Origin of the sequence: Bartonella sp. Raccoon60, assembly GCF_002022585.1 — a bacterium.
GTDB classification, from domain to species: Bacteria; Pseudomonadota; Alphaproteobacteria; order Rhizobiales; family Rhizobiaceae; genus Bartonella; species Bartonella rochalimae.
Genome location: NZ_CP019786.1, coordinates 1,095,759 through 1,153,429 on the forward strand (window position 1 = coordinate 1,095,759; position 57,671 = coordinate 1,153,429).

The 57,671-nt window shown below is 35.5% G+C and carries 50 protein-coding genes, 1 tRNA gene and 1 pseudogene (2 of these 52 cut by a window edge); 28 read left to right on the forward strand and 24 right to left on the reverse strand.

Annotated features, from left to right (window positions below; all coding sequences use genetic code 11):
• From carB to Bra60_RS04815, 3 genes are all read left to right on the forward strand, one after another.
• Positions 1–2,969, forward strand: the 3' portion of a protein-coding gene (carB, locus tag Bra60_RS04805) for a carbamoyl-phosphate synthase large subunit (RefSeq protein WP_078688792.1). 517 nt of this gene lie to the left of the window's left edge; 2,969 of the gene's 3,486 nt are visible here — the last part of the coding sequence; the start codon falls outside the window, past its left edge; its stop codon occupies positions 2,967–2,969.
• 258 nt (positions 2,970–3,227) lie between these two features.
• On the forward strand, positions 3,228–3,437 hold the full coding sequence (locus Bra60_RS04810) for a cold-shock protein (RefSeq protein ID WP_035006968.1): 210 nt from the start codon (positions 3,228–3,230) through the stop codon (positions 3,435–3,437).
• Positions 3,438–4,022: 585 nt separating this feature from the next.
• Complete coding sequence (locus tag Bra60_RS04815; RefSeq protein WP_078698120.1) at positions 4,023–5,225, forward strand: pyridoxal phosphate-dependent aminotransferase; 1,203 nt, start codon at positions 4,023–4,025, stop codon at positions 5,223–5,225.
• 541 nt (positions 5,226–5,766) lie between these two features.
• On the opposite strand, the gene Bra60_RS04820 is transcribed toward Bra60_RS04815, so the two are convergent.
• Together Bra60_RS04820 and trxB are read right to left on the reverse strand one after the other, a co-directional pair.
• Positions 5,767–6,672 carry a LysR family transcriptional regulator gene (locus Bra60_RS04820; protein WP_078698121.1) on the reverse strand — a complete coding sequence of 302 codons (906 nt, stop codon included), beginning with the start codon at positions 6,670–6,672 and terminating at the stop codon, positions 5,767–5,769.
• 58 nt (positions 6,673–6,730) lie between these two features.
• Positions 6,731–7,678 (reverse strand): thioredoxin-disulfide reductase, encoded by a 948-nt coding sequence (trxB, locus tag Bra60_RS04825; RefSeq protein ID WP_035006963.1) that lies wholly within the window; start codon positions 7,676–7,678, stop codon positions 6,731–6,733.
• Positions 7,679–7,972: 294 nt separating this feature from the next.
• On the opposite strand from trxB, the gene Bra60_RS04830 reads away from it, so the two are divergent.
• Positions 7,973–9,367, forward strand: coding sequence for a TrkH family potassium uptake protein (locus Bra60_RS04830; RefSeq protein WP_078688794.1), 1,395 nt, complete (start codon positions 7,973–7,975; stop codon positions 9,365–9,367).
• Between the two features lie 201 nt (positions 9,368–9,568).
• Here the strand turns inward: Bra60_RS04830 and Bra60_RS04835 are convergent, their stop codons facing one another.
• Positions 9,569–10,627 (reverse strand): glycosyltransferase family 4 protein, encoded by a 1,059-nt coding sequence (locus tag Bra60_RS04835; RefSeq protein WP_078688795.1) that lies wholly within the window; start codon positions 10,625–10,627, stop codon positions 9,569–9,571.
• 6 nt (positions 10,628–10,633) lie between these two features.
• On the reverse strand, positions 10,634–11,107 hold the full coding sequence (gene greA / locus Bra60_RS04840; protein WP_035006958.1) for a transcription elongation factor GreA: 474 nt from the start codon (positions 11,105–11,107) through the stop codon (positions 10,634–10,636).
• A 636-nt stretch (positions 11,108–11,743) separates the two neighbouring features.
• On the opposite strand from greA, the gene uvrB reads away from it, so the two are divergent.
• The 3 genes from uvrB to Bra60_RS04855 all read left to right on the forward strand — a co-directional run bounded on the left by uvrB (position 11,744) and on the right by Bra60_RS04855 (position 15,615).
• Positions 11,744–14,164, forward strand: a complete 2,421-nt coding sequence (gene uvrB, locus Bra60_RS04845) for an excinuclease ABC subunit UvrB (RefSeq protein WP_078698122.1) — start codon at positions 11,744–11,746, stop codon at positions 14,162–14,164.
• Positions 14,165–14,657: 493 nt separating this feature from the next.
• On the forward strand, positions 14,658–14,873 hold the full coding sequence (locus Bra60_RS04850; RefSeq protein ID WP_035006956.1) for a cold-shock protein: 216 nt from the start codon (positions 14,658–14,660) through the stop codon (positions 14,871–14,873).
• A 205-nt stretch (positions 14,874–15,078) separates the two neighbouring features.
• A complete protein-coding gene (locus Bra60_RS04855) occupies positions 15,079–15,615 on the forward strand; it encodes a BA14K family protein (RefSeq protein ID WP_078698123.1) in 537 nt (178 codons plus the stop codon).
• A gap of 58 nt (positions 15,616–15,673) precedes the next feature.
• Here the strand turns inward: Bra60_RS04855 and Bra60_RS04860 are convergent, their stop codons facing one another.
• Complete coding sequence (locus Bra60_RS04860) at positions 15,674–16,318, reverse strand: MBL fold metallo-hydrolase (RefSeq protein ID WP_078698124.1); 645 nt, start codon at positions 16,316–16,318, stop codon at positions 15,674–15,676.
• Positions 16,319–16,474: 156 nt separating this feature from the next.
• Between Bra60_RS04860 and Bra60_RS04865 the strand changes: the two genes are divergently transcribed.
• Both Bra60_RS04865 and Bra60_RS04870 read left to right on the forward strand, forming a co-directional pair.
• A complete protein-coding gene (locus tag Bra60_RS04865) occupies positions 16,475–17,176 on the forward strand; it encodes a response regulator (RefSeq protein ID WP_035006951.1) in 702 nt (233 codons plus the stop codon).
• A gap of 7 nt (positions 17,177–17,183) precedes the next feature.
• On the forward strand, positions 17,184–18,524 hold the full coding sequence (locus tag Bra60_RS04870) for a sensor histidine kinase (RefSeq protein WP_078698125.1): 1,341 nt from the start codon (positions 17,184–17,186) through the stop codon (positions 18,522–18,524).
• A gap of 51 nt (positions 18,525–18,575) precedes the next feature.
• Here Bra60_RS04870 and Bra60_RS04875 read toward each other — a convergent pair whose 3' ends face one another.
• Both Bra60_RS04875 and Bra60_RS04880 read right to left on the reverse strand, forming a co-directional pair.
• Positions 18,576–19,076 (reverse strand): YbjN domain-containing protein, encoded by a 501-nt coding sequence (locus Bra60_RS04875; RefSeq protein ID WP_078689057.1) that lies wholly within the window; start codon positions 19,074–19,076, stop codon positions 18,576–18,578.
• Positions 19,077–19,453: 377 nt separating this feature from the next.
• Positions 19,454–19,726, reverse strand: a complete 273-nt coding sequence (locus Bra60_RS04880; RefSeq protein ID WP_078688800.1) for an accessory factor UbiK family protein — start codon at positions 19,724–19,726, stop codon at positions 19,454–19,456.
• Positions 19,727–19,945: 219 nt separating this feature from the next.
• Between Bra60_RS04880 and lgt the strand changes: the two genes are divergently transcribed.
• The 3 genes from lgt to pgeF all read left to right on the forward strand — a co-directional run bounded on the left by lgt (position 19,946) and on the right by pgeF (position 22,717).
• Positions 19,946–20,803 (forward strand): prolipoprotein diacylglyceryl transferase, encoded by an 858-nt coding sequence (gene lgt / locus Bra60_RS04885; RefSeq protein WP_078688801.1) that lies wholly within the window; start codon positions 19,946–19,948, stop codon positions 20,801–20,803.
• Complete coding sequence (locus tag Bra60_RS04890; protein ID WP_078688802.1) at positions 20,803–21,879, forward strand: class I SAM-dependent methyltransferase; 1,077 nt, start codon at positions 20,803–20,805, stop codon at positions 21,877–21,879. The genes lgt and Bra60_RS04890 overlap by 1 nt, the downstream gene beginning before the upstream one ends.
• 64 nt (positions 21,880–21,943) lie before the next feature.
• The gene (gene pgeF, locus Bra60_RS04895; RefSeq protein WP_078688803.1) at positions 21,944–22,717 is read left to right on the forward strand and encodes a peptidoglycan editing factor PgeF; all 774 of its coding nucleotides are present in this window, start codon (positions 21,944–21,946) and stop codon (positions 22,715–22,717) included.
• A 301-nt stretch (positions 22,718–23,018) separates the two neighbouring features.
• Here the strand turns inward: pgeF and Bra60_RS04900 are convergent, their stop codons facing one another.
• Entirely contained in the window at positions 23,019–23,480 is a 462-nt protein-coding gene (locus Bra60_RS04900; protein WP_078689058.1) for a hypothetical protein, read from the reverse strand.
• A gap of 759 nt (positions 23,481–24,239) precedes the next feature.
• Between Bra60_RS04900 and Bra60_RS04905 the strand changes: the two genes are divergently transcribed.
• Positions 24,240–25,172, forward strand: coding sequence for a ribose-phosphate pyrophosphokinase (locus Bra60_RS04905; protein ID WP_078688804.1), 933 nt, complete (start codon positions 24,240–24,242; stop codon positions 25,170–25,172).
• 384 nt (positions 25,173–25,556) lie between these two features.
• On the opposite strand, the gene Bra60_RS07585 is transcribed toward Bra60_RS04905, so the two are convergent.
• From Bra60_RS07585 to Bra60_RS07590, 3 genes are all read right to left on the reverse strand, one after another.
• Complete coding sequence (locus tag Bra60_RS07585; protein ID WP_236823909.1) at positions 25,557–25,802, reverse strand: hypothetical protein; 246 nt, start codon at positions 25,800–25,802, stop codon at positions 25,557–25,559.
• 39 nt (positions 25,803–25,841) lie between these two features.
• Positions 25,842–25,967 carry a hypothetical protein gene (locus Bra60_RS07685; protein ID WP_257787863.1) on the reverse strand — a complete coding sequence of 42 codons (126 nt, stop codon included), beginning with the start codon at positions 25,965–25,967 and terminating at the stop codon, positions 25,842–25,844.
• A 127-nt stretch (positions 25,968–26,094) separates the two neighbouring features.
• Complete coding sequence (locus Bra60_RS07590) at positions 26,095–26,259, reverse strand: hypothetical protein (protein WP_236823910.1); 165 nt, start codon at positions 26,257–26,259, stop codon at positions 26,095–26,097.
• A 684-nt stretch (positions 26,260–26,943) separates the two neighbouring features.
• Here Bra60_RS07590 and Bra60_RS04915 point away from each other — a divergent pair.
• Positions 26,944–27,570, forward strand: coding sequence for a 50S ribosomal protein L25/general stress protein Ctc (locus tag Bra60_RS04915; protein ID WP_078688805.1), 627 nt, complete (start codon positions 26,944–26,946; stop codon positions 27,568–27,570).
• 68 nt (positions 27,571–27,638) lie between these two features.
• Entirely contained in the window at positions 27,639–28,232 is a 594-nt protein-coding gene (gene pth, locus Bra60_RS04920; RefSeq protein ID WP_078688806.1) for an aminoacyl-tRNA hydrolase, read from the forward strand.
• Positions 28,233–28,336: 104 nt separating this feature from the next.
• On the opposite strand, the gene Bra60_RS04925 is transcribed toward pth, so the two are convergent.
• Positions 28,337–29,020, reverse strand: coding sequence for a L,D-transpeptidase (locus tag Bra60_RS04925; RefSeq protein WP_078689059.1), 684 nt, complete (start codon positions 29,018–29,020; stop codon positions 28,337–28,339).
• Positions 29,021–29,276: 256 nt separating this feature from the next.
• On the opposite strand from Bra60_RS04925, the gene ychF reads away from it, so the two are divergent.
• Entirely contained in the window at positions 29,277–30,380 is a 1,104-nt protein-coding gene (ychF, locus tag Bra60_RS04930; protein ID WP_078688807.1) for a redox-regulated ATPase YchF, read from the forward strand.
• Positions 30,381–30,515: 135 nt separating this feature from the next.
• Here the strand turns inward: ychF and Bra60_RS04935 are convergent, their stop codons facing one another.
• Positions 30,516–30,962 (reverse strand): PRC-barrel domain-containing protein, encoded by a 447-nt coding sequence (locus tag Bra60_RS04935; RefSeq protein ID WP_078688808.1) that lies wholly within the window; start codon positions 30,960–30,962, stop codon positions 30,516–30,518.
• 1,081 nt (positions 30,963–32,043) lie between these two features.
• Between Bra60_RS04935 and Bra60_RS04940 the strand changes: the two genes are divergently transcribed.
• Positions 32,044–32,520 (forward strand): tRNA (cytidine(34)-2'-O)-methyltransferase, encoded by a 477-nt coding sequence (locus tag Bra60_RS04940; protein ID WP_035006929.1) that lies wholly within the window; start codon positions 32,044–32,046, stop codon positions 32,518–32,520.
• Positions 32,521–32,797: 277 nt separating this feature from the next.
• Here Bra60_RS04940 and Bra60_RS04945 read toward each other — a convergent pair whose 3' ends face one another.
• Complete coding sequence (locus tag Bra60_RS04945; protein ID WP_078688809.1) at positions 32,798–34,051, reverse strand: CCA tRNA nucleotidyltransferase; 1,254 nt, start codon at positions 34,049–34,051, stop codon at positions 32,798–32,800.
• 247 nt (positions 34,052–34,298) lie between these two features.
• Here Bra60_RS04945 and Bra60_RS04950 point away from each other — a divergent pair, with 247 nt between their 5' ends.
• From Bra60_RS04950 to Bra60_RS04970, 5 genes and pseudogenes are all read left to right on the forward strand, one after another.
• On the forward strand, positions 34,299–35,330 hold the full coding sequence (locus Bra60_RS04950; protein ID WP_078688810.1) for an AAA family ATPase: 1,032 nt from the start codon (positions 34,299–34,301) through the stop codon (positions 35,328–35,330).
• On the forward strand, positions 35,330–36,241 hold the full coding sequence (locus Bra60_RS04955) for a DUF58 domain-containing protein (RefSeq protein WP_078688811.1): 912 nt from the start codon (positions 35,330–35,332) through the stop codon (positions 36,239–36,241). Before Bra60_RS04950 ends, Bra60_RS04955 begins: the two co-directional genes overlap by 1 nt.
• Positions 36,238–39,042: a DUF4159 domain-containing protein gene (locus Bra60_RS04960; RefSeq protein WP_078688812.1), complete on the forward strand. Its 2,805-nt coding sequence runs from the start codon at positions 36,238–36,240 to the stop codon at positions 39,040–39,042. The genes Bra60_RS04955 and Bra60_RS04960 overlap by 4 nt, the downstream gene beginning before the upstream one ends.
• Entirely contained in the window at positions 39,039–41,135 is a 2,097-nt protein-coding gene (locus Bra60_RS04965; protein WP_078698126.1) for a hypothetical protein, read from the forward strand. The genes Bra60_RS04960 and Bra60_RS04965 overlap by 4 nt, the downstream gene beginning before the upstream one ends.
• Before the next feature lie 189 nt (positions 41,136–41,324).
• Positions 41,325–42,220, forward strand: a pseudogene (locus tag Bra60_RS04970) (metallophosphoesterase family protein).
• Positions 42,221–42,743: 523 nt separating this feature from the next.
• Here the strand turns inward: Bra60_RS04970 and Bra60_RS04975 are convergent.
• Positions 42,744–43,652: a cation diffusion facilitator family transporter gene (locus tag Bra60_RS04975; RefSeq protein WP_078688815.1), complete on the reverse strand. Its 909-nt coding sequence runs from the start codon at positions 43,650–43,652 to the stop codon at positions 42,744–42,746.
• 750 nt (positions 43,653–44,402) lie between these two features.
• On the opposite strand from Bra60_RS04975, the gene Bra60_RS04980 reads away from it, so the two are divergent.
• Positions 44,403–45,218, forward strand: a complete 816-nt coding sequence (locus Bra60_RS04980; protein WP_035006908.1) for a TrmH family RNA methyltransferase — start codon at positions 44,403–44,405, stop codon at positions 45,216–45,218.
• A 53-nt stretch (positions 45,219–45,271) separates the two neighbouring features.
• Here Bra60_RS04980 and mnmA read toward each other — a convergent pair whose 3' ends face one another.
• The gene (gene mnmA, locus Bra60_RS04985) at positions 45,272–46,501 is read right to left on the reverse strand and encodes a tRNA 2-thiouridine(34) synthase MnmA (protein WP_078688816.1); all 1,230 of its coding nucleotides are present in this window, start codon (positions 46,499–46,501) and stop codon (positions 45,272–45,274) included.
• A 310-nt stretch (positions 46,502–46,811) separates the two neighbouring features.
• On the opposite strand from mnmA, the gene sciP reads away from it, so the two are divergent.
• A complete protein-coding gene (gene sciP / locus Bra60_RS04990) occupies positions 46,812–47,087 on the forward strand; it encodes a CtrA inhibitor SciP (RefSeq protein ID WP_035006904.1) in 276 nt (91 codons plus the stop codon).
• Positions 47,088–47,203: 116 nt separating this feature from the next.
• Here sciP and Bra60_RS04995 read toward each other — a convergent pair whose 3' ends face one another.
• Entirely contained in the window at positions 47,204–47,590 is a 387-nt protein-coding gene (locus tag Bra60_RS04995; protein WP_035006902.1) for a hypothetical protein, read from the reverse strand.
• 553 nt (positions 47,591–48,143) lie between these two features.
• Here Bra60_RS04995 and ctrA point away from each other — a divergent pair.
• The gene (ctrA, locus tag Bra60_RS05000; protein ID WP_035006900.1) at positions 48,144–48,845 is read left to right on the forward strand and encodes a response regulator transcription factor CtrA; all 702 of its coding nucleotides are present in this window, start codon (positions 48,144–48,146) and stop codon (positions 48,843–48,845) included.
• 143 nt (positions 48,846–48,988) lie between these two features.
• On the opposite strand, the gene chpT is transcribed toward ctrA, so the two are convergent.
• Positions 48,989–49,627, reverse strand: coding sequence for a histidine phosphotransferase ChpT (gene chpT / locus Bra60_RS05005; RefSeq protein ID WP_078673927.1), 639 nt, complete (start codon positions 49,625–49,627; stop codon positions 48,989–48,991).
• A gap of 210 nt (positions 49,628–49,837) precedes the next feature.
• On the opposite strand from chpT, the gene Bra60_RS05010 reads away from it, so the two are divergent.
• The gene (locus tag Bra60_RS05010) at positions 49,838–50,434 is read left to right on the forward strand and encodes a DUF1134 domain-containing protein (protein WP_078688817.1); all 597 of its coding nucleotides are present in this window, start codon (positions 49,838–49,840) and stop codon (positions 50,432–50,434) included.
• A gap of 23 nt (positions 50,435–50,457) precedes the next feature.
• Entirely contained in the window at positions 50,458–51,120 is a 663-nt protein-coding gene (locus tag Bra60_RS05015; protein ID WP_078698127.1) for a hypothetical protein, read from the forward strand.
• 479 nt (positions 51,121–51,599) lie between these two features.
• On the opposite strand, the gene Bra60_RS05020 is transcribed toward Bra60_RS05015, so the two are convergent.
• Together Bra60_RS05020 and Bra60_RS05025 are read right to left on the reverse strand one after the other, a co-directional pair.
• Positions 51,600–52,718 (reverse strand): DegT/DnrJ/EryC1/StrS family aminotransferase, encoded by a 1,119-nt coding sequence (locus Bra60_RS05020; protein WP_078688818.1) that lies wholly within the window; start codon positions 52,716–52,718, stop codon positions 51,600–51,602.
• Between the two features lie 45 nt (positions 52,719–52,763).
• Positions 52,764–53,720, reverse strand: coding sequence for a Gfo/Idh/MocA family protein (locus Bra60_RS05025; protein ID WP_078698128.1), 957 nt, complete (start codon positions 53,718–53,720; stop codon positions 52,764–52,766).
• A gap of 171 nt (positions 53,721–53,891) precedes the next feature.
• Here Bra60_RS05025 and Bra60_RS05030 point away from each other — a divergent pair.
• Positions 53,892–53,968: transfer RNA gene (locus tag Bra60_RS05030), tRNA-Met, on the forward strand.
• 438 nt (positions 53,969–54,406) lie between these two features.
• Here Bra60_RS05030 and Bra60_RS05035 read toward each other — a convergent pair.
• The 4 genes in view from Bra60_RS05035 to Bra60_RS05050 are tightly spaced (at most 3 nt apart) and all read right to left on the reverse strand, a layout consistent with a single transcriptional unit that may run on beyond the window.
• Complete coding sequence (locus Bra60_RS05035) at positions 54,407–55,192, reverse strand: ABC transporter ATP-binding protein (RefSeq protein ID WP_078688820.1); 786 nt, start codon at positions 55,190–55,192, stop codon at positions 54,407–54,409.
• Between the two features lies 1 nt (position 55,193).
• Positions 55,194–56,063 carry an ABC transporter ATP-binding protein gene (locus tag Bra60_RS05040; RefSeq protein ID WP_078688821.1) on the reverse strand — a complete coding sequence of 290 codons (870 nt, stop codon included), beginning with the start codon at positions 56,061–56,063 and terminating at the stop codon, positions 55,194–55,196.
• Positions 56,056–56,973 carry an ABC transporter permease gene (locus Bra60_RS05045; RefSeq protein WP_078688822.1) on the reverse strand — a complete coding sequence of 306 codons (918 nt, stop codon included), beginning with the start codon at positions 56,971–56,973 and terminating at the stop codon, positions 56,056–56,058. Before Bra60_RS05045 ends, Bra60_RS05040 begins: the two co-directional genes overlap by 8 nt.
• Before the next feature lie 3 nt (positions 56,974–56,976).
• A protein-coding gene (locus Bra60_RS05050) for an ABC transporter permease (RefSeq protein WP_371326066.1) crosses the window boundary here: on the reverse strand, positions 56,977–57,671 show its 3' portion. The gene runs 319 nt beyond the window's last position; only the last 695 of its 1,014 coding nucleotides appear in the window; its start codon lies beyond the right edge, outside the window; its stop codon occupies positions 56,977–56,979.

Below are 57,671 nucleotides of genomic sequence, written 5' to 3' on the forward strand. Positions count from 1 at the left end.
TTTCTGGCGATGCACTTGATCAAGCATTAGAAAAGCTTGAGCAAGATTGGAATAATGCAGAAGCCAATCGCAAGCAACATTATATAGCTCATGCCACCGCAAAAGCGGTTCAAGCTCTTGATATTATTGGACTTCCAGCCATTATCCGTCCCTCATTTACACTTGGTGGTACAGGGGGCGGTATTGCGTACAACCGCTCTGAATTTTACGAAATTATCGAACGTGGACTTGAAGCTTCACCAACAACAGAAGTGTTGATTGAAGAAAGTATTCTGGGATGGAAAGAATACGAAATGGAAGTTGTTCGTGATCACAAGGATAACTGTATCATTATCTGTTCCATTGAAAACATTGATCCTATGGGTGTTCATACCGGTGACTCTATCACTGTTGCTCCTGCTCTCACTTTAACCGATAAAGAATACCAAATTATGCGGAATGCCTCAATTGCTGTGCTCCGTGAAATTGGGGTTGAAACCGGTGGATCTAACGTACAATTTGCCGTCAATCCTGAAAATGGCCGCTTAATTGTTATTGAAATGAATCCACGCGTTTCTCGTTCTTCAGCGCTTGCTTCAAAAGCCACCGGTTTTTCAATTGCAAAGGTAGCAGCTAAATTAGCAGTTGGTTATACACTTGACGAATTAAAAAATGATATTACGGGCGGTGCAACACCAGCATCATTTGAACCTTCTATTGACTATATCGTCACCAAAATCCCTCGTTTTGCCTTTGAAAAATTTCCTGGTTCATCGCCTGTCTTAACTACCGCAATGAAATCTGTTGGAGAAGTTATGGCAATCGGTCGTACTTTCCAAGAATCTTTACAAAAAGCACTCCGTGGACTTGAAACAGGTCTTACGGGTCTTGATGAAATCATAATCCCTGAACACGCTGAAGGTGATGAAAAAAATTCTATTCGCTCGGCTATTGCTATCCCAAGTCCTGATCGTTTACGTTATGTAGCACAAGCGATGCGTATGGGTTTATCCCTGAATGAAATCCATCAAATAAGCAAAATTGACCTATGGTTTTTGGAACAAATAGCGTCCATCATCGAAACAGAACAACGTATTCGTGTCCATGGACTTCCCCATGATGCAGATAATTTACGCATGTTAAAAGCCATGGGTTTTTCAGATGCGCGCTTAGCAAATCTTTCTGGAAAAACACCAGATGATATTTTTACCTTACGCCAATCCCTAAATATTAGACATGTTTTCAAACGCATTGATACCTGTGCAGCCGAGTTTTCTTCACCTACAGCTTATATGTACTCAACATATGAAAGACCTTTTGCAGGTACGGAGTGCTCAGAAGCAAATATTTCTGAACGCAAAAAAGTTGCTATTTTAGGTGGCGGTCCAAACCGAATTGGCCAAGGTATTGAATTTGACTATTGTTGTTGCCATGCAGCCTTTGCTTTGCGTGATGCAGGCTTTGAGGCTATCATGATTAACTGTAATCCTGAAACTGTTTCAACAGATTATGATACCTCTGATCGTCTTTATTTTGAACCTTTAACAACTGAAGATGTTTTAGCAATTTTAAAAACAGAGCAAGAAAAAGGTGAATTAGTCGGAGTTATCGTTCAATTTGGTGGACAAACACCGTTGAAACTGGCAAGCGCACTTGAAAAAAATAATATTCCTATTTTAGGCACCTCACCTGATGCTATTGATCTTGCAGAGGATAGAGATCGTTTTCAAAAATTGTTGTGCAAACTTAATTTAACACAACCCAAAAATGATATTGCTTATTCAATTGAACAAGCACAACGCATAGCTCATGAGCTAGATTTTCCATTGGTCGTACGCCCCTCTTATGTTTTGGGTGGACGTGCTATGCAAATTATTCGAGACAAGCGTGACTTGCAGCATTATTTGTTAGAAATAGTCCCTGAATTAGTGCCAGAAGATATAAAAGCTCGTTATCCCCACAACAAGACAGATCAGGTCAATACATTACTTTCTAAAAATCCGCTTCTATTTGATACCTATCTAACAGAAGCTATAGAAGTTGATGTTGATTGTTTGTGCGATGGAGAAGAAACGCTTGTTGTCGGTATTATGGAGCATATTGAAGAAGCAGGTATCCATTCTGGTGATTCAGCGTGCTCTCTACCAGTTCGCACACTTTCATATAAATTAGTTAATGAATTAGAAAAACAAACAAAAGCTTTAGCAAAAGCACTACATGTTTGTGGCTTGATGAATGTACAATATGCTATCAAAAATGAAACAATTTATGTCCTAGAAGTGAATCCTCGTGCTTCACGTACTGTTCCATTTGTTGCAAAAACTATTGGTCGACCAATTGCTAAAATCGCGACACGTATCATGATCGGAGAAAATCTCCAAAGTGCACTCAACGCTTATGGTGGAATACCGTCTACACAGAAAAGACCACATATTGCGGTTAAGGAAGCAGTCTTTCCTTTTTCCCGTTTTTCAGGTGTAGATACACTGCTTGGCCCTGAAATGCGTTCAACAGGTGAAGTAATGGGACTTGATTATGATTTTGCACTTGCCTTTGCTAAAGCGCAGCTTGGAGCTGGTGTTGATCTTCCTAAAGAAGGCACCTTATTTGTTTCTGTGAGAGATGAAGATAAAGAACGTATCTTAAAGTCTGTCAAGTGTTTAAGCGAGCTTGGTTTTTCTATTTTAGCAACAATTGGAACACAAAAATTTCTTGTCGAAAATGGCATTAAAGCAGAAAAAATTAATAAAGTTCTAGAAGGCCACCCTCATATTGAAGACGCTATTCGTAATCTAAAAGTTCAATTAATTTTCAATACAACTAATACTGCGAGTGCCATTTCAGATTCCAAATCATTGCGCCACGCAGCACTTATGCAAAGAGTTCCTTACTACACAACAGTAGCTGGCGCTGAATCCGCAGCACAGGCTATTCGAGCACTCAAAACTAGCAATCTTGAAGTGTGTTCTTTGCAAAATTATTTTACTTAAAAATTTCCCTGCGTACCCAAAAATGTAATATCTTTACTCCCTTTATCAATCTTTGATGAATATAACAAAAAATCAATAGGGCTTGCTTTATATCGAAAAATCTTTTATAGTTTTTCACATCGTATTTTCGGTTACGCGATCTTTCTTTTCTGTGCAATCGCACTTCTGATGAAATCTCTCCTGCCTAATTTCGATTTAAACTCGTATTGAGAAATTTAAATCTCAATACATAATATTATATATACTAAGGAGTTTCCTATGTCTAAAGGAACAGTTAAATGGTTCAATACAAATAAAGGTTTTGGTTTCATTCAACCCAATGATGGAAGTGCAGATGTGTTTGTACATATTTCTGCTGTTGAGCGTTCTGGTTTACACAACTTAAATGAAGGACAAAAAATCTCTTATGATGTTCTTCAAGACCGCCGTTCAGGAAAATTTGCTGCTGGAAATCTTTCTGCTCTTTAAAATTTGAGCATTCTATAAACTATCTCGCCTTCATAGGCGAGTTTTCCATTCTTTGATTTTTATAATGATTAAGTTGTTTCTCTATTTTATTTAAATTAATCACAACTCATTATAATAAACTTACAGAAAAATGTGACACATAAACCAGTAATTATGAAAAATTTTATTATTGGATAATAACAAAAAACCACACAAATAAGAAATTTAATAAAGTCACAATGCTCTACAAGACAAAAAATTTTAATCTATTTTTTTCAATAAACGAGTCATCTTTACAATTAATTTCATCTGCTTAATCTCATCTACAAACTATAAACTTTCAGCCAAGTTGGCTGTATAATTTGATATGCCTTGTAGAAATAAAATCGGATAAATGCTTCACTATCAACATCAAAGAAAATTTATTCTTGAATTGATTTTTCAAAATTTCCTCAGTATAAAAAATTAAATTCACTAAATCTAAGTTTACAATAAAATTTTCTGACAGTTTTCTTGCAGTTTTGTGTTTTTTACGACATAATCTTTATGTATTTTGTAATTTTTATAATCAAGAATTTCCTGCCTATATTATAAGGAATTGAAACGATGGTTTTCATTGCTGATAAGCTTTCTTCCATCAAGCCCTCCGCAACAATTGCCGTAGCTCAAAAAGCGCGTGCTCTAAAAGCTTTAGGTCGTAATATCATCTCCTTAAGCGCTGGAGAACCAGATTTTGATACACCAGATAATATCAAAAATGCTGCTATTGAAGCCATTCGACGTGGAGAAACAAAATATACGCCCATATCTGGTATTCCAGAATTGCGTCAAGCTATTTCTGCAAAATTTAAAAGAGAAAATAATCTTACTTATACACCAGAACAAATCATTGTTGGCACAGGTGGCAAACAAATTCTCTTTAATGCATTAATGGCAACTTTAAATAAAAATGATGAAGTTATCATTCCCTCTCCTTATTGGGTCAGTTATCCTGAAATGGTTGCTCTTAACAGTGGTAAATCTGTTTTCGTAGCAACGAAAGCTGAATTTTTTTATAAGCTTCAACCACAAGATCTAGAAGCTGCCATCACTCCAAAAACTAAATGGTTTATTTTTAATTCTCCCTCGAATCCATCAGGTGCTGCGTACACACACGATGAATTAAAAAAATTAACTGATATTTTAATGAAATACCCTCATATTTATATTCTCACTGATGATATCTATGAGCATTTAACATATGGAGATTTTACTTTTGTCACTCCAGCTCAAGTAGAGCCACAACTCTACGACCGTACGCTGACAATGAATGGTCTTTCAAAAGCCTATTCCATGACGGGGTGGAGAATTGGCTATGCAGGTGGTCCACATGAATTAATTAAAGCTATGGACATCATTCAAGGTCAACAAACATCTGGTACAAGTTCCATTTCACAATGGGCAGGTGTAGAAGCACTGAATGGTCCACAAGACTTTATAACTAAAAATAAAACTATTTTTCAAACACGTCGAGATCTTGCTGTTTCTATGCTCAATCAAACCTATGGTATTGATTGCCCAACACCTGAAGGTGCATTTTATGTTTATCCATCCTGTGCAAAGCTTATTGGTAAAAAAACACCTCAAGGTCAAATTATTACAAGTGATGAAGAGTTTGTAACGGCTCTTTTGGAAACAGAGTCCGTTGCTGTTGTTCATGGATCTGCTTTTGGACTTGGACCGGCATTTCGTATCTCCTACGCAACATCAGATGAAATACTTGAAGAAGCTTGTTTTCGTATCCAGCGCTTTTGTAACAGCTTGTCCTGAAATTCTGAATCATCATCTGCCCAGGTGGTATTAATGAATTAAAAATAAATGATAGCGTGAATTATTAAATATATTTTATAAAGAATATTTATTCTTCAAGATAAACCATAACTTATCTCAATATAGACATTAAATGACATAAGTTCATAATGGAAATAGTACTTTTTAATATTCTCAAAACTTCTCAAACCGATGCTTAAAAAAGATAGCAGCTCACTTTCATACATCTATATTAGATATGATTGCATATAAAAAAGAGATAACAGCAATTCCTAAAAGGATAAGATCACTTACGCACCTTTTGATTGTTCTCTAATAAAAAAATAAAAAAGCTGGACTAAAACCAGGCAAACTCAGAAGATCTTGAAAGATAAAATCAACCCGATGATCCTTAAAGGAAGCACTCAAGAAAACGTAATCAAGAGATAATATTTTTTCCCATTTTATAAAATAAATACTTCAATAAATCTGCCGTGCAATAAATACATAACTTACTAGATTATAAGCCTTTGCTTCTTCAATAGATCTATAAACATATTATTTAAAATGACCATTTGCGTGCTTTTAAAAAGATATAATCTCTAAAAACATTCAATTTTGCTGAATTCTTCAAAGCAGCAGAATAACAAAAAAAAGTATCAAAAGAAGGAATATCAATCATATCAGGAAAAAGACGTATAAGTTTCTCATCATTATTCACAATATAATCAGGAAGTACAGCAATACCAAGATCACGCATAAGTGCATTTTTGATTGAAACAATGTTATTAATTTGCAAAATCGAAACGCGCACTGAATCATCACTTTTTCCAGCTCTCTGTAACCAATTCAAACCGACCAAATAAGGTGGCACAGGTTCACCGAATGAAATAATGCGATGTTCATCCAGTTCAGATAATTTTTCTGGCTTACCATAATTTGCAATATAATTTTCTGAAGCATAAACATGCATATGAACTGTAAATAATTTTCTTTGTATAAGATCAGGCTGTTGAGGCTGACGTAAACGAATAGCGCAGTCTGCATAACGCATTGTCAAATCAAGCTCTTCATCGTCAAGCAAAAACTGAATTTGCATATCAGGATACAAATTCAAAAACTCAGGTATATGCTCTGCAAGCCACCCTGTCCCCATTCCAAAAGTCGAAGTTACGCGTAAATGTCCTGTTGGTTTTTCACGACTTTCACTTAATTGCAAACGCGTATTTTCAAGCTTCATCAAAATATCATGGGCTGTACGATAAAGTATTTCGCCCTGCTCTGTCAAAATTAAACCGCGCGCATGACGCTGAAATAAAGGCACTCGAACATCTTGCTCTAAAGCCGAAACTTGTCTCGAAATTGCTGATTGAGATAAATGAAGCCTTTGAGCTGCGTGCGTAAAAGAGCCTGCTTCTGCCGCAGCATGAAAAACTCTTAATTTATTCCAATCTAATGGCAATGACACAATTTTCCTCCCACTTTTTTGATTTTATTTATAAAAATTACCTTTTTGAGATGTATATCTATGAATCCAAAAACCGTTCTGCCTCTAACGCTGCCATACATCCTCTTCCTGCTGCAGTTACAGCTTGACGAAATAAATTATCAGCAACATCCCCTGCGGCAAAAACACCAGCAATACTTGTTTCTGTTGAATCAGGTGCCGTCCATAAATATCCCCCTGGTTTTTGTTTCAATTGCCCTTCAAACAAAGAAACAGCAGGATCATGACCAATAGCAATAAATATTCCATCTGCATCTATTTGCATCTTTTGACCTGTTTTTGTATTTTTTAGACGCGCACCTGTCACAACAGCCCCTGTTGGAGACTGAGCAGATGAACCAATAATTTCTTCCACTATATGATCCCAAATAACCTGGATATTATCACGAGAAAACAACCTATCTTGCAAGATTTTTTCTGCCCGAAAATGATCCCGCCTATGAACCACACTTACACTTTTAGCCAAATGAGATAAATAAAGAGCTTCTTCAACAGCTGTGTTACCACCACCTACCACGATTACATCCTTACCACGATAAAAAAAACCATCACAAGTAGCACAAGCAGAAACGCCACTCCCCATAAAGGTTTGTTCACTTTCCAAACCAAGCCAACGCGCTTGTGCTCCGGTCGCAATAATGAGTGCATCACAGCAATATTGGGTTCCTGAATCTCCAAATAAGGTAAAAGGACGCTTAGATAAATCAGCCTTTACAATACTATCATAAACAATTTTTGTACCCATATTTTCTGCTTGCTTTGCCATTTGCTCCATCAACCATTGCCCCTGAATTGGATCAGAAAAACCTGGATAATTTTCAACATCAGTTGTAATTGTCAACTGCCCTCCTTGCTGCACTCCAGTAATCAATACTGGTTTAAGCATTGCTCTAGCAGCATAGATAGCTGCTGTATAACCAGCAGGTCCGGAGCCAATAATAAGAACACGAATATGCAATTGCACTATAAAACTCCTTTTTTCAGCCTTTATTACACTCTATAAGTTTATGATAAATACCGTCTTTAAAAACACATTTCTTAAGAACTTGAATTATAGTAAAATCCTATTTTTCAAGCTTCATTAGAAGGTACATTGCCAATTTATCATAATTTGCTTAGTATAAGCATTAAATTTATATTACGTAAGCGTATAAATTCTCATTAGGTAAACATTACAATCAATAAATAAAGACAAGGAGCGACTATTTTTCAGTTTATTATTAATATTTGCGCACGGTTTGCATTAATCATGGGAGGGACTATGCTTTTGCCAGCTCTTGCGGATTTGCGCGATAACAATCATAATTGGACGATTTTTCTTTATCCTTTTGCTATTACAACTGTATTAGCAACACTTATTCTTTTAGCAACGAGAGGAGCTACTTGTCGTTTTTCAACGCGGCTTAGCTTTACACTAACCCTTTGTCTATGGCTAACAGGAAGTGTAGTGGGAGCTCTCCCTTTTTATCTTTCTTCACTCCCAATTTCCCTAGCAGGAGCAATTTTTGAATCCATCTCTGGAATTACAACGACAGGCTCTACAGTTATTACTGGTCTTGATCATCTATCGCGAAGCATTTTATTATGGCGCTCCATCATATGCTGGATTGGAGGTATTGGTTTTATCGGCTTAGCTTTATTGCTTTTGCCCTCATTACGGGTTGGCGGTATACAACTTTTCCATATGGAATCGTCTGATAAATCAGAAAAAATATTACCCCGTATCCACCAGATTGCCAACGGCATTATTATTGCCTATATTGGACTAACATTAGCTTGCATGCTCTCCTACTTTGCTGCTGGCATGACATTATTTGATGCTATCAACCACGCAATGACAACGATAGCAACAGCTGGGTTCTCAACCCATGACACCTCCTTTGGTTATTTTTCTGATAAACCAGCTATTTTAATAATTGCTACAATCTTCATGTTGCTTTCTGCATTACCTTTTGTCCTTTATATTAAACTATTACTTCCTGGATACTCTAAACGTTCCATAGACCCACAAGTAATCGTTTTTCTTAGTATTGTTTTTCTCTTTAGCTTTGCGCTAGCAACATGGTTGCGATTTCATAATCATCTTCCCTTCCACAAAATTTTCCTTGATGTCATTTTTCACCTTACATCTGTTATTAGTACCACCGGTTATAGTGCTGAAGACTATCAACTTTGGGGACCTTTTGCACTTGGCATTTTCTTTATTGCTTCTTTCACGGGTGGTTGTGCTGGCTCTACTTCCGGCGGCATAAAGGTTAACCGTTTAATTATCTTATGGCGTATTGCACAAGCAAACATGACACAACTTCTTTCTCCCAATGCAATTGTAAAAGTACGCTATGATCATTCAAATGTCTCTAATGATATTACTAAAGCAGTTTTACTTTTTTTGTGCCTTTATATGTTTTGTCTTTTTATTGGTACTGCACTTTTACTCACTACTGGACTTGATTTTACTTCTGCTTGTACGGGCGCTTTAACAGCGCTTTCAAATATTGGTCCAGGCCTTGGAAGTATTATTGGCCCTGTGGGAAATTTCTCAACCATTAATGATCATGCCTTATGGATTTTGAGTGCTCTAATGCTTGCTGGCCGTCTTGAAATTATAACGATCTTTGTCCTTTTTACCCGTTCTTTTTGGAGCGAACAATTCTAATATTTAACATCTGAAAATTCATAGAATAAGCATTATGATGATACAAATTTAAACGAATATAAAATGCCAAAAGGGCTTTTAATAAATCAGCACATCAAAAATATCGAACGAATATCAGAAGCTTAGCATTATGTTTATGAACGGCATGTATCTTGCTTTTAAATATTATTCATCTCCATCTAAAAATAGAGTCTGGTATATTTAAAATATTTCCTCTGCAAACATTTCCTTATAAACATGCCCAATTGCTCTTGCTTCCTTTTCCAAAGGGAAATGTGTCTGAACATGAGTTAACGCTTTTTTCCCTGTCATTATTGTTTTTTCTAAATCAGAAAAATACAATTCAATCGCTTCTGTTAAAGCTGCTTGATCTCCTGCAGGAACAACTGTTCCTGTTTCTTCTGTTATTAATTCTTCATACATCCCTGCATTACTAGCAACGACAGCAGTCTGAGATGCCATTGCTTCTAATGGTGTTAAACCAAAGCCTTCTCTACGAGAGGGAGCAACATAAAGTGAAAGACGACGATACCACAAAGATATATCCTGGATCTCACCAAGAAAAATAATACGATCGCTTAAACCAGCAGTAGCAATTTTCTGACGTAATTGTTTTTCAAAGTTATAATGTTTTGCTGTAGTCCGACCAGCAATAATCGCTGTCCAATCTGGATAACGTGGCAATAATTCTAACATTGCATCCACAAATAAATCAGTGCCCTTTAAATAGCGTACACGTCCAAAGCACCCTATCGCATATTTCCCAGATAACCCAGAAGCTGAAAAACAATCATCAATGGTTTTTGGTGGTGAAAAACGCTCAAGATCAACACCATGCAGAATAACTTGATGAGGCACCTCAAGATACCTTCCAGTGCGTTCACTTGTAGCAATCACTTTATCCATGCGGCGAATTAACCATTTTGTAAAAGGTTTATGATGACGTTGAGATGCCGATGTAAAAATGAGTTTAAGTTTCATTTTTAAAACATCGCGCAAGAAAACCCCACAAAGCATCTCAATATTGCGTCGTGCATGCCAAATTCGAAATGATTTTCCTACTGGACTTTTCCATAAACCAACAAGATCTTTAAAAGAAAGAGCAGGCAAATTTTTTGGCAACCCTACCCCTAAAGTGGATATATAAAAACCCTGTTTTCGCTGCAATGGAACAAGATGAATAATCGTCGTTGTGACCCCTGATAAACGCTTCTTAAAATGTGGAACAATAATATCAGTTTCTTTCAAAGACACACGCATAATGATTTAGATATATTGGACCTTAATAATTTCATAATTATGCGTACCACCTGGTGCGTTTACTTCAATTACGTCACCTTCTTGCTTACCAATAAGTGCGCGTGCAATAGGAGAAGAAATAGAAATCTTACCAGTTTTTACGTCAGCTTCTTGATCACCAACGATTTGATAAACTTTTCTCTCTTCAGTGTCTTCATCTAAAAGATTAATAGTAGCTCCAAATTTAATTTTATCGCCTGAAAGACGTGAAACATTAATAACTTCTGCTCGCGCAATACAATCTTCAAGCTCGTTTATACGCCCTTCATTATGACTTTGTGCTTCTTTAGCAGCATGATACTCTGCATTTTCTGACAGATCACCATGCGCACGCGCTTCAGAAATTGCTTCAATAATCCGTCGACGCTCTTGTTGTTGACGCCACCGTAACTCTTCTTTGAGACTTTCAAAACCAGCTGTAGTCATCGGAACTTTTTCCATAATCCGTCCCTTTCTTGTACACGAAAGACCTTATAAAGATATAAAAATCGGCCTCCAAGATAACTCTTGGAACCCGAAAATTACAGTTGCTTTTATTATATAGTACAGAAATTCTGTTTTCCATATAAAAATACTAAAGAGCATAGAGTATTCTTTAGCCACTTTGAAAGTGAATTTATATCTTAAATTTTATATGTTTAGCGATATCTCTGTTATTATCAATGTATTAAAGGATGTAAATGTCTTTTTTGCTGCTTATTATATTTTAAAAAGGACATTATATAAAAGTGGAAATAATCTTTACCAAACGTATATAAAACTACTGATTACAGCACACACTCCTAATATCAAAAAACATTACAAAAATTGCTCTAGAACCTATTAACACTACTCAATCTACGCGTACCAAAAGCGTGGTCTCAGCCTTAGCCTTCCATTCACTCTACTTATAAAGAATATAACTGTCCAGGATCAGTATCACAAAACAGCTATAGTAGCCTCTACCGTATCACAAAAAATATTTTAACCCATTATCAAATGATAAAAAGAAAATTCATACTTTCAAAAACAAATGCAATCAAAAGCTTTTATTTTTTTCTTAATTATATCGGAATAACTGTATAAAATATTTTCATCATGTCACACAAAAAATCAAAAACAACTCAAAAACAAATCAATCAAAGAGCAACAGACCCATCTGCAGTTATGAAGCAGCGCTCTAAGGCCAAACTTCATACAGTGAAAAGTCATAATGCTTCATTTGAAACCATAAATACTAAACCATCTAAAAACATAACAAAAACAAATAGTGTTACAGCAACAGTTGAAGCTCTTTCTGCACTCATTGCTTCAGGTAATCCTCTTTTTAAAAATGGTGCATTATGGACACCTCATCGTCCTATTCGTCCTGAAAAATCGGAAGGTGGAATTCCATTTCAAATTAAAACATCCTTTCAGCCTGCCGGTGATCAACCCATTGCAATCAAATCTTTGGTTGAAGGAATTAAGAGAAATGAACGCACTCAAGTGCTTTTGGGCGTTACCGGTTCAGGGAAAACATATACAATGGCCAAAATCATTGAAAAGACACAACGCCCTGCTCTCATTTTAGCGCCAAACAAAACTTTAGCTGCACAGCTTTATGGGGAATTCAAAAACTTTTTTCCCAACAATGCTGTTGAATATTTTGTTTCTTATTATGACTATTATCAACCAGAAGCTTATGTTGCACGCTCAGATACTTATATTGAAAAAGAATCCTCTATTAATGAACAAATTGACCGCATGCGCCACGCAGCAACACGCGCTGTACTAGAGCGCGATGATGTCATTATCATCGCATCTGTATCCTGTATCTATGGAATTGGTTCAGTAGAAACTTATACAGCAATGACTTTCCAAATGCAAAAAGGTGATAAACTCGATCAGCAGAAATTACTAACTGATTTAGTTTCTCAACAATATCAGCGACAAGATATAAACTTTGTTCGTGGCTCTTTTCGTGTTCGAGGCGATACAATTGAGATTTTTCCCGCTCATCTTGAAGACCGTGCTTGGCGTATTTCGTTGTTTGGAGATGAAATTGAAACAATTACCGAATTTGACCCTTTAACAGGACAAAAAACAGCAGATCTTCAATCCATTAAAATTTATGCTAATTCACATTATGTAACACCACGACCCACATTAAATCAGGCGATAAAATCGATCAAAATGGAATTAGTAAAACGCCTCGATGAATTAAATGCAGCTGGTCGCCTTTTGGAAGCGCAACGTTTAGAACAACGTACAATATTTGATTTGGAAATGCTAGAAACTACTGGATCTTGCTCAGGAATTGAAAACTACTCGCGCTACCTGACAGGTAGAAAGCCAGGTGAACCACCTCCAACTCTGTTTGAGTATATTCCTAGCCATGCTCTTGTTTTTATTGATGAGAGTCATGTCACAATTCCTCAAATCGGTGGTATGTATCGAGGTGATTTCCGACGAAAGGCTACCTTAGCAGAATATGGCTTCCGCTTACCATCTTGTATGGACAATCGTCCTTTACGTTTTGAAGAATGGGATGCAATGCGCCCACAAACTATCGCTGTTTCAGCTACACCCGGACGCTGGGAAATAGAACAATCGCAGGGCATCTTTGTAGAGCAAGTCATTCGTCCCACAGGGCTGATTGATCCACCAACAGAAATACGCCCAGTGAAAACACAGGTCGATGACGCCGTCAACGAAATTCACCAAACAATCAAAAAAGGTTATCGTACATTAATAACAGTTCTCACCAAACGCATGGCAGAAGATCTGACCGAATATCTCCATGAACAAAATATACGTGTGCGTTATATGCACTCTGATATTAATACACTAGAACGTATTAAAATCCTGCGAGACCTACGCCTTGGTACTTTTGATGTTTTAATTGGTATTAACTTACTTCGAGAAGGTTTAGATATTCCAGAATGTGGTTTTGTTGCTATCTTTGACGCTGATAAAGAGGGTTTTTTACGTTCAGAAACCTCACTTATTCAAATGATTGGACGAGCTGCACGTAATGTAGAGAGTCGGGTTATTCTTTACGCTGATACAATTACTGGTTCTATCGAGCGTGCTTTGCAAGAAACGAAACGACGTCGACAAAAACAAATAGCTTATAATAAAGAGCATCAAATTACACCGACTAGTATTAAAAAGAATATTGATGATATTCTTAGTTCGGTTTGCGAAAATAACCATAATGTCAAGATTTCTCATTTTATCACGCAAAATAATAAAGTTGGCAACAATCTAACCAACCATATTCAGCATCTCGAAAAACTCATGCGTAAAGCAGCTAATGATCTGAACTTTGAAGAAGCTGCTCAATTTCGTGATGAAATCAAACGACTACAAGAAATAGAATTAGCCATTGCAGATGATTCTTCAGTGTACAACAATAAATATTCCCTTGATGAATCGATAAAATCAAGTCTTTTCACGAAACCAAATCTTGATCAAATGGGCTCTAATACCATGGATGTTGGTTTATTGACAAAACACAAAAAAGAAAAAAGATAATCAAAAAATACTTTAAATGAGATGTCGAAAAGAGTTTTTTGCAATAAACAATCTAAAATCTATAAATTGCGACAAAATAATTAGCTCTTATCACAATCACGCTAATAGAACCCCAAAATAGTGATATATTATAAAAAATTGTTGCTCAAAATATCAATATAATATTTCTCTGTTCTATCCATTATCCAAGACAATTTAATGAGCCACTATACTTACTATGAATTAAAAACAACATAATAAAATAAATTCTCTAAAGAAAACTCTTGTTAAATATTCTATTTTCAAGCAATCTTTCTTTTTTAGATAAATTGCGAACATCGGAAGGTGCTATGATAAGTTTTCTAGAAATTGATTCTAATTTCTAAGTTGACAAAAAACAATAAAAAACGTTTTCCAGATATCGTAAATTGCCTAAATATACCGTTTACGTAAGGTGCGTAATACGGTTTTTGACTATCTGCCTTACAAAGGCAATCAAATAAGGAAATATTCTATGGCTCAGACGGGCGAAGTAAAATTTTTTAACAATAACAAGGGCTTTGGTTTCATTAAACCTGATAATGGGAGTACTGATATCTTTGTTCATATTTCTGATGTTCAGGCTTCAGGCCTCAGTGGATTAAATGATGCGCAAAAAGTATCATTCGATATAGAGCCTGACCGTCGTGGTAAAGGACCAAAAGCTATAAACATTAATGTTATGAGTTAATTTAAGCAAAGTCTGTTTTGTGAAATCGGGTTTAAAACCCGATTTCATTTTACTATATTAATGTTTATATTCAACAAACCTTTTCTTTATTCACTCTATCAGAATAAAATTGAACGCTGTTCAGATTACATTCAGGTTAGAACATTTAAAGTGCAAACACATTTAAAGTGCAAACTAAGATAAATTTGTATTAAGGAGTATTGCTATGACTAAATTGGCTAAATTGTTAATGTTATCAGCAATATCAACGGTAGCCATTTCAGCACCGTTAGAGACAGTGCTTGCTGCCAAAACAATACGCAAAGAAACAATTAGTACACAAAAAGTAAGTACCAGTGGTCCCTTCCAGTATTACGATCGAATTACTACATCAACAGAGCGTGTCGAACATACGCAACATCATCATAACTTCTATGAACATCATGTAAGCCGTGGTAGTAGTAGCAGTAGTAATAATGTAGGTGGTGTTATTGCTGCAGGCCTTCTAGCTTTGACAACAGGTATAATTATCAAAAATGCTTTAAAAGAGCCCGAACAACCACAAGTTGTTTATCAAACCCCACCACAAAATCAAGCAAGCTATCAAGTGATATCAACAGTAACACACCAGCCTTCACAGCAGTTAAATACAACAAGTTGGTATCAATATTGTAAAAAGACATACCGTTCCTTTAATCCGAGGACAGGAACTTTTCGAGGATATGATGGCTTAGATCATGTTTGTTATGCTCCAGTACAGTAATTTTCAATAACACTAAAAAAACCGCTTTAAAGCGGTTTTTTTTGAGTATGATAAACTATTAAATTCCCTGAAGAAAAGGGTTGTGTTGGCGTTCATAACCTATTTGACTTCCTGGTCCATGTCCACAAATAAAGCTGACATTATCGCCTAATGGCAAAACTTTTTCTTTAATTGATCTCATTAATTCTTCATAAGAACATAATGGGAAATCAGTGCGTCCAATAGAACCACGAAAAAGCACATCACCTAATAAAGCAAAACGCTTTTTTTCATTAAAATAGATAACATGACCAGGAGAATGGCCAGGTGTATGAAAAACCTGGAAGACATGTCCTGCACAATCAACACTATCTCCATCTTCTAACCATTGATCAGGAATACAAACACGCGCATCGGGCATGTGATAGATTTTTGCTTTTTCTCTTACATCGTCCATTACTGGTTTGTCATTACGGTGTGAACCAATAATTTGAATATCCAATGCCTCCTTAGCCTGCATGGCTGCTCCCACATGATCAATATGACCATGTGTTATCCAAATAGCTTCAACAATAACCCCTTTTTTTTGAATTGCTTGTTGTATCTTAGGCCAATCACCCCCCGGATCAACTAAAACACCTCTTTTACTTTCATTATCAAAAAGTAAAGTGCAATTTTGTTGAAAAGGCGTAACTGGAATAATATACACACTGAAATCGCTCATTAGAATCCTTTTCAAAATTCAATATTTTAAAATCTTTTAGTTTATAGATAACATTTCTCCTGTCTTTATAAAGCAAAAAATTGTCTGCTCGACAGCTTTATATAACTTATGTAAAGTACAATTTATGTAAACTGAATTTTGTTAAAGGTTTGAAATATGGCTGATCACATTCAGACTTTATGTGATAATGCACCCCACCTTCTCGTGATTGATGATGATACCCGCATTCGCAGCCTTTTATCTCAATTTCTTATTAAAAATGGATTTCGTGTTTCAGTCTCTGCCAACTCTGATGAAGCTAAACGTCAACTTAAAAGCTTAGATTTCGATCTTCTTATTGTTGATATCATGATGCCTGGTGAAAATGGCATTAATCTAACCTATTCACTCCGTCAAACAAAAAATGTTCCTATTTTAATGTTAACAGCTTTATCAGAAACAGATCATCGTATTCAAGGATTAGAAGCGGGAGCAGACGATTATCTTGCCAAACCCTTTGATCCTCGTGAGCTTTTACTCCGCATTAATGCTATTTTGAGACGTGGCTCATTTTCTACCCAACCCAAAATTGAACAAATTGTTTTTGGCCCTTATATCTTTTCAATTTCACGACGTGAACTCAAAAAAGAAGGAAAGATTATTAAACTGACAGATAAAGAACAAGAAATGATGGTTATTTTTTCTGAACACGCAGGAGAAACTATTCCACGCCATAAATTTGCAATGGATGATAACAATAGCGCACGTTCTATTGATGTACAAATTAACCGTCTTCGTCGGAAAATCGAAAGCAACCCAACAACTCCTATATGGATCCAAACCGTGAGAGGGATTGGTTATAAGCTTTCAATTGAATAGGCCTGAGATGATCGAACCTGCAAAAAAAATTGCGCGATGGTTATCTAAGAAAATGCCTAAACGGCTTTATGCACGTTCTTTGATCATTATTATCGCTCCTATGGTACTCTTACAAACAGTCATTGGCTACGTTTTCATGGAACGCCATTGGCAAATGGTAACAGAACGTCTTTCAACCACCGTTGTCCACGACATTGCAGCTATTATCGATATAATTGAAACATATCCACAACAGCAGAATTATGAAGAGATTAAGCGTATTGCACAACAACGTATGGGATTAAACATCTCTCTCCTCCCACCTGATCCTCTTCCTCCTCCAGGACCTAAACCATTTTTTGCTATACTTGATTACTTTTTAAGTGAAGAAATTACGCGCCAAATTAACCGTCCCTTCTGGATTGATACAGTTGGTGATTCTAATCTTGTCGAAATTCGTATCCACCTTGATCATAATATCTTGCGGGTTCTTGCCATGCGCAGCCAAGCCTATGCCTCTAATACCAGTATTTTTTTAAGCTGGATGGTAGGAACAGCTCTTGTTTTACTGTTAATAGCTATTTACTTCTTACGTAATCAAATCAAACCAATTCAACAATTAGCAAAAGCCGCAGAAAGTTTTGGACGTGGACATCCTTTACCAGAAGGATTTCAACCACAAGGAGCCGATGAAATACGCCGTGCTGGTATTGCATTTTTACGTATGCGTGAACGGATTGAACGCCAAATTGAACAACGTACTATGATGCTCTCAGGTGTAAGCCATGATCTCAGAACCATTCTTACACGTTTCAAACTCCAGCTTGCATTAGTAAGTAATGACTTTGATATTAAATCACTTGAGCAAGATGTCAGCGATATGCAAAATATGTTAGAAGGTTATCTTGCTTTTGCACGAGGTGAAGGAAGTGAAAATATTGGCATCCTTGACTTAAGTATCTTGATGCAAAAATTCTCTACGAATGCTGATCTTCATCGATGTAACTTCTCGTATACTATTGAAGGCTCCTCACAAATACAAGTACGCCCACATGCTTTTACCCGTTTGATCAGTAATCTTCTATCAAATGCATTTTATTATGCAAATACCATCCAACTCACGGCGAAATCCGGACAAGAATCTTTTATTATTACTATTGATGATGATGGACCAGGTATTCAAAAAGACATGCGTACAGAAGTTTTTAAGCCATTTTTTCGACTTGATCAATCACGAAATCAAGATGCAAGTGGAACAGGCCTTGGTCTTTCTATTGCCCAAGACATCGCACGTAGCCACGGAGGTAATATTCAATTAGATGATAGTCCATTAGGAGGCTTGCGCGCTACTATAGATATTCCTCTATAAGATATATTGAAAAACTTCTTTAAAGAATAACGAGCGGATACATCGAAGACTTTAGGCATTCCCTACGGTCTCAAATAAAGCATACTGTAGTGCCTTATGAGCGCTTTCACCAGCCCAAGCAACCATTTGAAAAGCAGCATAATGACTTTCACAAATTTTAAGTGCATAAATCAATAATGTCTCTACTTGTATACGGGATGGGTGTACGCCACCTGCTAAAAGCAGACCTTGCCGATAAATAACCGAATTGTTTCCTTGCCAATAATCAAAATGTCCTAATAACAATTTCTCATTAATTGCCAACAACAAACGCTGTACCTCTGCTGTACGAGTATTCTCAATAAAAAGATCAAATGCACAAGCTAAATGAAGAGCCTCTTGCTCTTCTATCCATGAAAAAGAAAGGTTATAACAAGCTCGTTTTCCTTCTACACAAACGCTAATTTCATCTTGTACATTTCGCTCAAAAGACCAATCATACTTATAAGCAATTTGTTCAATAAAATCAACAGGATGCTCTTCTCTTTCTGTGGCTTTAATGGCCAGCCTCATCATCAACCCTCAATAATTAAGAATGTTACCAATATAATGCAAAAAACCCTCATCGTAACAATACACGTCACAGTTAAAGCTTTCACAGCAAATAAATACACATTAAAACGCAGCAAATAGATGACATCAGAAAATAAATGATACTATTTTCTAAGGTACTATAGCTTGGTACAGAAAAAACGAATCATCAAACAACCTCAGTGTATTGATACAATTTCGTAGCGCTAGACCCTTAATTAAAAAAAAATAATTTTTTGTAAAAAATAAATTAAAAATAAATTGCTCATCTGCCCTAACAGACTCATGACTAAGCATTTTTTATGCTTCATACACAGGATAGAAAAATTGGGGATTATTTTTTAAAGACTATTAGTTGCTTAAACTGAATCCGTTTTAACTTTTTTTCTGTTTTGTTTTTCTAAACTATCAAGACGTTTTTTCAAATCAGCATTTTCGGCGTAGAGTTTAAGAACCATTTCCTTAACAACATAAAATTCTTCACGTGAAACAAGATCAAGTTTACTGATCATCCTTTCAGCCTGTGAAAGAACAGCAGTTTCAGCTTCACGCCTTACACCTTGTGCAATACCTGCTGCATCTGTTGCTAATTTTGCTATCTCATCAAGAATACGGTTTGATCCATTATACATAGGCTTTCCTTTAATTTTCTTTATTTATAGACATACTATAATACATTTTATAATATCGAGAGATCGTATTTGTTTTTCTAATAGATATTACCTTAATTGATCAGTATTCTTTTACTCCCGCCAATAACAACCACAAACCTCTGACCTAACTTGACCATTTTGCATTCATCTGTCATGGTTTGATAATCATATAACTTCATAAATGTAAAGCTCTTGCTCATGAATGATTTTCCTCTTTGCCAAGCTATTGCTTTTCCTCTCTTTCTTGATCCAGTGATCATTCGTTTAGGGCCAATAGCATTTCATTGGTACGGACTTGGTTATGTTATAGGCATTTTGTTTGCCTGGTGGTACGCACAAAAATTACTTAAAAAAAAGTCCCTGTGGCCTAAAAATAAAGCGCCTATGTCTCCCCAACAAATAAGTGATTTTGTTACGTTAGGAACTATTGGAATTGTGGTTGGTGGCCGCTTAGGACAGGTGCTTGTGTGGGATCCTATTTATTACCTCAATCATCCAATCGATATCCTTGCCATATGGAATGGCGGTATGTCATTTCATGGAGGATTTATAGGTATAATCATTGCTATGATTTGGTTTTCTTATAAAAACAATATCAATGTATGGGGAATGTTTGATACAATCGCCGCAGGTGTCCCCATTGGCATTGGTATTGTACGGATATGCAATTTCATCAATCAAGAATTATGGGGGAATGTGACTACTGTTCCTTGGGCAGTTTGTTTTTATAACGATCCTCAATATCTCCCACGTCATCCTAGCCAACTGTATGAATCATTTATGGAAGGATTTCTTCTCTTTATCATTTTAGCCATTGCCATTTTTTCTTTTAAGGCATTAAAACATCCTGGAATAATCACTGGAATATTTAATATAAGCTATGGAATAGCACGCAGTATTTCAGAAATTTTCCGTGCTCCTCAAGAGGATCCAGAATGGTTTTCATCTCTCTTCCACTCTACTGGATTGACCTATGGTATAGCTTTATCTTTGCCGATGATTCTTTTCGGTTTTTATGCACTTCTTCAAGCTTTTAAATATAAGTTTACAAAATAATGTCTAATCTAAAAGAGAGAATTAAAGAAATTATTATTCTCGATGGACCAATCTCTGTTAGCCAATATATGACATTAGCTCTTACTGATCCTCAATTTGGCTATTATCAAAAACAAAAACCCTTTGGACGCGCTGGTGACTTCATCACAGCACCTGAAATAAGTCAATTATTTGGAGAAATGATTGGCATTTGGGCCATTATGAGCTGGCAAGCTCAAGGTTGTCCTAATCCGTTTATCCTGGCTGAAATAGGCCCAGGACGTGGAACTCTTATGGATGATATTTTACGCACTATTCGCAAAATTTGTATAACAGCATTCAACGCTGCTGATATCTTTCTTATTGAAATAAGCCAACGCCTTGCAACAGAACAAAAAAAACGTCTTTTCGCTCACCAAAAAAAAATTTATAGTGTTGAAAATTTTGAACAAATTCCTTTAAAACCTCTTATTGTCATTGCAAATGAGCTTTTCGACGCACTTCCAATTAATCAATATGTAAAAGTCAATGGAGAATGGAAAGAGCGTCGTATTACACTTAACAAAGAGGGTGGTTTTACATTTACCACTGATATACATAAGTTTCCTTCTACTTTCTTACCACCCCAATGTGCTCAAATGCCTAATGGCACAATTTTAGAATACGGACCCTCACGAAACCAATTGGCACAAAAGATTAGTAGCCGTTTAATGCAAACACAAGGCTCTGCTTTACTTATCGATTATGGTGCATCTGATTTTGCATTTGGAGATACACTTCAAGCCATCTCAAGACATAAATTCTGCGATATTTTTTCTGCTCCTGGTGAACATGATTTAACATCACACGTTGATTTTTTTTCTTTGAAAACAATCGCCGCTCAACAAGGCTGTTTTGTTGAAATTCTAGAACAAGGAAATTTTCTTATCAAAATGGGAGTGCTTGAACGTGCAGAAAAGCTTAGTATCAACAAAAGCACAATAATTAAGAAAAAAATTTACGAAGACATCAAACGATTAACTGATCCAAGACAAATGGGTAAGCTTTTTAAAGTGCTTCACATCAATGATAAAAACATACAAATACCTTATTTTTAATCACAAATAATAACAAATTAGCTCGCAAACCATTTCCGTTTCAAATAATCATATAGGAGCTTTTATGGAGCCTATTCTTGCACAAGATCTTTGCAATTTACACCCACATAATATCAAACATGGCTTTTTTACACGCCAAGAAGGTGTATCAAAAAACTTTTATCAAAACCTCAATGTTAAACAAAACCCCAACGATTATCCTGAACATATTATGCAAAATCGTATCTTAATCGCCCATTATTTTGATATTGAAGTGCAAAATTTAATTACTGTTCACCAAATACATTCTTGTGAAGTTATCGTTGTTGATCAAGCTTTTATCGGAGAACCTCCAAAAGCTGATGCTCTGGTTACAACCAAAAAAGGATTAGCAATTGGTGTTCTTACAGCAGACTGTGGACCAATTCTTTTTTCTGATCCACAAGCCGGTGTTATTGGTGCTGCACACGCTGGTTGGAGGGGAGCCTTGAATGGAATTTTAGAAAAAACAATCTCAGTAATGGAAGAACAAGGAGCCAAACGGCAATCAATAATAGCAGTACTGGGACCATGCATTGGTCCATGTCATTATGAAGTAACAAGTGAATTTTATAACCAATTTATTGAGCACAATAACGAGTTCGAAAAATATTTTTCAAAAACAGATAAAGTACACCACTTTAAGTTTAACTTATGGACATTCATTACAAACAAACTCGAGCACACCGGAATCCGTACTTCCTGTATAAAACTTTGTACTTATCAAGATGAAAAGCGTTTTTTCTCCTATCGACGTGCAACACATCGTAACGAGCCTGATGATGGGCGACAAATTTCTGCCATTATGCTCACAAAATAAGGAGAAAAATTGTATTTTACTGTAAAGAAACACTAAAAAATATAAGAAAAAAGCTCCTATTCCATAAAATGTATAAGCTTTTATTATTTTTACTTTTTCTTTTTATATATTACATACAAACTCTAAAAGCTTCGCAAATAACCCTATATTTTTCCAAAAAACCCTTCGGTGTTAAGAGTTATCAATTGCTATTAAATCAAATTTCTTACTGCAGTTATACCTTCTCATTTCAACTGCTCTTAGTAGACAATTTTAACCTCAAAACTGCTGTATAATATTAGTTTCATAATACCTTAATTCATTATAAACACATCTTTTGAACTCGACCATTATTAGAAACCCTAGGACTGATCTTGGTTCTGCTACAAACATTAGCATTACCCCAAATTACGGTATTACCAGCAACAATGTTTTCACCACAAACTCTAACATCGCCAAAAACTCTGGCTTCATCATAAATTAGAGCATTCTCAATAACTTTGGTATTATCATAAACCATAGCATTACCAAAAACCTTAGCATTATCATAAACCATAGCATTACCAAAAACCTTAGCATTATCATAAACCACAGCGTTACCAAAAACTTTAGCATTATCACAAACCCAACAATCGTTCTCATGTGATAAATTCTGTTCATCTTCAATAAAACCACCAAGCTCATTTACCTTTACATTTCCAAAATCTTTAAGAGCTCTAATGCGATAAAGTTTATGAAAACCAATCACTATTTCTTCATCTGTTAATTCATATTTTTTACACATAAATAATTGACCCATTTGATATCTAGAAATTCTTTAACAATATATCTAGAAAAGGTATTTTCGCAATTTGCCATTTATATTATTTAAAATGTTCTTATTGTAATTACAACATAGCTAATATGAAAATTCACATCGCAAGTGTAAGCTGGTAGCCTCTCATAAATTTTTATTGCCTCATCAAGTAATATCTTTCACAAAAAATTAAGATTTATGCAAAATTTTACGAAGAAGCATAAATATATACTTAGAAAATTAGAAAAACCGGATATCGAAATTGCTTTTGAGCTTTATCCTGATTTCAGAAATAAATGAACAAAAACGAAAATATATTTCATATTAAACAATTGTATTTTTGAGATTTATACTGCTCTATTGAAAAAACAGATATTTTACAAATAACTATATTTCTACAATCTTCTCAAGAAAGAACGACATAAAAACAATCTGTGATATAAGTTTTATTCATTCAGCAAGATGCTTATCGATTGTTTAAAAAATGAATAATCAAAATTCTTCAAAAGAGTATTTTTTCTCATAACATTGATTACTTTACAAATAATTTTTTTCTTGTTAGCTATTTTTATCATTTTTAACAAACACTCTACAAACAGTAAGTCTTTCAGATAAATTAATGAACTACATTCATTGTAAAATAATGATAGCTAATTTAGCATTCTTTTATAATTGTTCACTTGCAATCTGATAGTAAAAAGTTAAAACTTATTTCACATTCAATCATAATTATTCAGAGGTTCTATTATGAAACTTTTTTGCGGCAATTCTAATCCATGTCTTGCTGAAGATGTTGCAAACTATTTAAGTATTCCTCTAGGCAAAGCAACTGTAAAACGCTTTGCTGATCAAGAGATTTTCGTAGAATTGCATGAAAACGTACGTGGAAAAGATGTCTTTGTTTTGCAATCTTCATCCTATCCAGCGAATGACCATTTAATGGAATTGCTTATTATGATTGATGCACTTCGTCGTTCTTCAGCACGTCGTATTACAGCTGTTCTACCTTATTTTGGTTATGCTCGCCAAGATCGTAAACCTGGGCCACGTACTCCTATTTCGGCAAAACTTGTTGCTAATCTTATTACTCAAGCAGGTGCTCATCGTGTTTTAACATTAGATCTTCATGCAGGACAAATCCAAGGTTTCTTTGATATTCCAACAGATAATCTTTATGCTGTTCCTGTTATTGCTCGTGATATTAAAATGCATTACTCTCTTGAAAATGTTATTGTTGTTTCACCTGATGTTGGTGGCGTGGTGCGTGCACGCTCCTTAGCTAAGCATTTAAACAGTCTACTTGCTATTGTTGATAAACGCCGGGAACGTCCAGGTGAATCAGAAGTAATGAACATCATTGGTGATGTAACTGGAAAAGATTGTCTCTTACTAGATGATATTGTTGATTCAGGTGGGACCCTGTGTAACGCAGCGAGTACCCTTTTACAACATGGTGCAAAAAGCGTCACTGCTTATATTACACATGGTGTACTTTCTGGCAACGCTGTAGAACGCATCGCCAATTCAGAAATGAAAGAATTAGTGATCACTGATTCAATTATGCCAACCAAAGCAATTAAACAAGCCCATAATATGCGTATCTTGCCAATTGCTGATTTAATAGGAGAAGCTATTGCAAGAACAGCAGCAGAGCAATCCGTTTCAAGTCTATTTGGCTAAATGAGTGCCTTTGGATCCCCTGATGCTATTTCTATATTGAAACCAGAAAAAGCTCTACCACAGGCTTACCACTAAAAGCGGTATGAATAACAATAAGCCCACGCTCTTTAAATAAATTAAAAGACGATGTACACAACTTCAAGAATGGATTCCAGAATGGATTCCAGAAAGATGTGCAAAAACTACATCTGATGAGCAGAGTTTTAGCGTTACTGCTGCCGCGCAACACGCAAAAATACACCTTAACATTATCTTCGAAACTTTTTGATAGATGTAAAATATGCTTCCACTCTTTCTCTTACAGCTTCTTCTTCATTAATAGAAGCCTGAATGAAAGCCAATTTACAACGAAATTGTAAAATATTAGGAAGAAGCTCTAATACATTACAAATACGATAACATATCAAAAAATCTTGATAAAGGATTGCTGTTGAACGTTAAACCAGCTTCAGGATCATCCATCATTTCACAAATGATATGTTCTCTCTGCATTTCGTAATTAGTTACCGAAATCTTTGGAGAAGAACTTTTATCTTCCTTTATTAATTTTTGTTTTTTGTGCACAACCGCTTCTAATATTTCACGAATTTTTTGTTCTTTTACAGGCCCTAGTGAACGATGATATGACATCGTTTTTTCAGATGAGGCAGTAAAAACAAGCTTTTTGCATTAGTTCTTTCCGTTGGAAACGTCATTATTCGGGCCAGAAGAACATACTGATGTTTGAACAGAACCAACAATAACCGGTAAAGAACACCGTGATAAAGCGAATCCTAAAGTAATAAAGTGGCTCAAGAGCTCACAATATTTTTGCCTAACAGCACTCCATTCCTAGGGATCAGTGGCACATATCATATCAATATCTAAAAAATGCGTCTTAATTTAAAAATTTGATGCTTCAGCAGCCACGTTTTTTGCAAACTTAGCTAAACGTCGTGTAGCAAATAACATCAGCAAGACCACGTTTACGTCCTTGGCACATTAACTTGATCACAGCAGCACTAAGCGAAATCTTACGCAAGACATCAGAAACCTCTCCTGCTGAAGGGTGAGTAAATAACCGTGCCTCATCAATTACAACTAACATAAAAACCAATAATCACATCCAATATAAAAAAACCTTCAAGAAAAAAACCAACAGCATGCATCCGTTGTGCAATATCTAAGCCTTTAAGATTAAACACAACCGAAACTCAATATTGGCGAATACGATGAGCAATTTGTATCAATTTTTTTTCTTTCCGCTGAGATTCAATAATAATACGGCTCAATTCACTTGCCAAAGTCACAAAATCGCCTTCTGGATTAATAACACGTTGTTGTGCTGATGAAGAACTCTGTTCAAGAAGACATCGAGGAAGATGTAATTGTTCTGAATCAGAACTATCTTGTACAAAAACATGCTGTCAATAATTCCTCGAAATCAAGGAGTACTGAAACTGATTTATGCAACATGCTACATTTTGGCACTTCACCTAAGATGATCTTAACCTTCATAAAGCTATTATTCAATCTTTGAAAATTGATATTGATTCTGCATCTGTCGTGCATACTTTAATATTTCCTCTTCTGTAAAAGTAGAAACCAAGGATTTTTCCTTCAACTCTTGCATCTCTAAATAGTTTGAATTATAGAACAAACTTCTGTGTAGACACCCTTGGAGGCAACACAGAATGGGGTAATCGCCGTTTTACAGCGTATATCTTCGCATTCATGCAAAAACCACTACTGGTTTTCATGATTCTCCAGTTATATAAAAAGGACTTTAGTTATGAGCAAAAGCTATACTTTTAGAGCCGAAATACGCGAGCGGGTTGGTAAGGGGTCCTCCCGCGAACTTCGTCGTAATGGTCTTATTCCAGCTGTTATTTATGGTGATAAACAGCCTCCTTTAGCAATTTCAGTTCCCTATAAAGATATTTTCCATAAAATTCATGCTGGGGGATTTCGTACTACTGTTGCAACGATTGAAATTGATCAACAAAAAATTCAAGTTTTACCAAAAGATTATCAACTTGATCCTGTCCGTGACTTTCCTATACACGTAGATTTCTTACGCATTTCAGCAAAATCTATCGTTCATGTGCACATTCCTGTACACTTCCTTAATGAAGACATAGCTCCAGGAATTAAACGAGGTGGTGTCTTAAACATTGTGCGCCATGAAATTGAATGTACAGCATTAGTACATGCTATCCCTGAAGCAATTGAGATTGATCTTTCCAGTTATTCCATTGGTGATTCTATTCATATTTCTGCAGTACAATTACCAAAAGGTGTCGTACCAGTTATTCAGGAAAGAGACTTTACAATCGCTACCATCGCTGCTCCTGCTAACGTAAGTGCGAGCGATAATTCTTCAGAACAAGAGAACAATGAAAACAACGCAAAAACCTAATAACTTTAGTAGATGTGATCTTATCTTTTTAGTAGTTTTTGCTTTCTTATACTTTACCGGAGGTGCACATGTTGCTCATTGCTGGTCTTGGCAACCCCGGTTCTCACTATAACAATAATCGCCATAATATTGGTTTTATGGCTATTAATGTTATTCACCAAATCTTTTCATTTTCTCCATGGTCAAAAAAATTTCAGGCTGAAATCTCAAACGGCCTTATAAATGATGAAAAAATTATTCTTATAAAACCGCAAACTTTTATGAATTTGTCTGGTCAATCAATTGGCGAAGCCTTGCGGTTTTATAAATTAGACTTGAATAATCTTATTGTCATTTACGATGAACTAGATTTACCACCTGGTAAAATAAGAATAAAAATCGGAGGAGGAGGTAATGGACATAACGGTATAAAGTCTATTGATAGTCATTGCGGCACCAACTACTGCCGTCTACGCTTAGGGATTGGACATCCTGGTCCCAAAGAGCTGGTTAACCAGTATGTTTTGGGAAATTTTACAAAATCCGATCAAGAATGGCTAACCCCTTTACTAGATGCAATCGCAAATAACATGGAACTCTTAATAAAAAGAAACAATAATTGTTTTATAAATAAAATTACATTGGCAATGGAAAAATTTACAACCAAGCATCATCTTTCTTGAATACAAAAGACATACTCACACCCTTTGATATTTTTCTCTGAAGGAAAGGATCAAAGTTGAATGAAATATGAAACTCAGCGAATAAATCTTATAACTTATTATGATTAAATAAGCCCGCTTGATGTATTTTCGCTATTCTGCAATACCACTACACGTGAACCATCAGGAACACGATTATAAAGATCAATAATATCTTGATTGAGTAGACGAATACATCCACTAGAAATAGCACGACCAATTGACCAAGCTTCATGTGAACCATGAATACGGAAAAGGGTATCTTTCCCATTTTTGAAAAGATAAAAAGCTCGTGCACCTAACGGATTCTCAGGACCAGGAGGCATACCCTGCCCTAAATGTCCATAACGTTCTGGTTCACGCTCCATCATTGCCTTAGTAGGAGCCCAACGCGGCCACCGGCGCTTATATTGTACAATTCCAACACCTGTAAATGCCAACCCTTCTTTGCCAACACCAATACCATAACGTAAAGCTGTGCCATTTTCACCAATCAGATAAAGAAAACATGCTTGAGTATCTACAACTAATGTACCAGAAGAATAATCTGTATGATAATTAACTTGTTGACGCCAAAATTTTGGATCAATTATTGAAAGATTAACTGCAGGTAAAAAATAAGGTTCATTTGTTACAGGCCCATATAAATCAAGTATTTCCAGTGGAATATACTGGTCCTGTTGAGAAAAAATAGGCACATTTGATTGACGTGTAAGACATCCAGCCAAAGCCAAAGGCGTTGCTATTAAAAAAGTCCGACGAGATAACAATCTCATATTTTCTCCGATTACTTATTTTCGAAAATTTTGCATACTATGAAAAACTTAATGCACTGTTAATATTTATGAGTACAACCATTATTCAATAATGTAATATAAAAAAAAATTATGCAATTATTCAGTCTATTTTTTCATACTATCACAACAACTGTAGACTAGATCTCTTTTCAAAACGTGCTATAGAAACACTAACAAAGCTTTATCTTGACCACAAAAATAAATTACGATCAACAAAGAAAGAGAATCTATGGGCTTTAAATGCGGTATTGTTGGATTACCTAATGTTGGGAAATCAACTCTCTTTAATGCATTAACAAAAACAGCTGCGGCACAAGCTGCCAATTATCCTTTTTGCACGATTGAACCTAATACCGGTGAAGTTGCTGTCCCGGATCTACGGATGAAAAAAGTCGCCTCTATCGCTGGATCAAAAGAAATAATTCCTACACGTATTAGTTTTGTTGATATTGCGGGACTTGTACGTGGAGCTTCAAAAGGTGAAGGTTTAGGAAATAAATTTTTAGCGAATATTCGCGAAGTTGATGCCATTATCCATGTCTTACGATGTTTTCAAGATGAAAATATTACACATGTAGAAGGACGCATTGATCCTATTTCTGATGCTACAACCGTTGAAACAGAACTTATGCTTTCAGATCTTGAAAGTCTTGAACGGCGAATCATACAAATTCGCAAACGTGCAACCGGAAAAGATAAAGAAGCGCTCGCTATTCTCCCTATCATGGAAGCTGCATTAAAATTGCTGCAAACAGGACACCCTGTACGGTTAATGCTTAAAGATATTTCTGCCGATGAACGGTGCATTCTTAATGGTTTGAATCTTTTAACATCAAAACCCGTTCTCTATGTTTGCAATGTCAGTGAAAGTGAGGCCGCTCATGGTAACGACTTTACCCAAGCAGTTGAGAAAATGGCAACAGCACAGAATGCACAAGCTATTGTCATTGCCGCTTCCATTGAAGCTGAAATTGCCCAACTTACTGATGAAGAAGCGTTAGAATATCTTAAGGCTTTAGGGCTTTCTGAACCCGGGCTTAATAGACTCATTCGCACTGGCTATGATTTACTTAACCTCGTTACTTACTTTACTTGTGGCCCTAAAGAAACACGAGCATGGACAATTGTGCGCGGAGTAAAAGCACCGCAAGCGGCTGGTGTTATTCATTCAGATTTTGAACGTGGCTTCATTCGTGCACAAACTATTAGCTACGAAGATTATATTGCTTTTGGTGGAGAAAACGGAGCAAAAGAAGCAGGAAAAGCGCGCGATGAAGGTAAAGAATATATTGTGCAAGATGGTGATATCATATTGTTTAAGCACAATACTTAATACACTCCTTTAAAGTCTTAAATCTTAATCCTCCATAAAATTCGTCTTTGTATCAACTCTTTCTATGTTTTTAAGAAAACTTTCAAATAAAATAGCCGCGTTATAAACGGCTATTTTATTTCTGATAAGACAAAATTAACGATTCCAATAACCTTCATATTTAAATTCTGGAGCGCCTTTTAAGGAATCTTTTGTTGCATTGATAATAAATTTCCATTTACCATAATCGTTTGTTTTCTGAATTGTATCAGGAGAAACAACTATATAACGTTCTCCTATACCAAGAAAACCACCAATACCAATGACAATTCCTTCGACATTATTTTCACGCAAAATAATATCTTTCACTTCACCAATATTTTCATCTTCCATATTGTATACATTAGCACCAATAAGGCTTGAAGCAACAAAATCAGTTGCTGAAGGCGTAATATAACGCGCAGCCATATCTGAACCAATCTGTACAATACCTGTTGATGAAATCACTTCATTTTCACAAGGTGTTGTCATTGTAAAAGACTGAGCATACGCACCAGAAACCATAAAAATTGACACGAAAGCAGTGCAAACAATTTTCTTCATTTTATAATTCTCCGTTTTTACTTTATAAATCCTCAATGCATCATTATAAAATTTGTTCCCTCTGCGTTTCTGAAACAGCTTATTCTGTGTGTTCATTTTTCTTTAAATCCTTACTAGATCAGATCAAATTCTTCTTTTCATATTATAAACAAGCACTCCCAAATAATGAAAAATAATACGAAAACCAGCTTTCTTACGAATTTCCATATGGGAAGCAGCAGCCCATATTAAAAATTAAACACCTCACCATAATGCACTTCTGTTATTTCATTCTCATAAGAAACAAGAATATTCTTTAAAGGAGACACCATAAGCCAAAATATCCCTACAATAAAATAAGGATTATACCAATAACCTTTAGCAATTTTTTATCCTTTAAAGTCTCATGATATCCCTGTTTAAAGAGCTGTAATATAATCAAAATTATAATTGATCAAACATCAATAATTAAAGCAAAGAATGATAAAGAAAAAAGCGCGTCCGTGTCATCAATAATAAACCAGGAGGTTTAGCAACCATTATAAATAAATTTGGCTTCTTCAGGATTAGCAAAAGGAAAAGGAAAATAATCTGATACAATACCAGATTTCTTTAAAAACTTTTCTTCTCGATGAGAACCATTACCTCTTTCATATTACATACAAAACTTTAATCTATTCCTGATCATAACCCAGTACCTTTAAATCGTGAAAAGATATATATTTGAGCCCATCGTAACAAACACATATTGCTTCCAGCCCGGGCCACAATGACCCTTTAGCATAAATACCAAAGGGCCCCAAAAATTCTAATCTTATTTTTGAGGCACATACAAAGGAAAAACATATTCTCTTTATATTCATGATATTTTTGGCAAAGCTTTGAAAAAAATATGAATTATCTACTTTCGTATCATATAAATTTTACTGATTTCAATTTTTTATCTCCTCCTCTTTTGCGCCATAAACATAAAAATAACCTTCAAAAAAATCTTTTCATATATGCTGATTGTATTCTATTGAATCAATAAATTAAAACTATCTCTTTAAAATCACTATCGCTATAAATGACTTCTTTATAAATCAGTTTACAAATATTCAATATGACACTTCACATCGCTCTTTTTCAACCTGATATTGCCGGTAACACAGGAACAATCTTACGCCTTAGCGCTTGTTTTGGTCTGCATGTACACATTATTGAACCTGCAGGCTTTAATCTATCCGATCGCAATCTTAAACGTGCAGGTATGGATTACCTTGAACGCGCTTCCTTAGAACGTCACCTTGATTGGCAGAGTTTTATTGATACCATGCAGCGCTTTAATCGTCGTCTTTTGCTCTTAAGTACAAAAGCACAAACCTATTACACAGAAATATATTATCAGAAAAACGATGTTTTACTTTTTGGCCGTGAATCAGCAGGTGTCCCCGATTATGTTTATAAAGCAGCAGATTATGCATTAACCATTCCCATGCTACCACACGCACGCTCTTTGAATCTTGCAATAAGCGTCGCTATGGTAACAGGAGAGGCACTTCGTCAAATTGGTTATAATGAAATAGGACAAGCCTTATAATAAAACTAAATCTTACAGCCTGGCCAATCTTCATGACAGAAGTTATCTTACCAAATGATACAATTTTTAACAGATGATAGAAATTACATTGAAAAAATGAAAATTGTTAAGTTCAATTATCCTATTGTTAAAACAACTTTACGAAATGATATTAACAAAAACATATTTTTCACGCTGCAAATAATTACATTACGATAAAATTGCATAATCACACACCAAATAACAAAAAAATCTATAAAAAGAAAATTTCAAAAAACTCCTAACAAAACACAGAATATTACTGCTCAATTTTTTCTAATAATTTATTACGATCAATCAAAAAGCCGCTTTCGACCCATAATGATTCCAATTCTTTGAGTTTTTTTCCTAAAAACTTCCCTTTTACCAGCCCTCTTTCCAATAAATCCTTGCCACTAATAGGAAAAGTTGGAATTTGCCATTTTCGAGCAAGTTGATAAAGCCTGATATAACATTCTTCTTTTTGAACCGCTTTGCTGTCCTTTAAGGTGTGATCCCGTGCAGCTGCTAAAGACAAAGCTAATTGATCTAAAACTGGTTGCCGACCATAAAAATAAATAAGTCTTTGCATAAGAATATCTGGACAGTCATAGTTAATCAGTTCTAGTTCCGCCCATTCCTTTAACCGTATTTTTTCTTTATTCGATAAATGTAAACGACGTGCCATATCATGAAGACGCATAACATCAGGAGGAATAAGGCTTTCTAGCCGCAAAAACGGATCAACCTCCCAATCAAAAGCTTGCTCTGTTTTAATAAGTGAGTGGATTGCATCGATCCCCCACCTTTCTGTCTCAGGTAAAATGAACGTCAAAATTCCACTTTGACGCATCCATAAAAGAGCACGTGTTGGATCCAAAGCAGTCAGAAGTTTTTTCATTTCTCCCCAAATACGCTCTGGTGAAAGTTTGTGTAAACCATGTTTTAAACGCGTACACGCTTTCAACCCTTCTGCATCAGGACGCCCTATTCCATACCAAGCAAAAAAGCGAAAAAAACGCAAAATACGTAAATAATCTTCACAAATACGCTGCTCTGCAACACCAATAAAACGAACAGTCCGAGTTGCAATATCGTTTAAACCTCCTACTTCATCATAGATCTCACCGGCCGCATTACAATAAAGTGCATTGATAGTAAAATCTCGACGTTCAGCATCTTTTTTCCAATCGCGGCTGAAGACAACTTCCGCATGACGACCATCCGTCTGAATATCAGAGCGAAGTGTTGTCACCTCATAAGAGCACGATTTACCAACTACTGTTACTGTACCAAAATTAATTCCTGTAGGAATAGCTTTAAATCCTACTTCTTCTACACGCTTTATAATCTGCTGCGGCAAACAGGTTGTTGCAATATCAATATCACTAATAGGCTGTTGCAAAAGCTGATTCCGTACAGCACCACCAACAACACGGGCTTCCTCACCATCCATTGATAAAACACGAAGAAGTGCTTGAATATTGCTAGACTGCAACCATGCAACCTGTTTGAAATTGTGTGTCACATTCACCCTTTAACCTTTCAACAAATTTTCATTATTCCCTTTCAAACTTTTATATTTCAATAAATACAATGCATAATATATTTTTTATAAACCACACTCTTTCTCCATAAAAATATTCTTAATTTGTGCGAAGAGATAAAAAAACAGCTTATCACGCTTCTTTTCTTTTCATTTTCTGTTACAAATCATGAAAAGATTTATAATCATATAAAAGAAATTCTCATTTTACGACACATGGCTTTAAGGAAAAAATATGAGTCAATATGATACATTATCCCATTCTACTGAAAAGGCGAGTATCAATGATGATGCCTCATTAATTATTAAAGATATTGATGAAGCACACAAAGAGCTCGATATTCTACAAAAAGCAATTGACAAAGTTATTTTTGGACAAAGTCACGTAATTGAATACACCTTAACAGCTATTTTAGCAGGTGGACACGCTCTTCTTGTTGGTGTTCCGGGACTTGCTAAGACGCGTCTTGTTGAAACACTTGGAATCGTCTTGGGACTTGATGCAAAACGCATCCAATTTACACCAGATTTAATGCCATCAGATATTATTGGTTCTGAGATCATGGATTCAGATAAGAATGGTCAACGTTCTTTCCGTTATATTCAAGGTCCTATCTTTACTCAGCTTCTCATGGCCGATGAAATCAACCGCGCTTCGCCTCGCACCCAATCAGCCCTTTTACAAGCCATGCAAGAATACCATGTCACTATTGCTGGAACACGTTATGACCTACCAAAACCCTTTCATGTGCTTGCAACTCAAAATCCTATTGAACAAGAAGGAACTTATCCTCTTCCTGAAGCGCAACTCGATCGCTTTTTAATGCAAATTGACATTGACTATCCTGATTTAGCGACAGAACGGCGTATTATCTTAGAAACGACAGGTAAAAAAAACCAAATTGCAAAACCCGTTTTATCTATTAAAAAATTACAAAAAATCCAAAAAATTGTCCGCCAAATGCCAATTTCTGAAAGCGTTGTCGAAGCTATTTTGAAGTTAGTGCGTTCAGCTCGTCCTCATAAAGATAATTCCCTTGCAAACGCTTATATTTCTTGGGGCCCTGGTCCTCGGGCATCACAAGCACTTTCACTATGCGTTCGTGCCCGTGCCCTTTACTACGGACGTCTAGCTCCTTCACTTGATGATGTTCAAGCACTCGCCCAACCTGTTTTACAACATCGTATGGCACTTAATTTTTCTGCACATGCTGAAAATATAACTATAAAAGAAATTATTGCTAATCTCATGAAAGATTCCCTCTGATGACTATTGGCAAACAAACTTTTAGAGAAAGCCCACAATCACTTGCTGCAACATTACAGAAAGATGCAGCTAATATGCCCTATTTCCTTTTACAAGCAAATCGTCTTGCCAATACATTAATAACCGGAAGACATGGTCAACGCAAACACGGCAATGGAGAAAATTTCTGGCAATTTCGTCCTTATGTGCAAGGTGAATCCATCGCACATATTGACTGGCGTCGTTCAGCGCGTGATGAACATATCTACCTACGTGAACGTGAATTGGAAAGGATGCAAACCGTTTGGATTTGGCCCGATCAAAGTGCTTCTATGCAATATTGTTCATGCTTTTCAAAAATCTCTAAAGGCAATCATGCCATCATTCTTTCCCTTGCATTAGCAAAAATTCTTGCAAAAAGTGGCGAATATATTGCTATTCCTGAATTAATGGCTCCAACTATATCCTCTAATGTCATGGAGCGTATAGCTTTAGCTTTAACGAATCATCAAATTGAAAATTCATTTCCAAATTTCTCAACTGTAACGCGTTTTTCACAAGCCATCATAATGAGTGACTTTCTTGATCATCCTGAAAAAATTATCGATCATCTGACAGTTTTAAAGACAAAACAAGTCAATGCACATCTCATTGAAGTCACCGACCCAGCAGAAGAACATTTCCCTTATACAGGCCATACAGAATTTTTTGATCCTGAAACAAAAGAAAAACTCCTCGTGAGAAAAGCAGAAAACTTGCGTAAAAATTATCACAAGCTCTATCAAGAAAGACGACAAAAATTAATAGATTTTTGCTTACATCAAGGATGGACTTACCAGGTTAGCTTAACAGATCGTCCCCTAACAGAAGTGATTGTGAACTTCACAAAGAAAATGAAATCTTCTAAATCTTACCTAAGGAGATCACTTTGAGTTTTGACGCTCCTTTCCTTTTGTTTGGACTTTTGGCCTTACCAGTTATTTGGTGGTTGTTAAGAACGACACCTTCAAAACCTCATAAAGAACTTTTTCCGCCTTTGCGCCTTCTGCTTAAACAAACTAATCAACAGGAAACTACCAATCATACACCCTGGTGGTTATTATTATTACGACTAACCATAACCGCACTGATCATAATAGCGTTAGCGCGTCCTACTTGGATTCAAAAACCGATTGTATTTTCTGGTTCTCATCCTCTTGCACTCATCATTGACAATGGATGGGCGTCCGCTGAAGAATGGAAAAAACGCATTGCAGTTGCAAAATCTTTAATTACACAAGCAGAAAAACAACAAAAAAACATCTATTTACTTGCAACAGCTGAAAACAATGCTCACGATATCGGTCCTTTTTCTGCAGAAGTCATCAAACAACATTTATTGCATTTACATACTCGTCCTTGGCCTGTTAACCGCGTCCAATCCCTTCAAAAGCTCGTAGAACAGATTGGTGAACAACCTATTGATATTGTGTACTTAAGTGATGGTTTGCAAACAAACGAAGATAGTCAGGCTTTTACCCTTATAAAACAATTAAAGCCAAAAACATTCTTATGGTATGCGAATGATGTTTCCAACATAACTGGTATAACAAACATAGAAAATAACAATGGAAATATGGCAGCACGTGTCATTCGTACAACTCCTTATGGTGAGACTCCAATAACACTCAGCCTTTATGATTTAAAAAGTCAACTCCTTGCTCGTTTTACAACAAACTTTCATGAAGGAGAAACAACAGCTCTTGTTCCTTTTGATTTACCACTTGAATTACGTAATCACATTGCCTGGATTAAAATTGATGACCAAGCTCAAGCTGCTGCGACCTTTTTAATCGACAACCGTAGCCGAATAAACCGCGTTGCCCTTTTATCACCCAACATCAATGAAATGGTACAGCCCTTACTTTCTCCAATGTACTACGTTATCAAAGCATTACAAGGTCATGCACAACTTATAACAACTGGAGGAGGAGAGCTTTCAAGTGATATTGATCGTTTACTGAACCAAAATCCATCTGTTTTCATTATGGGTGACATAGTTAATATATCAAAAGAAGCAGAAAAAAAGCTATCTCATTTTGTAAATAAAGGAGGGATACTTATCCGTTTTGCTGGAGAGAATCTGAGTTCTGCAAAACATTATGACAGCCTATTACCTGTATCATTACGTTCTGGTGAACGCTTACTTGGCAGTATTATGTCGTGGACGAAACCACAAAAATTAGCACCTTTTGCAAAAAACAGCTTCTTTTTTGACCTTCCTTTTCCAGAAAATGTCACTGTTTTACGCCAAATTCTTGCAGAACCAAATTCAGATCTTTTTGAAAAAACATGGCTTAGTCTCGAAGATGGAACTCCACTCATTACTGCTGCCAACCATGGTAAGGGTATACTCATTCTTATTCATATCGCACCTGATCCTACATGGTCAAATCTTCCTCTTTCCGGTTTTTTTACACAAATGTTACAAAAACTTATTACGCTTAGTACACATGCAAAAGAACCTCAAACGCAAATAAAAACAGCGACAGTATACAATCCTTGGCAGATACTCAATGCCAACGGTCAATTACAAACAGCTCCTTCTCATGTTATTCCACTCATTACTGATGAACAAAAAGCGCCCCTTCCATCCTACCATACTCCACCTGGACTCTATGGTGTTCAAAACAATCTCTATGCTCTCAATCTACTCAATCATGCATCACACTTAACGACACAATCATCATCACCTTATTTTTTAAGTGATAAAACTCTACCCTATGATACACAAGAAAAACATTTCACTGGATTTCTATTAGGACTAACCAGTTTATTATTAGCCCTCGATAGTTTTTTAGTTTTATGGACAGGCGGAGCTCTCTTTTTTAAGAGGAAAAGCAATATGCTATTTCTTTTCCCTCTCATAGCAGTCTTTATTGCTTTTTTTCTATATCCATCAATTATGCAAGCAGAAATTGTAGAAAACTATGATGATACTATCATAAAAGCAGCAGGGACTACTCATCTCGCTTATGTCGTAACCAATAATCATGAAATCGATACAACAAGTAAAAGCGGACTAGAAGCACTCAGCCAATTTATAGCAGAACGTACAATGCTTTCACCTGGTTCTGTTGTAGCGCTTGACCTTGATAAGGATGAGCTCAGTTTTTATCCTCTTATTTACTGGCCAATTGATACGAATAGCCCTATGCCAACACAAAAAAGTCTTGAAAAAATCAATGCCTACATGAAAAATGGTGGCGCAGTTTTATTTGACACTCGTGATCAAATAAATACCAATCTTACCCTTGAAGAAACAGCTACCGCAGCCACACAAAGATTGCGTACGATATTAAGCGGATTAAATATTCCAACGATGGAACCAGTATCAACTGAACATGTTATTGCCCGTTCTTTTTATATTATGCCTGATTTTCCAGGACTTTATCGTGGTTCCCCTTTATGGGTTGAATCATCTTCAATAAACAAAAAAAACACAAATTCTATCACTGCAGGAGATAATGTTAGCTCTTTTTTCATCACTGCAAATAACTTTGCTGCTGCTTGGGCGCTAAACGAACAAGGCAGGTGGAAATATCCACTTATTCCTAATGATCCTATGCAACGTTTATGGGCATTTCGTGCGGGATTGAATATTGTTATTTATGTACTTACGGGAAACTATAAAGCCGATCAAATTCATGTTCCTGCATTATTAGAGCGTTTTAACCGAGAAAGAAGGCAATGATACAATCTCTTACCTTTCAGCCTTTTTTGCCTAGCGTTTGGCTTCTTTTTTTAGGAGGAATCCCCGCTTTTTTTATAGTCATTGGGCTTATTACAAAACGCCGCGGAGCTTTTTTACGCCTTCTAGCGTTAGCGTCTCTTATTCTTGCACTCCTTAATCCAATGATCACAAAAGAACAACGTGAACCTGTTAAAAGTGTTGTAGGTATTGTTCTTGATCATAGCGAAAGCCAAACATTTGGAACACGTGAGGAAGATAGAAATAAAGCCCATACACAATTAATAAATGCGCTAGCACATTACCCACAATTCGAACCACGCTTTATTGAAGCTGGAAAACTTTCTGATAATCATTATGCACCATCAACAAATTTGTTTCACGCTTTAACACAAAGTATATCCAGTATACCACCCTCTCGCTATGCAGGAACGATTTTAATCACGGATGGACAAGTGCATGACATCCCACAGCTATCAAAACTTAACCATGATGCCCCAATTAATGCTTTGATCACAGGGAAAGCTGATGAATTTGACCGCCAAATTAAATTTATTGCTCCTCCCCGCTTTGCTCTTATCAATAAACCATTTATGCTCTCTATTTTAGTAGAAGATAAAGGACACCCTAAAAAGCCCATACCAGCACAAGCAAATATTACCGTAAGCATTAACGGTCAAGAAGTTGATCATCATTCTGTAACACCTGGTGTTATCTTTCAAACTGAAATCACCCTATCTCATGCAGAAAAAAACATTATTCAAGTTACAACTGGCACACATGAAGGAGAATTAAGTCTTAATAACAATCGTGCCATAACTGTTATTGAAGGCATTAGAGAAAATCTGCGTGTTCTTCTGATTTCAGGTGCACCCTATAATGGTGAACGTGCATGGCGTGACCTTTTAAAAAGTGATTCTAATATCGATCTCATTCATTTCACTATTTTGCGTCCTCCTGAAAAAGCTGACAATACACCTATCAATCAGTTATCACTTGTAGTCTTCCCTACCACCAAATTATTTGTTGAAGAAATCAATAATTTTGATCTTGTTATTCTCGACGGCTACCAATATTCTAACGTTCTTCCATTGATTTACTATGATTATATTGCCCAATATGTCCAACAAGGTGGAGCATTGCTGATAGTAACAGGACCTGAGTTTACTACAGAATTCTCATTAGCTAAAACGCCTCTAATAAGTGTTCTACCAGCGCTACCAAATGGCACCATAATTCAAAAACCTTTTCGCCCTACCCTCACGAAAGAAGGTGAGCGCCATCCTGTTACACGGGGTCTTACAACCCCTGCTCATCCTGCTCATCAATGGGGACGATGGTTACGACAAATTGTAGTCCAAAATACAGGAAAAGCGACTGCTATCATGAAAGGAGCTGATGAACAACCACTTTTGCTTCTTTCCCATATTGGTAAAGGTCGTGTAGGAATGTTACTTTCCGATGAAAGTTGGCTTTGGGCGCGAGGTTTTGAAGGTGGAGGTCCTTATGCAGCTCTTTACCGTAGAATTGCCCACTGGCTTATGAAAGAACCAGAACTTGAAGAAGAAAAATTAAGTGCTTTGAGTCATCATCATCATTTAACAGTTCGTCGACAAACACTCCAAGATCACCCAGAAGCAGTCGAAGTAGTTTTTCCCTCTGGTAAAAAAAAGAACATCACTCTCACGAAAGAACAAGAAGGTGTCTTTACAGGGAATATTCAGACTGATGAAACAGGGATCTTTACTATTCGTAATGGAGATCAAACAGTGCTTTCTACTGTAGGAGCAGTCAATAATCCTGAATTGTCTGATTTAATTTCAACAGAAGAAAAACTGATCCCTATCAGTAAACAAACGGGTGGTCATGTTACGCGTTTATGGAATAAAGAAAAAAATGATATTCATCTTCCTCCCATTAAATTGATTCAATCCCAAACAGGAAAAGTATCATCTTCTCCTCATTCAATTGTTCTGAAAGAAGCAACAAAAACTCGTTTGGTTAACATTTCTCACTTTCCTATTTTTTCTGGATTTTTAGCATTACTGACCTGTCTTTTATTGTTGACCAGTATATGGTATCGTGAAAATCATTAAAAGTTCTGAGCAACTTTATAATTACTTGAATGTAGTTTATACTTATTTAAGCACACATAATAATATACTTTACCCTGTGCCATTTTTCATACATCTTCTTGTAATTCTAAAGCGAACAATCGCTCTGGTTTTATGGATGCAAACATTTGTATTTGCCTATTTTTTATTGCCTAAATTTTTTTCAACGCTATGCTAGCATCTATGTTTTATCTTGCTCATATATCAGATGTACATCTTTCACCCTTACCACAGCCTTCCTTATTGGAGCTTTGCGGAAAGCGTCTCACTGGATATCTTAATTGGAAAAAAAAACGTAACAATCAAATGAAATCAGATGCTTTAGAAACATTAATGCATGCACTGAAACAAAAAAAACCTGACCATATTGTTATTTCTGGTGATCTCGTTAATCTTTCTTTGGATAAAGAATTTACGCAAGCTCGCAACTGGTTACTTGCTCAAAATAATCCTGAAAATATTTCCCTAACATTTGGAAATCACGATGCTTATGTTCGCGGAGCATTCCAAAAAGCCTGTACTTACTTCCAACCTTGGATTAAAAGTGACTCCTCACAAAAAATCCTTTCCCCTATATGCGTATTCGCAATAATATAGCAATTATAGGCGCCTCTTCAGCTATTGCGACACCACCGTTTCAAGCTTCAGGTTACTTTGGTAAACAACAAGCAAAAACTTTATCCCAATTCTTAAATGAAGCAGAAAAACAGAGTCTCTTCCGTGTTGTGATGATTCATCATCCTCCTTTTCACCATGCTACTTCTTGGCATAAAAAATTATGGGGTATAGAGCGTTTTCTAAAAGTAGTTAAACACCATGGTTGTGAACTTATTCTCCATGGTCATACTCATTTACCTACGTTGAATATCATTGAAGGAAAAGTGCGCAAGATTCCTATTGTTGGTGTTTCTTCAGCATCACAATCTTTCGGAAGTAAAAAGCCCCCTGCAAGTTTTAACTTATTTGCTATTGAATATTTGCATAATCAATGGCACTGCCAATTGCAGCGCTATTGTATTATTAATCATAATAATACAATAGCGTGTATTGAAAAAATTGATCTTTAATATTTCGAAAAATAGAAAGTTTTTTACTAAGATATGCTATTTTATAATAATTAGCTCTTCTATCAAATTCCTCTTGAGTAAATTATGGATAAAGAGAACAATCAAAAATATGCAACATTAAGTAACAGGACCACATAAACGTACCTAGCTTAATTCAATAATTTATAGAGAGTTATGGTCAGTGATACTGTTCATAAGGGTGAAGAAATTCAAAGTACAAACAAAAAAGATAATTTAAATCGGCATCTTTTTGCCTAAATAATTTCAAGTCTTTCCCTTCGAAAAGAAACAATTCATAATCGCTTTAGTGAAAACCGTTATTGATCCCGAATACAATAATAAATCTAGAGTTCAATATCATTGTAGAAGCATTCGTAACAATTTTCTTGTTATACTTTAAAAAAAATTCTGTGTTCCTGCAACGTACTCTTAAATCATAAAAAAACAATATCAATAAACATAGCATATATTCACTCTCTCTTTGAGAGTAGCTCTCTTTATAAATTATAAAACAATAAAATTCTTACACAAAAGGAACAAATGCTGTACCAAGACGCAATTTAGCTTCATTTTCAGGTTCTATATGAATAGTAACACGGACATTTTTAAATTCCGCTTCAAGTGCATTCTCAATATTATTACAAATCTGGTGTGCCTCTCCTACTTGCATATCAGTTGGTACAACTAAATGAAACTCTATAAAAGTAATCCTACCAGCAACACGCGTTCTTAAATCATGGACTTCAATTGCACCGGATGCACTCATTGAAATAAGATTACGAATCCGCATCGTTTCATTTAATTCAACCCCAACATCCATGAGACCCTGAATAGCATTATAAATTACCTTACCTCCCTGCAAAAGAATATTAATAGCGACAATTACTGCCAAAATTGGATCTAAAACAGCCCATTCAGTTATAAATGCAGAAACCAACCCTATTAAAATGCCAACTGAAGTTAAAACATCCGTCATTAAATGGACTCCATCAGCTTTAAGAGCAGGAGAACGGTGAATTTTTCCTTGTCGAATAAGAAGCCATCCCCAAAAAAAATTGATAATACATGCTGCCAAATAAGGACAAAGCCATATTCCAGGTTTTTTTGGTGCTTCAACTGTTATAAATGCTAGCCATGCTTCTCTTAAAATAAAAATTGCCGCAATAATGATGAATACGCCTTCAAGAAAAGCAGAAAAATACTCTGCCTTATGATGTCCAAAAGGGTGGCCGTGATCAGCAGGCTTCATACTTATTTTAACTGCCCACCACGCTGCTAAAGCGGCAAGAATATTTACAATAGATTCTAGTACATCAGAATAAAGAGCAACTGAATTTGTGATATAATAGGCCCAATATTTTAAAGAAAATACAATACAAGCCGCTCCAATAGATAATATAGTCAATCTTTGTATCTGTATTTTTGGATCCATAACTCAATAATCTTTTTTATTATAACGAGCGATAATATTTTTAATATATCTTCCAACACTCTCTTAAAATAAAAAGAAATATTAAGAGAAAATAAAACTAATTTTTATAATTTATCATCACTTTTCCACAGTTCTGATACAAATTGCTTTACAAAAAGGCAGCTTAGATACTATTTATCAAAAGTTGATTTTCTCCAGATATCAAATACAATTAATCTGGCTATCAACAGCTTCTTAAACAGCTTTCTCTTTATTACCTTTAACTGAAACGGATGACTTTTATATTTAAATGCGGCAATCCTAATACATTGCCTATATTACTTACCCTTATGACATGAATAGACATCAAAGAATACAAAAAACTAAGAGTTTCACTCCAGCTTTTCTCTTATACTTTTAAATGCAACAACCACTATAAATAATTTCACAGAAAAATAATTCTCAAAATCACCCCTAAAATAGAAGAAAATAAGTTTTAATAAACATCTCCTAATATAAAAATAAAGAATCTGGGCATTGGGAACCCAGATTCTTTTTCCTTTTAATAAGGATTTACAGGCTTAGGAAATAGCGGGGACCTAAGATCCTGTACCCGATATGAAAACAATATATTTGCCGCACTCGGTACATGTTATATATACTTATGATTGTATATTGTCAATAATATTCTACTTTAAAGTTAAAAATAATATTTTTTATCTTTCTATTCAACACCTAGTGATTTAAAAAAAATAATGTTAAGGATTTCATATGATTCTAAACATCACCACAATTCACGAAGCCGATGATCCATGTTTGGAAGCTTACCGTAATATTCGTGAAAAAGATCTCGTTGGACGACAGCATCAATTTATTGCTGAAGGAAAAACGATATTATCATCGTTGCTGCATTCAAAAGAATTTTCTACCTTATCATTGCTTGTTGTTGCAGCACGCCTTTTAAGTATTATGCCCATTTTAAAAGAAACAAAACCAACATGCCCTATTTATTGTGTTCCGCAAAAAATCATGGATGATATTGCTGGTTTTCATGTTCATCGTGGTATGCTTGGCATTGGGGAACGTAAAAAACTACCATCATTAAAAAAGTTTTTACAAAATCTTCCAGAAAAAGCTTTGATTTCAGTTTTATGTGGCATCTCTAATTATGAGAGTATGGGAGCTATTTTTCGTAATGCAGCTGCTTTTGCTAGCACTGGTATTATCCTTGATAAAACGTCTTGTGATCCTCTTTATAGAAAATCAATCAGAGCTTCTTCTGGAGCAGCGTTAAGTGTACCCTACACACGAGGAGATGATATTGAGAGCATTATAACCGCTTTAAGTAATGCGAATTTTAAACTTTACACGCTTTCCCCTTCTGCTACCTGCTATCTTAAAGATGCAAAAGCAACAAAACACACAGCACTTATTTTTGGAATAGAAGGGAATGATTTGCCAACACATATTCTCCAAAAATCAGAGACTTTGCGAATTCCTATGGCTTATGGCTTTGATAGCATCAACCTTGCTACAGTGTCAGGTCTTACCCTCGCACATTTTGCTGATTTTGATCAATTGAATTAAAACATTCATATTTAAAATAAATTATCAAATGATATCCTGTTTATCTTATATATTTATTTACATACAAAGGATGTTTCATCTTTGAAAAAGGATGAAGTTTTCGTTTTCAAATTACATAAAACTTTCTTCAACATTTTTTCAGTGTCAGCGGCACGTTCTGCACACGTAATAAATCCACCTCCGAGAATACGTGCTTCATGACTATTATCATTATAAAGAACGCAAGCTTGACCTGGGGCTACACCACTCTCACTTTCTAACAAATCAACAAAAAATGATCCTTGCTTATAATGTAAACGCGCTGAACGTGGAGGACGCGTCGAACGAACCTTTACTGCAACCTCAATACCGTCAAGAGGAAAATTATCTAATTGTTCATCACCAAGCCAATTCACATCACGTAAAAAAAGTTTACGTGTTTCCAACATCTCACGCGGACCAACAATAACACAGGCATTTTCTACATCAAGATAAATAACATAAAGCGCTTCACCAGTTGAGACACCAATTCCACGACGCTGACCAATAGTATAATTAACAATTCCTGAATGTTCTCCCAAAATCTGCCCATCAATATGAACAATAACTCCAGGATTTGCAGCCTCTGGTCGTAACTTTGTAATAATATCAGAATATTTTCCTTGTGGAACGAAGCAGATATCCTGGCTATCGTGTTTATTGGCAACAACTAAGCCCATTTCGGTCGCTATTTCACGCACACGCTCTTTTGAAAGATCACCCAATGGAAAGCGTAAATAATCAATTTGCTCTTGTGTTGTAGCAAATAAAAAATAACTCTGATCACGATCAGCATCAAGAGAACGAAATAATGCTCGATGTGCACCATGGACACGACTGCGAATGTAATGACCTGTCGCTAGAGCATCTGCACCTAACTCATATGCAGTTGTTAACAAATCCGAAAATTTAACAGTTTGATTGCAAGAGACACATGGAATGGGTGTTTCTCCATGCGCATAGCTTTCTGCAAAAGGATTAATAACAGCCTCGCGAAACCGTTCTTCATAATCCAGAATATAATGAGGCACACCTAAAGTTTCCGCTACACGACGTGCGTCTTCAATATCTTGCCCTGCACAGCAAGCCCCTACACGATGTGTTGCAGCACCATGATCATACAATTGTAAGGTAATCCCCACTACATCATAACCTTCTTTTTTTAAGAGGCCTGCAACAACTGACGAATCAACTCCTCCAGACATCGCAACAACAATACGAGAATTTTTAGGGTGCCCTGGCAAATCAAGACTATTTAAAAACATACATTCACTCTCTATTTTTTAAAATGCCTGCTAAATATATGCACTATGCTCCGTTTATATTATTTTTTTGTCTTCCCTACAACTAACGAGTGATATCAGACTGTCAAAGAAGGAGCTTAAAGTAAAAAACAATCAATTAAAATAGAGGTTTTTTCATAAAAAATTACTATAAATACTATAACATATTGTTTTATTTATAATATCTGCAAATGATTTTATTAATTTTTTCTTTTAACAAGTTTAGTTCTTTTTTAAAACTCATATATTATATTAAGGTCTCTAGCTCTTAAATATTACAGTAGAAAATACAATGACTGATTTAATAAAAACACAAATAAAATATGTTATTGGTCCGGATGGAAGTCCACTCACCATCACCGACTTACCGCCTACAACAACAAAGCGTTGGGTTATCCGTCGCAAAGCTGAAGTTGTTGCAGCTGTTAGAGGTGGATTATTAAGTTTGGATGAGGCGTGTCAACGTTACACTTTAACTATAGAAGAATTTCTTTCATGGCAAAGTTCGATTGATGAACACGGTTTAGCTGGATTACGGACAACTAAAACCCAACAATATAGGCATTAAATAATGATGTCGGTTCAAAATTTTATTTCAAAATAAGCCAAGCTTTTTTAAGCTTGGCTTATATTTTTCTTTCAGCATACAAAATTTAAAAATCTATATAGAATCTGGAGTTTCAACTACCCAACCATTGAATGGAGTTGAGTAAAAGTATGATGATTATCTGTTGCTGTCTTATCCTCATTCTTTTCAAGAATTTGCGCACGTTGAAGCTCTGTATCAATTTCTTTCAAGGCAATTTTAGCATTTGTTTCCTGCAACTTTAAACCACGAATTGAATCTGTGAGATTATCACGCCTCTGTCGTGCTGCACGAGCAAAAGCTGAATAAGCGAAATGATGAATATCATTATTTCCCGATCTACGCTCTTCATTAACAATTTGTTCTTCGAGTTCTAATACCATTCGTTCAAATTCTGTAATCATCATCTCAAGCTGTGCAATTTCACGACGCTTCTCTCGCACTTGAAACATCTTTAATTGCACCATATTCTGCTGTGACTTCATACCTCATACTCCTTAAACTACACCAAAACTCAAATTAGCGCTCATATATACCCTCTATACCTTTATTTTCACTCTTTTCATTGAAAATAAAAAGCAATTTTTAATTTAAATTTCTTTAGCATTTTAAACTACTACAAACGAAGCCTCATTTTAAAAGCGCTAACTCTTTCTTCACATGATGCTCTTATTAGATCGAAGAGACTTAAATCTCGGTAAATAAATATAAAAATTTTAAAACAGTAAATTATAAAACTTTTTTGCGTCACAAATTAATAAAATATAGCACCGATTATCCTATCAAATTTTTAAAATATGAAATTTTTCTAAAATAATTTTATTCACCTCTTTCAAAAATAAAAATATTTTGTTAACCACTATCTAAGATAGTAGGGGAAACAGCGGCAATTGTTACGCGTACTGCTGAGCTATTCATAAGCACTTAAATATTAAGTGTTTGATTTTGTGAATTATTTTTTATGAACAGTCATTTTACTAACTGTTATGAAATAAAAATGCTCCACTTGATTCGGGAGGAGCAAGATGAGGGAATGAAATGCGCGTATTATTAATTGAAGATGATAAAACAACCACTAAAAGCATCGAATTGATGCTAAAATCAGAAAATTTTAATGTTTACATTACTGATCTGGGTGAAGAAGGTATCGATCTAGGTAAACTCTATGATTATGATATCATTTTGCTTGATCTGAATCTTCCTGATATGTCAGGCTATGAAGTCTTACGGACTCTAAGGCTAGAAAAAATAAAGACTCCCGTGCTTATCCTTTCTGGTATGGGAGGGATTGAAGATAAAGTTCGTGGTTTTGGCTTTGGTGCTGATGATTACATGACTAAACCTTTCCATAAAGATGAATTAATTGCACGTATTCACGCTGTTGTTCGTCGTTCTAAAGGTCATGCACAATCAGTTATCATTACTGGCGATCTTACTGTTAATCTCGATGCTAAAACAGTCGAAATTGCAGGTCGTCCTGTTCATCTAACAGGAAAAGAATACCAAATGCTAGAACTTCTATCTCTACGCAAGGGTACTACACTTACTAAAGAAATGTTCCTCAATCATCTCTACGGTGGTATGGATGAACCTGAACTCAAAATTATTGATGTCTTTATCTGCAAGCTGCGGAAAAAACTGGATGCAGTATCTTCTGGCGTCAATTATATTGATACAGTTTGGGGACGCGGTTACGTATTACGTGATCCAGTTGAAGAAAACATACGAAAAACTGCTTAAATAACAAAAATCATAACTCTTAAAATCTCAGATATTATATGCTGAGATTTTTTTTGTTATCGATCAATAAAAATCCTATAATCATCATTCATTAAATAGCATCTCAGCTATTTTTTCTAATATAGTGAAAAATTTTATCTTGTTCAGAACTTCTTTATACATTCGAAAGTAATGCAGTCACTGGTTTCGTGTATGCTTATTTTCATAGCTGTTATCTCAGCAAGTAATATCGTATAATAGAACTGAGCAATACGTGCATCAATTAGCTCTTCCGGCATTTTTCCGTTATATAATTCAATAAAATGAGAAGGGATACGTAATATTTTACCACGAATTTCGAATCGAAATAAACGTTGATCTGTATTTTGTAAAATTACAACACCTATTTCACCACCTTGAGAAACCGTCGCATTTGCAATCAATAATAAATTAAGCAAAAGTTTAATTTCATCTTTCGGTAGAAGAAAAGAAGCAGCCTGCCATTTCAAAATTGCTTTTTCCTCTTTCATATACTGTTGAGACACTTGTTCAGCAAAAATCGTATCTACTTTGTCCTCTACTCCTCCTACAGCCCCAAAAGCTAATCTCGCAAATTGTAAACGTGCAGAAGCATTTGCAACAGATAAACGCACTAATTGTAAAACATCTTCATCAGCATTACCTTCATCATAAAGCTCCATAGCATTTTGAATAGCACCAATAGGAGAAATTAAATCGTGGCAAATACGACTACAAAGCAAAGCAGCCAAATCAGTAGACTTCAAAGAAATAGCTAATGTCATATTTATATAGCTCCTCAATTCTGAATGTTTTTCAACTGCAACTCTTAGCACCTAATGTATGTACAGAAATTGAACAATCACATTAAAATCTTCTTTTTAAGAATAAATTTAAGAATTTAAATAACTTTATGCCTTATTTTCTATCTATTGGATAAACATTATAATTCTATTTGTGTATAAATTAACTTAAAATTAAAAGGGAAAAATCCCATGACACACTCTCTTTTATCACGTTGGTATATGAATATTGTACTTTTTGCATCGCTTTTATTCATAATAACAAATATTGCAAATGCCCAACTCTCACCAATAGAAGAAAATGATCAAAATTTCTCGTTGCAAGAAGTTATTTCTTCTGGTCATAATTTTTTTGGGAAAACAGCAGGAAGCATAGCCACTGCAATTGAAAAAATTTTTTCACGACACGGACATCCAAGTGCTTATATTTTAGGAGAAGAAGCATCTGGAGCTTTTTTTGCCGGATTAACTTATGGTGAAGGAAAAATCTTCACAAAAAATTATGGGCAGCATAAAGTTTTTTGGCAAGGACCTTCTATAGGATGGGATTTTGGCGGTCAAGGATCCCGTTTAATGATCTTAGTTTATGATCTTAATAAGATAAATAATTTATGGGGACGCTATGGAGGTATTTCAGGTTCGGCCTATTTAATTGCAGGAGTTGGCTTTCATATTCTTAAACGGGATAATACTCTGCTCATTCCGATACGCACAGGCATTGGCGCGCGCCTTAGCATCAATATGGGATATTTAAAATTAACACCCACACCAACATGGAACCCATTTTAACACTCTGACTGAAAAGAGGCATTATGTTTATTCAATCAATTCTTTTTTTTATTCTCGGAATTGCGACCATTTCTTGGTTATTAGTACTGATTTCTCCTCTCATTTGGCGTAAAGTTCTTCATTTTGCATACAAATCTGTTTCTGCAAAAATTCCGTTATCGCTTATTGAAATACAAGCAAACCAAAACTTTCTTTGTGCCCAGCATGCCGTAGAATTGGCGCGCCATGCACAAAAATATGATTCTTTACAAAAAAAATATGCTCAACTAAAAATACAACTTAGCCTCCAAAAAGAACAGCTCTGCTCTTCATATTTTCCACCGCAGTGCACACCCCCTCTCTCTCCTAAAACAGAATCGGTAGAGAAAAAAAATAATGTTCTTGCAACAAATACTTTCATAAAGGAAATTAAAGCTATGCATGAGAAAATAGCGCATTATAAAAAACGCTTAAAAAATATTCAAATAGATGAGCTTGATACTGCTGCTAAAGATCAACTACTGCATGAATTATGTGAAGAAACAAAAGAATTAGCAGCCACGCTAGCTGCTCACATCGCTATAAAAGAGGGTAAAGACTCATCTATTAATAAATTAATTAAAGGCTCTAAAAACAAAAACGACCTTGCATCTTATATTCGCAAAAAAATTGTTAATACTAAAAAAACTCCCCTCCCTGAAAATTAATTACAGCTAAACAATAAAAGACGTTTTTGATAAGCTGATAACTGAAAGATCAACAACGAACATCATTGATTAATATCAATGCCATGAAAACTTTGTTATTATGAATTCACACTGTCAACAATAGCTAATTTGCAAATGATAAACTTTTACTATTCAAGTTTCATCTGTAAAATAGCGTATTTCTTTTATAATTTTTCTTATTTTAAAGTTTTTTGCAGTCTTTTAGGATATACAATCTGACCAAAATATTAGTATAATGGGAGGATATTTATGTTTTCCTTCATACTGGCATGAATATTTGCAATTTCTTTTTCTATAAATAGGACTATATTCTCAACTTTCATGATCCACTTGATATCAGCGTTATAAGTGAAAGAACGCATGAAATCATTAATAGATATGAAAAGTGATATAGACTGAATTAATCAGGACCTTACAGTATACAATGTTCCATAAATAGTGCGATTCTTTTACAAATTTTACGCACTATAAAAATCTCTTATACATTGAATAATTTTATCTTGATCGCTTTGAGATAAATAAGGATACATAGGTAAGCTTAAGACACAACTTCCTAAATACTCAGAAACAGAAAGAGAATCCTCTACATAGGGAAAATTTTTATAAGCTGGTTGTAAATGTAATGGAGTATTATAATAAACCATTGTAGGAACGCCATTTTTTTGTAAATAGGCTTTTAACTGATCACGATTTTTCACCTTAATAGTGTATTGTGCATAAGCACAACGAACATTTTCTTCCACTTCTGGAACTGCCACAATATCCTTTAAATTCTCAGAATAACGTTGAGCAATTGCTGCACGTTTTTCTATCTCATCTTCAAAAATAACAAGCTTTTCTAACAAAATCGCAGCTTGAATTGTATCTAATCGTGAATTCATACCAATACGCACATTGTCATATTGCGTTTTACCTTTACCATGAAACAATATTGAACGTAAAAGGGCTGCCATATCATTATCATTAGTCATCATAGCGCCCCCGTCACCATAACACCCTAAAGGTTTTGCTGGATAAAAACTCGTTGCGGCAACGTCACCAAAAGCGCCACACATAATATGACCACTTTTACCACCTATCGATTGAGCAGTATCTTCAATAACAAAAAGATTTTCTTTTTCAGCCACTAGAGAAATTTGACTATAGTCAGCAGGAAGTCCAAATAAATCAACAGTAATAATAGCCTTTGGTTTAAGACGTCCCTCTTTTTTAATCATTGCGATTGCTTCACAAAGTTTATCAACATCAATATTGAATGTATCGGACCTTACATCAACAAATACAGGCTCTGCTCCTACCAAAGCCGCAACCTCTGCCGTTGCAGAAAAAGTAAAGCTAGGACAAAAGACAGCATCCCCTGGACCAATATTTTTAGCCATAAGAGGCATCATCAATGCATCTGTTCCATTAGCACAAGCAATAACATGTTTAACGCCAAGATAGTCTGCTAACTTTTCTTCAAATTCTGTTACTTTCGGTCCTAAAATATACTGACCACTGGCTATAACATGCGCAATTGCAGCATTAATTTTATCTTCGATGCGCGCACGCTGCGCTCCAAGGTCAATGAATTGCATATTAACTCCATTGATAATTACAATTAGGAAAGCATACTTTATCTTTTACTCATAATGGTCGACACTAGCTGCAGTTAAAACTCTTAAAATAGCGACAGCATCTTTTCCATTTGTACGAGGCAATTGACGTGTCTCAACACAATTTAGAAAATGCTGTAATTCGTAAGTAAGCGGTAAACCTTCACAAATATCAATATAATTTATCTTATCAACCTTAGAAACCCATTTTTTATTCTCCTGCCAAACAGAAAAATTGTGGAATGCTAATTTACGATTCCACGGTTCCATATCATCGAATACAAGCATAGCCTTTGTACCAACAACTGTTAAGCGCCTTTCGCAATAAGGGCTAAGACGTGAAGTAAAGAGGTGACTGCGTATACCATTGGGAAATGTCATATGAACATGCGCAAAATCAGAAAGCTGGTTAATCACTGCAGATCCTTCTCCATGCACCTGAAAAGGCTCACATTTTGTCAAAGCTAAAATCATTGAAAGATCATGAGGAGCAAGATCCCATAAAGCGCTGCTTTGTGTATGAAATTTACCGAACCCTAACCGATGAGAATAAATATAACGGATATCTCCTAATGCTTCTTGCTCTATTAATTCACATAATTTTTCAAAGGCAGGATGAAAACGCAAAATATGGCCTACCATAAAAATCCGCCCATATTCATGAGCAATCTTAACTTGAAGTTCAGCATCAGCTACATTCAAAGCAATTGGTTTTTCAACCAAAACATCCTTACCACTTTTAAGAGCCCGTAGCGCATTTTCCGTATGAAATTGTGGGGGTAAAGCTAGAACAAGTGCATCAATATCTTTATGAGTAAAAAGCTCATCGGGTGTAATAGCTATAACACCATACGTATTTGCAAAATGTGCAGCGCGATCAGCATCAGTATCAGAAACTGCTGCTAAAACTCCAAGAGTTTGAAGGGTCTGTATATGATTTTTACCCCAATAACCGCACCCTAAAACCGCTACACGTGGCGCCATTTTTTATGCCTTATTCTGTCAATTATATAAAATTTATACTTTCAATTCATTCCATATCCGGGATGAAACAGAATAACAAGAGAAAAGCTTAAAAACGATGCTTGACATCTTACTATTCTACCTCTTAGTATCCACAAAAGATAAAATGACTTAATCAGATTTATCTGTTTTGGCGGAGTAGCTCAGTAGGTTAGAGCAGAGGAATCATAATCCTTGTGTCGGGGGTTCGAATCCCTCCTCCGCTACCAATATTTATTTTATGACATTTTTTAGAAAAATTTTCATCATATAACTCCAATTAATTTTGCTGAATTATTATAAATAACTTTTTATAATCAATGAATAGAAAGCAATAAAAAATACATAAATTTTTCTTAAAAGAATTTTATAGTAATACTATTCTTTCATCACTCAAGGGCTTAATGTAATTATATGGAAAAATGAAACAATTATTTTTCTGTGTTTTTTATTTTCAATTTTTATAATAAAATGATTAAAAGCAGTATGAGCACAAAGAATAATACGAGTTGTTCAGAATTAATTGCTCGGATTTATAATGAAGTCATGTATAATCATATACACAGAACATAACCTGATCATTCAAATTAACTTTTCACCCTATACTTTTAAAATTCCTAGTTTTGAAAAAAGCTATCTAAAAAAGAAAGTTGATCTCCTCATAAGACTTATAATGCTCTCTCTTCTCTATGAACAATAGCCTCAATACTGGATTTAAAAAACATCTTTGTATAGTCATCTTTTGCGTGTAAATGACGCAAATCGCTATTGCTTAACTCTTCAATAATTACACCTTTGTGCATAATCCCAGAACGATCGCATATATGTGCAATAACAGCAAGATCATGAGAAACCATTAAATAAGTCAAATGTTTTTCTTGTCGTAATGATTTTAATAAATTTAAAATTTCAGCCTGCACAGATACATCCAATGCAGATGTTGGTTCATCAAGTAACAAAACTGCTGGTTCAATAATCAAAGCACGCGCAAGAGCAACACGTTGACGTTGACCTCCAGATAATTCATGTGGATAACGATAAAAAAATGAAGAACCTAAACCAACAGAATCCAAAACATTCTGTATCCGTTCTTCTTTATTATCCATGTTATGGATGGAGAGAGCTTCAGAAAGAGCAGTATAAATCATTTTTCGTGGATGAAGCGATGCATAAGGATCTTGAAAAACCATTTGAATACGACGTAGAAAAGCCTTATCTTTTTTCTGCGGTACTTCTTTTCCATCAAAAATGACCTGTCCACTCGAACAGGGAACTAACCCAACTAATGCATTTAAAATAGTTGATTTACCGCACCCTGATTCACCAATCAAACCATAAGCTTCACCACGCTTAATATGAAAATTAACATTTTTCACAACTGGCGTTGCTCGATAACCACGTCCGAAGGTTACAGATAAATCAGAAACATCAACAATATTTTCATAATTGGTCATACTAACCTCTTTCAACACCATGAACAATTGCAGGCCCATCTAACCAACTAGGATCTCGCTCAGGAACAGCTAAAACATCAACTGGATTATCAAGCCGTGGCAAGCTTGCCAACAAAGCTTTTGTGTAGGGATGACGTGCACGAGATAAATCAGATGCTGACAATTCTTCTAAGATACGACCAGCATACATAACCAAAACACGATCACAAAAATTAGCAATCATATTCAAATCATGACTAATGAAAATAAGTCCCATTCCAGATTTTGTTACAAGCTCATCCAGCACCGTTAAAACCTGAGATCTAACTGTGATATCAAGTGCGGATGTTGGTTCATCAGCAATGACTAAATCAGGTTTTGAAATAAGCATCATAGCAATCATAACCCGCTGCCCCATTCCACCTGATATTTCATGAGGAAATAACCGCATAACATGTTCAGGATTACGAATATGAACAGATTCGAGCATAGAAATTGTCTGTTTCCACGCATCCATTTTTGAAACACGATAATGAACACAGTAAGCTTCTATGATCTGATCCCCAATTCGCATTAACGGATTAAGCGAATATTTTGGATCTTGTAAAATCATTGCAATACGTTTTCCCCGAATAGTACGCATCTGAGACTCATTCGCAGATAACAAATCTATATCATCAAAACGCATTTTTTTAGCTTTAACGATTGCTGACTTCGGATTTAGTTTTAAAATCGCACGTCCAGTTATTGATTTTCCGGATCCAGATTCTCCAACAATTCCAATTTTTTCTCTCCCAGCAGAAAAGCTAACACCACGCACAACATCTGAAATACCACCTGTTATAGGAAATGAAATGTGTAAATCTTCTATCTCTAATAATTTTTTACTCATTGCGCGGGTCCAATATATCACGAAGTCCATCACCTAAAAGATTAAAACCCAGACTCGTAAGCAATATTGCACAACCGGGAACTGCCGCCAACCACCAACTTGTCATCATAAATTCACGACCAGTTGAAAGCATAGCTCCCCATTCAGGACTGGGTGGCTGAGCGCCTAATCCTAAAAAACCAAGACCGGCAGCCGTTAAAATAATCGCAGACATATTCAACGTTAACCGTACAATTACCGAGGGAATACACATCGGTGCAATATGGAATAGAATAATTCGAAAAGAAGATGCTCCCTGTAGACGAACGGCAGAAACATAATCAGATAAGCGTATTGTCAAAGTTTCAGCACGCGCTAAACGTGCAATTGGTGGCCATGCTGCAATTGAAATCGCAATTGCAGCATTTTCAATACCTGGTCCTAAAACAGCCGAAAAAGCAAGTGCTAAAATCAAACTTGGAAAAGCAAGAAAAATATCAACAATACGCATCAAAATAGTATCAACCCATCCTCCTATATAACCGGCTGTTGTCCCTACAATGAGTCCTATAGGTGCCACAATAATGGTAGTTAGAAAAACAATATAAAGGGTAATACGCATACCAAAAATTAAGCGACTAAAAATATCACGTCCTAATTCATCTGTTCCTAAATAATGCGATGAAGATGGTGGAAGAAGTCGATGAGCAAGATCATTGCTTACAACATCATGGGTAGCAATCCAAGGTGCAAAAATCGCACATACAATAATAGAAAAAATAATAATAAAACCCAATAAAGCAGAAATATTACGAAAAAATCGGATTAACGAATGATAAAATTTTTGTATATTTGCCTGAATAACTGACTGTGGAACAGGCTTATTTGACCAATGTTTTAATTGGGGTTCGTTTTTGTACAATATTGCCATAATTTAACGTGTCCTTGGATCGAAAATATTATAAAATAAATCAGAAAGTAAATTAATAACAATAAAAAAGCACCCTATAAGTAGTGTACAAGCTACAACCGTATTCATATCACCTGCCAAAAGTGCACTCGTTAAATAACGTCCAAATCCAGGCCAAGCAAAAACAGTTTCTGTTAACACAGCACCTTCTAATAAAAAAGCATAAGAAAGTCCAACAACAGTAATAATCTGAACAGCAGCATTGCGAAAAGCATGCTTCCAAACTGTTTGTCGCCATGATAATCCTTTAACACGTGCAGTAATAATATATTCTTGATTGAGTTGTTCAATCATAAATCCACGTGTCATACGGCTAATATAAGCCATAGCACCAAAAGCTAGAATTAAAGCAGGCATAATAATATGACTGAAAACATTGCCAAAAGCTTCCCATTGCCCCTGCATTGCAGTATCCAAAAGAAAAAACCCCGTCTTAGCTTCAAAAGAATATTCATAAATAAAATCAATACGTCCTGGACCACCAATCCAATCAAGCTTATTGTAAAATACCAATAACGCCATCAATCCAAGCCAAAAAGTTGGCGTTGAATAAACACACAGTGTAAAAAGACGTACAAAATAATCAATGGGTGAATTACGGTACATTGCTGCAATGATACCAAATGGAATACCAAAGCTTGTACCAATAATAATAGCAA

Coding starts and splice junctions, on each gene's coding strand:
- Bra60_RS04955 (WP_078688811.1), top strand. CDS start 35,330: ATGACTATTGGCAAACAAACTTTTAGAGAAAGCCCACAATCACTTGCT.
- Bra60_RS04965 (WP_078698126.1), top strand. CDS start 39,039: ATGATACAATCTCTTACCTTTCAGCCTTTTTTGCCTAGCGTTTGGCTT.
- Bra60_RS04950 (WP_078688810.1), top strand. CDS start 34,299: ATGAGTCAATATGATACATTATCCCATTCTACTGAAAAGGCGAGTATC.
- Bra60_RS04855 (WP_078698123.1), top strand. CDS start 15,079: ATGACTAAATTGGCTAAATTGTTAATGTTATCAGCAATATCAACGGTA.
- Bra60_RS04995 (WP_035006902.1), bottom strand. CDS start 47,590: ATGAAGTCACAGCAGAATATGGTGCAATTAAAGATGTTTCAAGTGCGA.
- Bra60_RS04940 (WP_035006929.1), top strand. CDS start 32,044: ATGACACTTCACATCGCTCTTTTTCAACCTGATATTGCCGGTAACACA.
- Bra60_RS04860 (WP_078698124.1), bottom strand. CDS start 16,318: ATGAGCGATTTCAGTGTGTATATTATTCCAGTTACGCCTTTTCAACAA.
- Bra60_RS04835 (WP_078688795.1), bottom strand. CDS start 10,627: ATGCGTGTGTCTTTGAAAGAAACTGATATTATTGTTCCACATTTTAAG.
- Bra60_RS05040 (WP_078688821.1), bottom strand. CDS start 56,063: ATGAGTAAAAAATTATTAGAGATAGAAGATTTACACATTTCATTTCCT.
- mnmA (WP_078688816.1), bottom strand. CDS start 46,501: ATGTTTTTAAATAGTCTTGATTTGCCAGGGCACCCTAAAAATTCTCGT.
- Bra60_RS04850 (WP_035006956.1), top strand. CDS start 14,658: ATGGCTCAGACGGGCGAAGTAAAATTTTTTAACAATAACAAGGGCTTT.
- Bra60_RS05015 (WP_078698127.1), top strand. CDS start 50,458: ATGTTTATTCAATCAATTCTTTTTTTTATTCTCGGAATTGCGACCATT.
- greA (WP_035006958.1), bottom strand. CDS start 11,107: ATGGAAAAAGTTCCGATGACTACAGCTGGTTTTGAAAGTCTCAAAGAA.
- Bra60_RS05025 (WP_078698128.1), bottom strand. CDS start 53,720: ATGGCGCCACGTGTAGCGGTTTTAGGGTGCGGTTATTGGGGTAAAAAT.
- Bra60_RS04905 (WP_078688804.1), top strand. CDS start 24,240: ATGAAACTTTTTTGCGGCAATTCTAATCCATGTCTTGCTGAAGATGTT.
- Bra60_RS04870 (WP_078698125.1), top strand. CDS start 17,184: ATGATCGAACCTGCAAAAAAAATTGCGCGATGGTTATCTAAGAAAATG.
- Bra60_RS04980 (WP_035006908.1), top strand. CDS start 44,403: ATGATTCTAAACATCACCACAATTCACGAAGCCGATGATCCATGTTTG.
- Bra60_RS04900 (WP_078689058.1), bottom strand. CDS start 23,480: ATGTGTAAAAAATATGAATTAACAGATGAAGAAATAGTGATTGGTTTT.
- Bra60_RS07590 (WP_236823910.1), bottom strand. CDS start 26,259: ATGTTAGTTGTAATTGATGAGGCACGGTTATTTACTCACCCTTCAGCA.
- Bra60_RS04935 (WP_078688808.1), bottom strand. CDS start 30,962: ATGAAGAAAATTGTTTGCACTGCTTTCGTGTCAATTTTTATGGTTTCT.
- Bra60_RS04915 (WP_078688805.1), top strand. CDS start 26,944: ATGAGCAAAAGCTATACTTTTAGAGCCGAAATACGCGAGCGGGTTGGT.
- ctrA (WP_035006900.1), top strand. CDS start 48,144: ATGCGCGTATTATTAATTGAAGATGATAAAACAACCACTAAAAGCATC.
- uvrB (WP_078698122.1), top strand. CDS start 11,744: ATGTCACACAAAAAATCAAAAACAACTCAAAAACAAATCAATCAAAGA.
- Bra60_RS04975 (WP_078688815.1), bottom strand. CDS start 43,652: ATGGATCCAAAAATACAGATACAAAGATTGACTATATTATCTATTGGA.
- Bra60_RS05020 (WP_078688818.1), bottom strand. CDS start 52,718: ATGCAATTCATTGACCTTGGAGCGCAGCGTGCGCGCATCGAAGATAAA.
- sciP (WP_035006904.1), top strand. CDS start 46,812: ATGACTGATTTAATAAAAACACAAATAAAATATGTTATTGGTCCGGAT.
- Bra60_RS07585 (WP_236823909.1), bottom strand. CDS start 25,802: ATGTCATATCATCGTTCACTAGGGCCTGTAAAAGAACAAAAAATTCGT.
- pth (WP_078688806.1), top strand. CDS start 27,639: ATGTTGCTCATTGCTGGTCTTGGCAACCCCGGTTCTCACTATAACAAT.
- Bra60_RS05010 (WP_078688817.1), top strand. CDS start 49,838: ATGACACACTCTCTTTTATCACGTTGGTATATGAATATTGTACTTTTT.
- pgeF (WP_078688803.1), top strand. CDS start 21,944: ATGGAGCCTATTCTTGCACAAGATCTTTGCAATTTACACCCACATAAT.
- Bra60_RS04880 (WP_078688800.1), bottom strand. CDS start 19,726: ATGTATAATGGATCAAACCGTATTCTTGATGAGATAGCAAAATTAGCA.
- chpT (WP_078673927.1), bottom strand. CDS start 49,627: ATGACATTAGCTATTTCTTTGAAGTCTACTGATTTGGCTGCTTTGCTT.
- Bra60_RS04890 (WP_078688802.1), top strand. CDS start 20,803: ATGTCTAATCTAAAAGAGAGAATTAAAGAAATTATTATTCTCGATGGA.
- Bra60_RS04865 (WP_035006951.1), top strand. CDS start 16,475: ATGGCTGATCACATTCAGACTTTATGTGATAATGCACCCCACCTTCTC.
- lgt (WP_078688801.1), top strand. CDS start 19,946: ATGAATGATTTTCCTCTTTGCCAAGCTATTGCTTTTCCTCTCTTTCTT.
- Bra60_RS04815 (WP_078698120.1), top strand. CDS start 4,023: ATGGTTTTCATTGCTGATAAGCTTTCTTCCATCAAGCCCTCCGCAACA.
- Bra60_RS04830 (WP_078688794.1), top strand. CDS start 7,973: ATGCTTTTGCCAGCTCTTGCGGATTTGCGCGATAACAATCATAATTGG.
- Bra60_RS04875 (WP_078689057.1), bottom strand. CDS start 19,076: ATGAGGCTGGCCATTAAAGCCACAGAAAGAGAAGAGCATCCTGTTGAT.
- Bra60_RS05035 (WP_078688820.1), bottom strand. CDS start 55,192: ATGACCAATTATGAAAATATTGTTGATGTTTCTGATTTATCTGTAACC.
- Bra60_RS05045 (WP_078688822.1), bottom strand. CDS start 56,973: ATGGCAATATTGTACAAAAACGAACCCCAATTAAAACATTGGTCAAAT.
- Bra60_RS04810 (WP_035006968.1), top strand. CDS start 3,228: ATGTCTAAAGGAACAGTTAAATGGTTCAATACAAATAAAGGTTTTGGT.
- ychF (WP_078688807.1), top strand. CDS start 29,277: ATGGGCTTTAAATGCGGTATTGTTGGATTACCTAATGTTGGGAAATCA.